Annotated in this window: 54 protein-coding genes (2 of these 54 running past the window's edge); 37 read left to right on the top strand and 17 right to left on the bottom strand. The window is 66.9% G+C overall.

From position 1 onward, the window contains the following. On the top strand, positions 1-3,048 hold the 3' portion of the coding sequence (gene ileS, locus AWC12_RS16795; RefSeq protein WP_085175674.1) for an isoleucine--tRNA ligase. It extends 96 nt beyond the left edge of the window; 3,048 of the gene's 3,144 nt are visible here — the last part of the coding sequence; the start codon falls outside the window, past its left edge; its stop codon occupies positions 3,046-3,048. On the opposite strand, the gene AWC12_RS16790 is transcribed toward ileS, so the two are convergent. Next, positions 3,038-3,271, bottom strand: a complete 234-nt coding sequence (locus AWC12_RS16790; protein WP_085175673.1) for an RNA-binding S4 domain-containing protein — start codon at positions 3,269-3,271, stop codon at positions 3,038-3,040. The genes ileS and AWC12_RS16790 overlap by 11 nt on opposite strands. A 38-nt stretch (positions 3,272-3,309) precedes the next feature. Between AWC12_RS16790 and AWC12_RS16785 the strand changes: the two genes are divergently transcribed. Next, complete coding sequence (locus tag AWC12_RS16785) at positions 3,310-4,668, top strand: DNA polymerase IV (RefSeq protein WP_085175671.1); 1,359 nt, start codon at positions 3,310-3,312, stop codon at positions 4,666-4,668. A gap of 1 nt (position 4,669) precedes the next feature. Here AWC12_RS16785 and AWC12_RS16780 read toward each other — a convergent pair whose 3' ends face one another. Beyond that, positions 4,670-5,572: an asparaginase gene (locus AWC12_RS16780; protein ID WP_085175670.1), complete on the bottom strand. Its 903-nt coding sequence runs from the start codon at positions 5,570-5,572 to the stop codon at positions 4,670-4,672. 42 nt (positions 5,573-5,614) lie between these two features. On the opposite strand from AWC12_RS16780, the gene lspA reads away from it, so the two are divergent. The 5 genes from lspA (at position 5,615) to dnaE (ending at position 12,366) form a co-directional block, all read left to right on the top strand. Next, positions 5,615-6,205, top strand: coding sequence for a signal peptidase II (gene lspA, locus AWC12_RS16775; RefSeq protein WP_085175668.1), 591 nt, complete (start codon positions 5,615-5,617; stop codon positions 6,203-6,205). Next, complete coding sequence (locus AWC12_RS16770) at positions 6,202-7,131, top strand: RluA family pseudouridine synthase (RefSeq protein WP_085175667.1); 930 nt, start codon at positions 6,202-6,204, stop codon at positions 7,129-7,131. The genes lspA and AWC12_RS16770 overlap by 4 nt, the downstream gene beginning before the upstream one ends. After that, on the top strand, positions 7,128-8,018 hold the full coding sequence (gene rarD / locus AWC12_RS16765; protein ID WP_085175665.1) for an EamA family transporter RarD: 891 nt from the start codon (positions 7,128-7,130) through the stop codon (positions 8,016-8,018). The genes AWC12_RS16770 and rarD overlap by 4 nt, the downstream gene beginning before the upstream one ends. A gap of 53 nt (positions 8,019-8,071) precedes the next feature. Next, positions 8,072-8,746 (top strand): TetR/AcrR family transcriptional regulator, encoded by a 675-nt coding sequence (locus AWC12_RS16760; protein WP_085175664.1) that lies wholly within the window; start codon positions 8,072-8,074, stop codon positions 8,744-8,746. 71 nt (positions 8,747-8,817) lie between these two features. After that, entirely contained in the window at positions 8,818-12,366 is a 3,549-nt protein-coding gene (dnaE, locus tag AWC12_RS16755; protein WP_085175662.1) for a DNA polymerase III subunit alpha, read from the top strand. An 18-nt stretch (positions 12,367-12,384) separates the two neighbouring features. Here the strand turns inward: dnaE and AWC12_RS16750 are convergent, their stop codons facing one another. Next, a complete protein-coding gene (locus AWC12_RS16750) occupies positions 12,385-12,615 on the bottom strand; it encodes a hypothetical protein (RefSeq protein ID WP_024446368.1) in 231 nt (76 codons plus the stop codon). Between the two features lie 136 nt (positions 12,616-12,751). Here AWC12_RS16750 and ilvA point away from each other — a divergent pair, with 136 nt between their 5' ends. Next, positions 12,752-14,041 carry a threonine ammonia-lyase IlvA gene (ilvA, locus tag AWC12_RS16745; protein ID WP_085175661.1) on the top strand — a complete coding sequence of 430 codons (1,290 nt, stop codon included), beginning with the start codon at positions 12,752-12,754 and terminating at the stop codon, positions 14,039-14,041. Between the two features lie 5 nt (positions 14,042-14,046). On the opposite strand, the gene AWC12_RS16740 is transcribed toward ilvA, so the two are convergent. From AWC12_RS16740 to AWC12_RS16720, 5 genes are all read right to left on the bottom strand, one after another. Beyond that, complete coding sequence (locus AWC12_RS16740; protein ID WP_085175659.1) at positions 14,047-14,475, bottom strand: protein-tyrosine phosphatase family protein; 429 nt, start codon at positions 14,473-14,475, stop codon at positions 14,047-14,049. A 68-nt stretch (positions 14,476-14,543) separates the two neighbouring features. Further along, a complete protein-coding gene (treZ, locus tag AWC12_RS16735) occupies positions 14,544-16,277 on the bottom strand; it encodes a malto-oligosyltrehalose trehalohydrolase (RefSeq protein ID WP_085175658.1) in 1,734 nt (577 codons plus the stop codon). Next, positions 16,270-18,564, bottom strand: coding sequence for a malto-oligosyltrehalose synthase (gene treY / locus AWC12_RS16730; protein WP_085175656.1), 2,295 nt, complete (start codon positions 18,562-18,564; stop codon positions 16,270-16,272). The genes treZ and treY overlap by 8 nt, the downstream gene beginning before the upstream one ends. Position 18,565: 1 nt before the next feature. Next, a complete protein-coding gene (gene glgX / locus AWC12_RS16725) occupies positions 18,566-20,710 on the bottom strand; it encodes a glycogen debranching protein GlgX (RefSeq protein WP_085175764.1) in 2,145 nt (714 codons plus the stop codon). Beyond that, complete coding sequence (locus tag AWC12_RS16720; protein ID WP_085175655.1) at positions 20,710-22,905, bottom strand: acetyltransferase SucT; 2,196 nt, start codon at positions 22,903-22,905, stop codon at positions 20,710-20,712. The genes glgX and AWC12_RS16720 overlap by 1 nt, the downstream gene beginning before the upstream one ends. Before the next feature lie 23 nt (positions 22,906-22,928). Here AWC12_RS16720 and AWC12_RS16715 point away from each other — a divergent pair, with 23 nt between their 5' ends. From AWC12_RS16715 to AWC12_RS16700, 4 genes are read left to right on the top strand one after another with little or no spacing between them, the layout of a single operon-like run. Beyond that, complete coding sequence (locus AWC12_RS16715) at positions 22,929-24,230, top strand: adenosylmethionine--8-amino-7-oxononanoate transaminase (RefSeq protein WP_085175653.1); 1,302 nt, start codon at positions 22,929-22,931, stop codon at positions 24,228-24,230. A 36-nt stretch (positions 24,231-24,266) separates the two neighbouring features. Beyond that, the gene (locus AWC12_RS16710) at positions 24,267-25,409 is read left to right on the top strand and encodes an 8-amino-7-oxononanoate synthase (protein WP_085175651.1); all 1,143 of its coding nucleotides are present in this window, start codon (positions 24,267-24,269) and stop codon (positions 25,407-25,409) included. Continuing rightward, positions 25,406-26,086 (top strand): dethiobiotin synthase, encoded by a 681-nt coding sequence (gene bioD, locus AWC12_RS16705; protein WP_085175649.1) that lies wholly within the window; start codon positions 25,406-25,408, stop codon positions 26,084-26,086. Before AWC12_RS16710 ends, bioD begins: the two co-directional genes overlap by 4 nt. After that, complete coding sequence (locus tag AWC12_RS16700) at positions 26,086-26,610, top strand: 2'-5' RNA ligase family protein (RefSeq protein WP_085175647.1); 525 nt, start codon at positions 26,086-26,088, stop codon at positions 26,608-26,610. The genes bioD and AWC12_RS16700 overlap by 1 nt, the downstream gene beginning before the upstream one ends. 14 nt (positions 26,611-26,624) lie before the next feature. Here the strand turns inward: AWC12_RS16700 and AWC12_RS16695 are convergent, their stop codons facing one another. Beyond that, positions 26,625-26,969, bottom strand: a complete 345-nt coding sequence (locus tag AWC12_RS16695; RefSeq protein WP_085175645.1) for an MmcQ/YjbR family DNA-binding protein — start codon at positions 26,967-26,969, stop codon at positions 26,625-26,627. Further along, positions 26,966-27,562, bottom strand: coding sequence for a TetR/AcrR family transcriptional regulator (locus AWC12_RS16690; protein WP_085175643.1), 597 nt, complete (start codon positions 27,560-27,562; stop codon positions 26,966-26,968). The genes AWC12_RS16695 and AWC12_RS16690 overlap by 4 nt, the downstream gene beginning before the upstream one ends. 69 nt (positions 27,563-27,631) lie before the next feature. Between AWC12_RS16690 and bioB the strand changes: the two genes are divergently transcribed. From bioB to AWC12_RS16675, 3 genes are read left to right on the top strand one after another with little or no spacing between them, the layout of a single operon-like run. Continuing rightward, complete coding sequence (gene bioB, locus AWC12_RS16685) at positions 27,632-28,627, top strand: biotin synthase BioB (RefSeq protein WP_085175762.1); 996 nt, start codon at positions 27,632-27,634, stop codon at positions 28,625-28,627. 27 nt (positions 28,628-28,654) lie between these two features. After that, positions 28,655-28,903, top strand: coding sequence for a biotin synthase auxiliary protein BsaP (gene bsaP, locus AWC12_RS16680; RefSeq protein ID WP_412093732.1), 249 nt, complete (start codon positions 28,655-28,657; stop codon positions 28,901-28,903). Continuing rightward, on the top strand, positions 28,900-29,556 hold the full coding sequence (locus tag AWC12_RS16675) for a DUF2567 domain-containing protein (RefSeq protein ID WP_085175642.1): 657 nt from the start codon (positions 28,900-28,902) through the stop codon (positions 29,554-29,556). Before bsaP ends, AWC12_RS16675 begins: the two co-directional genes overlap by 4 nt. Here AWC12_RS16675 and AWC12_RS16670 read toward each other — a convergent pair. Further along, complete coding sequence (locus AWC12_RS16670) at positions 29,492-30,847, bottom strand: lipase family protein (RefSeq protein ID WP_085175640.1); 1,356 nt, start codon at positions 30,845-30,847, stop codon at positions 29,492-29,494. The two genes, AWC12_RS16675 and AWC12_RS16670, sit on opposite strands and share 65 nt — an antisense overlap. A gap of 42 nt (positions 30,848-30,889) precedes the next feature. Further along, entirely contained in the window at positions 30,890-31,567 is a 678-nt protein-coding gene (locus tag AWC12_RS16665; RefSeq protein ID WP_207576447.1) for an NUDIX hydrolase, read from the bottom strand. A gap of 73 nt (positions 31,568-31,640) precedes the next feature. On the opposite strand from AWC12_RS16665, the gene nadA reads away from it, so the two are divergent. From nadA to AWC12_RS16645, 4 genes are read left to right on the top strand one after another with little or no spacing between them, the layout of a single operon-like run. Further along, positions 31,641-32,672, top strand: a complete 1,032-nt coding sequence (gene nadA, locus AWC12_RS16660; RefSeq protein WP_085175758.1) for a quinolinate synthase NadA — start codon at positions 31,641-31,643, stop codon at positions 32,670-32,672. Continuing rightward, the gene (locus tag AWC12_RS16655; protein ID WP_085175636.1) at positions 32,669-34,213 is read left to right on the top strand and encodes an L-aspartate oxidase; all 1,545 of its coding nucleotides are present in this window, start codon (positions 32,669-32,671) and stop codon (positions 34,211-34,213) included. The genes nadA and AWC12_RS16655 overlap by 4 nt, the downstream gene beginning before the upstream one ends. Further along, positions 34,210-35,067, top strand: a complete 858-nt coding sequence (gene nadC, locus AWC12_RS16650) for a carboxylating nicotinate-nucleotide diphosphorylase (protein WP_085175760.1) — start codon at positions 34,210-34,212, stop codon at positions 35,065-35,067. Before AWC12_RS16655 ends, nadC begins: the two co-directional genes overlap by 4 nt. A gap of 3 nt (positions 35,068-35,070) precedes the next feature. Next, a complete protein-coding gene (locus tag AWC12_RS16645) occupies positions 35,071-35,520 on the top strand; it encodes a hypothetical protein (RefSeq protein ID WP_085175634.1) in 450 nt (149 codons plus the stop codon). A gap of 1 nt (position 35,521) precedes the next feature. On the opposite strand, the gene AWC12_RS16640 is transcribed toward AWC12_RS16645, so the two are convergent. Continuing rightward, positions 35,522-36,160 (bottom strand): LysE family transporter, encoded by a 639-nt coding sequence (locus AWC12_RS16640; RefSeq protein WP_085175632.1) that lies wholly within the window; start codon positions 36,158-36,160, stop codon positions 35,522-35,524. A 23-nt stretch (positions 36,161-36,183) separates the two neighbouring features. Then, entirely contained in the window at positions 36,184-36,606 is a 423-nt protein-coding gene (locus AWC12_RS16635; protein WP_024446346.1) for a nitroreductase family deazaflavin-dependent oxidoreductase, read from the bottom strand. Positions 36,607-36,642: 36 nt separating this feature from the next. Here AWC12_RS16635 and hisD point away from each other — a divergent pair, with 36 nt between their 5' ends. The 8 genes from hisD to hisI are packed head-to-tail and all read left to right on the top strand — an operon-like array spanning position 36,643 to position 43,016. Continuing rightward, the gene (gene hisD, locus AWC12_RS16630) at positions 36,643-37,983 is read left to right on the top strand and encodes a histidinol dehydrogenase (RefSeq protein WP_024446345.1); all 1,341 of its coding nucleotides are present in this window, start codon (positions 36,643-36,645) and stop codon (positions 37,981-37,983) included. After that, positions 37,980-39,095 carry a histidinol-phosphate transaminase gene (locus AWC12_RS16625; RefSeq protein ID WP_085175630.1) on the top strand — a complete coding sequence of 372 codons (1,116 nt, stop codon included), beginning with the start codon at positions 37,980-37,982 and terminating at the stop codon, positions 39,093-39,095. Before hisD ends, AWC12_RS16625 begins: the two co-directional genes overlap by 4 nt. Beyond that, positions 39,092-39,709, top strand: a complete 618-nt coding sequence (gene hisB / locus AWC12_RS16620; protein ID WP_024446343.1) for an imidazoleglycerol-phosphate dehydratase HisB — start codon at positions 39,092-39,094, stop codon at positions 39,707-39,709. Before AWC12_RS16625 ends, hisB begins: the two co-directional genes overlap by 4 nt. Next, complete coding sequence (hisH, locus tag AWC12_RS16615) at positions 39,706-40,326, top strand: imidazole glycerol phosphate synthase subunit HisH (RefSeq protein WP_085175628.1); 621 nt, start codon at positions 39,706-39,708, stop codon at positions 40,324-40,326. The genes hisB and hisH overlap by 4 nt, the downstream gene beginning before the upstream one ends. 5 nt (positions 40,327-40,331) lie before the next feature. Then, entirely contained in the window at positions 40,332-41,075 is a 744-nt protein-coding gene (gene priA, locus AWC12_RS16610; protein WP_085175626.1) for a bifunctional 1-(5-phosphoribosyl)-5-((5-phosphoribosylamino)methylideneamino)imidazole-4-carboxamide isomerase/phosphoribosylanthranilate isomerase PriA, read from the top strand. Further along, positions 41,072-41,890: an inositol monophosphatase family protein gene (locus AWC12_RS16605; RefSeq protein WP_085175624.1), complete on the top strand. Its 819-nt coding sequence runs from the start codon at positions 41,072-41,074 to the stop codon at positions 41,888-41,890. The genes priA and AWC12_RS16605 overlap by 4 nt, the downstream gene beginning before the upstream one ends. After that, positions 41,887-42,672, top strand: coding sequence for an imidazole glycerol phosphate synthase subunit HisF (hisF, locus tag AWC12_RS16600; RefSeq protein ID WP_085175622.1), 786 nt, complete (start codon positions 41,887-41,889; stop codon positions 42,670-42,672). The genes AWC12_RS16605 and hisF overlap by 4 nt, the downstream gene beginning before the upstream one ends. Continuing rightward, on the top strand, positions 42,669-43,016 hold the full coding sequence (hisI, locus tag AWC12_RS16595) for a phosphoribosyl-AMP cyclohydrolase (protein ID WP_085175620.1): 348 nt from the start codon (positions 42,669-42,671) through the stop codon (positions 43,014-43,016). The genes hisF and hisI overlap by 4 nt, the downstream gene beginning before the upstream one ends. On the opposite strand, the gene AWC12_RS16590 is transcribed toward hisI, so the two are convergent. Beyond that, positions 43,013-43,807: an ABC transporter ATP-binding protein gene (locus AWC12_RS16590; protein WP_085175618.1), complete on the bottom strand. Its 795-nt coding sequence runs from the start codon at positions 43,805-43,807 to the stop codon at positions 43,013-43,015. The genes hisI and AWC12_RS16590 overlap by 4 nt on opposite strands. Continuing rightward, positions 43,804-44,268 carry a peroxiredoxin gene (locus tag AWC12_RS16585; RefSeq protein WP_085175616.1) on the bottom strand — a complete coding sequence of 155 codons (465 nt, stop codon included), beginning with the start codon at positions 44,266-44,268 and terminating at the stop codon, positions 43,804-43,806. Before AWC12_RS16585 ends, AWC12_RS16590 begins: the two co-directional genes overlap by 4 nt. A gap of 32 nt (positions 44,269-44,300) precedes the next feature. Here AWC12_RS16585 and AWC12_RS16580 point away from each other — a divergent pair, with 32 nt between their 5' ends. From AWC12_RS16580 to lgt, 6 genes are all read left to right on the top strand, one after another. After that, the gene (locus tag AWC12_RS16580; protein WP_085175614.1) at positions 44,301-45,827 is read left to right on the top strand and encodes an anthranilate synthase component I; all 1,527 of its coding nucleotides are present in this window, start codon (positions 44,301-44,303) and stop codon (positions 45,825-45,827) included. Then, positions 45,824-46,417: a TIGR02234 family membrane protein gene (locus tag AWC12_RS16575; RefSeq protein ID WP_085175612.1), complete on the top strand. Its 594-nt coding sequence runs from the start codon at positions 45,824-45,826 to the stop codon at positions 46,415-46,417. The genes AWC12_RS16580 and AWC12_RS16575 overlap by 4 nt, the downstream gene beginning before the upstream one ends. Positions 46,418-46,489: 72 nt before the next feature. Beyond that, positions 46,490-47,308, top strand: a complete 819-nt coding sequence (gene trpC, locus AWC12_RS16570; RefSeq protein ID WP_024446333.1) for an indole-3-glycerol phosphate synthase TrpC — start codon at positions 46,490-46,492, stop codon at positions 47,306-47,308. Then, a complete protein-coding gene (gene trpB, locus AWC12_RS16565) occupies positions 47,309-48,571 on the top strand; it encodes a tryptophan synthase subunit beta (RefSeq protein ID WP_085175609.1) in 1,263 nt (420 codons plus the stop codon). It abuts the gene before it with no gap. Continuing rightward, the gene (gene trpA, locus AWC12_RS16560) at positions 48,568-49,356 is read left to right on the top strand and encodes a tryptophan synthase subunit alpha (RefSeq protein ID WP_085175607.1); all 789 of its coding nucleotides are present in this window, start codon (positions 48,568-48,570) and stop codon (positions 49,354-49,356) included. Before trpB ends, trpA begins: the two co-directional genes overlap by 4 nt. Then, complete coding sequence (gene lgt, locus AWC12_RS16555; RefSeq protein WP_085175605.1) at positions 49,353-51,677, top strand: prolipoprotein diacylglyceryl transferase; 2,325 nt, start codon at positions 49,353-49,355, stop codon at positions 51,675-51,677. Before trpA ends, lgt begins: the two co-directional genes overlap by 4 nt. 6 nt (positions 51,678-51,683) lie before the next feature. Here the strand turns inward: lgt and AWC12_RS16550 are convergent, their stop codons facing one another. Then, positions 51,684-52,433, bottom strand: a complete 750-nt coding sequence (locus AWC12_RS16550; protein WP_234814051.1) for an alpha/beta fold hydrolase — start codon at positions 52,431-52,433, stop codon at positions 51,684-51,686. Positions 52,434-52,595: 162 nt separating this feature from the next. Between AWC12_RS16550 and AWC12_RS16545 the strand changes: the two genes are divergently transcribed. The 4 genes from AWC12_RS16545 to gltB all read left to right on the top strand — a co-directional run. Next, complete coding sequence (locus AWC12_RS16545) at positions 52,596-54,020, top strand: HNH endonuclease signature motif containing protein (protein ID WP_085175601.1); 1,425 nt, start codon at positions 52,596-52,598, stop codon at positions 54,018-54,020. A gap of 29 nt (positions 54,021-54,049) precedes the next feature. Next, a complete protein-coding gene (locus AWC12_RS16540; protein ID WP_085175599.1) occupies positions 54,050-54,499 on the top strand; it encodes an NINE protein in 450 nt (149 codons plus the stop codon). Continuing rightward, positions 54,489-54,902, top strand: coding sequence for a DUF2752 domain-containing protein (locus tag AWC12_RS16535; protein WP_085175597.1), 414 nt, complete (start codon positions 54,489-54,491; stop codon positions 54,900-54,902). The genes AWC12_RS16540 and AWC12_RS16535 overlap by 11 nt, the downstream gene beginning before the upstream one ends. Positions 54,903-54,985: 83 nt before the next feature. Further along, positions 54,986-57,671: the 5' portion of a glutamate synthase large subunit gene (gene gltB / locus AWC12_RS16530; protein ID WP_110808671.1), read on the top strand. 1,856 nt of this gene lie beyond the right edge of the window; the window shows 2,686 of its 4,542 coding nt (coding positions 1-2,686); the start codon lies at positions 54,986-54,988; its stop codon lies off the right edge, out of view.

Here is a 57,671-nt window from a genome sequence, read left to right as displayed (position 1 = left end):
TCCAGCATCCAGCAGCGCGAGGGCGCCCCCGAGTACGTCTTCTACGACGGGCCGCCGTTCGCCAACGGTCTGCCGCACTACGGGCATCTGTTGACGGGCTACGTCAAGGACATCGTTCCGCGGTACCGGACCATGCGCGGATACAAGGTGGAGCGGCGCTTCGGCTGGGACACGCACGGGCTGCCCGCCGAACTGGAGGTGCAGCGCCAGCTCGGCATCACCGACAAAGCCCAGATCGAACAAATGGGCATCGAAAAGTTCAACGACGCGTGCCGCGACTCGGTTCTCAAGTACACCGGCGAGTGGCGTGACTACGTCACCCGGCAGGCTCGCTGGGTCGACTTCGACAACGACTACAAGACCCTCGACATCGGTTTCATGGAGTCGGTGATCTGGGTCTTCAAGCAGCTGTGGGACAAGGGCCTGGCCTATGAGGGCAACCGCGTGCTGCCCTACTGCTGGAACGACGAGACCCCGCTGTCGAGCCACGAGCTCCGGATGGACGACGACGTCTATCAGAACCGCCAGGATCCCGCCCTCACCGTCGGCTTCCGCGTAGAGGGGGATGCCGGCGATCCGCTCGAAGGTGCGTATCTCCTGATCTGGACCACGACGCCGTGGACGCTGCCGTCCAACCAGGCCGTCGCCGTCAACCCCGACGTGACCTACGTCGTGGTGGAATCCGGCGGCAAGCGGTTCGTGCTCGCCGAAGCGCGGTTGGGAGCGTATGCGCGTGAGCTCGGTGAGGAGCCGTCAGTGCTGGCCACATACACCGGCCGCGACCTTCTCGACGTCCGATACGCGCCGCCGTTCCCGTATTTCATGGACTCTCCGAACGCCTTTCGGGTCCTGCCCGGCGAGTTCGTCAGCACCGAGGAAGGCACCGGCCTGGTCCACATGGCGCCGGCTTACGGCGAGGACGACATGGCGACCTCGCAGGCGGGCGGCATCGACGCCGTAACGCCGGTCGATGCCAAGGGCCGCTTCGATTCCACAGTGCCCGACTATGCAGGCCAGCACGTCTTCGACGCGAACCCGCAGATCATCCGCGACCTCAAGAACGGCACCGGGGCTGCCGGGGTCAACGGTGCGGTGCTGCTGCGCCACGACACCTACGAGCACACCTATCCGCACTGCTGGCGGTGCCGCAACCCGTTGATCTACCGCGCGGTCTCATCGTGGTTCATCAAGGTCAGCCAGTTCCGCGATCGCATGGTCGAACTCAACCAGGAGATCACCTGGTATCCCGAGCACGTCAAGGACGGTCAGTTCGGCAAATGGCTGCAGGGCGCACGCGATTGGTCGATCTCGCGGAATCGGTACTGGGGCACGCCCATTCCGGTGTGGAAGTCCGACGATCCCGCCTACCCGAGAATCGACGTCTACGGCAGCCTCGACGAACTCGAACGAGATTTCGGTGTCCGGCCCGACAACCTGCACCGGCCCTACATCGACGAGCTGACCCGCCCCAATCCGGACGATCCGACCGGCAGGTCCACGATGCGCCGCATCGAAGACGTGCTCGACGTGTGGTTCGACTCCGGCTCGATGCCCTACGGGCAGGTGCATTATCCGTTCGAGAACGAGCAATGGTTCACGGGCACCGAGGACGAACCCGCGCACTTTCCGGGTGACTTCATCGTCGAGTACATCGGCCAGACCCGGGGCTGGTTCTACACGCTGCACATCCTGGCGACGGCGCTGTTCGACCGGCCGGCGTTCCGCACCTGCGTGGCACACGGCATCGTGCTGGGCAACGACGGCCAGAAGATGAGCAAGTCGCTGCGCAACTACCCCGACGTCTCGGAGGTGTTCGACCGCGACGGGTCCGACGCGATGCGGTGGTTCTTGATGGCCTCGCCGATCCTGCGCGGCGGCAACCTGATCGTGACCGAGCAGGGGATCCGTGAAGGCGTCCGGCAGGTACTGCTTCCCCTGTGGAACGCCTACACGTTCCTCGCGCTGTATGCGCCGCAGAAGGGTACGTGGCGCACCGATTCGTCCAACGTCCTCGACCGCTACATTCTGGCCAAGCTGGCCGTCCTGCGCGACGACCTGACGGCGTCGCTGGACGTGTGCGACATCTCGGGTGCCTGCGATCACCTGCGGCAGTTCACCGAGGCGCTGACGAATTGGTATGTGCGCCGGTCGCGTTCGCGGTTCTGGGAGGAGGACGCCGACGCCATCGACACCCTCCACACGGTGCTGGAGGTGACCTGCCGGCTGGCGGCGCCGCTACTGCCGTTGGCCACCGAGCGCATCTGGCGGGACCTCACTGGGGAGCGGTCGGTGCATCTGACCGACTGGCCCGATGCGGCGTCGCTGCCCGCCGATCCGCAGCTGGTCGCGGACATGGACCTGGTGCGCGAGGTCGCCTCCACGGGCTCGTCGCTGCGCAAGGCCAAGAAGCTGCGTGTGCGCCTGCCGCTGCTGAAACTGACTGTCGCCCTGGATAAATCAGTGAATCCGAGCCGGCTTGAGCCCTACCGGGATCTGATCGCCGATGAGCTCAACGTCAAGGCGGTCGAACTCACCGACGACATCGCCGCACACGGGAAGTTCGAGCTCACCGTCAACGCCCGCGTCGCGGGCCCGCGCATCGGCAAGGACGTCCAGGCCGCCATCAAGGCCGTCAAGGCGGGTGAGGCGGTCGTCAATTCCGACGGCACGCTGACCGCGGGTCCCGCGGTGTTGCAGCCCGAGGAGTACAGCTCGCGGCTGGTGGCAGCCGATCCGGAATTCACCGCGGCGCTGGGAGACGGCGCAGGCCTGGTGGTGCTCGACGGCACCGTCACCCCGGAGCTGGAAGCCGAAGGCTGGGCCAAAGACCGCATCCGTGAACTGCAGGAGCTGCGCAAGTCCACCGGCCTCGAGGTCTCCGATCGGATTTCCGTCGTCATGTCGGTGCCGGCGCCGCAGCAGCAGTGGGCGCAGACGCATCAGCAGCTGATCGCCGGCGAGATCCTCGCGACCAGCTTCGAGTTCGGCGAGCCCGCCGACGGGACCGAGATCGGCGACGGCGTGCGGGTCGCGATCGCTAAGGCCTGACGGCGACGCGGGCGCTGCGCCCGGACAGCTCGACGACGTCGCCCGGGCGCAGTTGCCTGCCGCGCCGCACCTCCACTTCGCCGTTCACGGTGACCTCGCCGTCCGCGATCACGGTTTTCGCGTCGGCACCGGAATCGATGAGGCCGGCGAGCTTGAGGAACTGCCCGAGCCGGATTATCTCGTCCCGGATCGGGATATCGGCGGGTTCGCTCGGGTGTGCCACGGGCCCACGCTATCCGGCACGCCCTAGCATCGGCATCTGTGGCCGCTCGCTGGGTCCTGCATCTGGACATGGACGCGTTCTTCGCGTCCGTGGAGCAGCTGACGCGTCCCACGCTGCGCGGCAGGCCGGTGCTGGTCGGCGGTGTCGGCGGCCGGGGTGTCGTGGCGGGCGCCAGCTACGAGTCCCGGGTCTTCGGTGCCCGGTCGGCGATGCCGATGTTGCAGGCCAAGCGTCTGGTCGGTCCCTCGGCGGTCGTGCTGCCGCCCCGCGGCGTGGTGTACGGGACGGCGAGCAGGCGGGTCTTCGACACCGTCCGGTCGATGGTCGCAGTACTTGAGCAGCTGTCGTTCGACGAGGCGTTCGGTGAGCCGCCCGAACTGGCGGGCGCCCCCGAATCCGAGGTCGAGGCGTTCTGCGCCGAGCTGCGCGCCCGCGTGCGATCCGAAACCGGTCTGGTGGCGTCCGTCGGCGCCGGTTCTGGCAAGCAGATCGCCAAGATCGCGTCGGGTCTGGCCAAGCCCGACGGCATCCGGGTGGTCGGCCGCGACGTCGAGATGACGCTGCTGTCGGGGCTGCCGGTGCGGCGGCTGTGGGGGATCGGGCCCGTCGCCGAGGACAAACTGCATCGGTTGGGCATCGACACCGTCGGCGCGTTCGCCGCACTCACCGAGACCGAGGTGGCCGACATCCTCGGCGCGACGGTGGGGCCCGCGTTGCACCGCCTGGCGCGAGGCATCGACGACCGGCCGGTCGCCGAGAACGCCCCCGCCAAACAGATCAGTGCGGAATCGACCTTCGCCGAAGACCTCACGACGCTCATTGCGCTGCGCGAGGCGATGGGGCCGATCGGCGACCATGCGCACCGCAGGTTGGAGAAGGACGGTAGGGGCGCGCGCACGGTCACGGTGAAGCTCAAGCGGTCGGACATGAGCACGCTGACGCGCTCGGCGACGCTGCCCTACGCGACCACAGACGCCGCGACGCTGATCGGCACCGCGCGGCGGCTGCTGCTCGACCCCGTCGAGATCGGACCCGTTCGTCTTGTGGGCGTGGGCTTTTCGGGACTCTCCGATGTTCAGCAGGAGCCGCTGTTCACCGACGCCGGGCTGATCGAGGAGACCTCGGACGACACCAGTCTGCCCGCCACCCTGGCCGATGTCGCCGCCACGGCGCCTGCGTGGCGCGTCGGTGACGACGTCAGACACGCCGAGTTCGGCCACGGCTGGGTCCAGGGTGCGGGACACGGCGTCATGACGGTGCGGTTCGAAACCCGCGGCAGCGGGCCGGGGCAGGCGCGCACCCTGTCCGACACAGACCCCGCCATCAGCCGCGCGAACCCGGTGGACAGCCTCGACTGGCCGGAGTTCGTCGACGAGATGGCCCGCAGGCAGAGCTGACTCAGCCCCATCTTTCGAAAGCGTCCCGCAGCGGGTGCTCCGCAGCCAGCGCGGCCATGAGCAGCACCCGGGCCTGCGGTGGTCGCAGCCGCGCGGCGACTATCGCCCCCGCGTCGACCAGATCGCGTCCCGGGCCGTATCCGGGACTGACCAGGCCGCCGGGGACTCGCGTCGACACCGCGACCGCCACGCCGTCGCGGCAGTGCCTGCGCACCCCGTCGATCAGAGCGGCCCCCGCGTTGCCCGACCCGAGGGCCTGCAGGACGACCCCGCGGGCACCTGCCGCCACGCAGGCGTCCAGTGCCGCGGTGTCAGCGCCGGGGTAGGCGGCGACGATGTCGACACGCGGAGCCTCGGCGGCCGAGATCCGGCCCAACCACGGGCGTGCCTTGCCGGTGTCCGCGGAACGGCCCGCGAAGCTCTGCAGGTCCGTGGTCGCAACCTTGTGCACGCCGAGCGGTTCGAACACCGAGCCGGCGAAGCTCACCAGGACCCCGCGGTCGCGCCACCGGGGGTCGCGCGCGACGGCGAGCGCATCACGCAGGTTGGCGGGTCCGTCGGCGTCCACGGCATCGGCGCTGCGTTGGGACCCGGTGAGGACCACCGGCGGCGCGCCGTCGTAGGTGAGTTCGAGCCACAGCGCGGTTTCCTCCATGGTGTCCGTGCCGTGGGTGACGACGATGCCGTCGGTGGTGTGGTCGGCGGCGGCTCGGCGGACGGCGGCTGCGATCGAGTCCCAGTCGGGAGGCGTCAGCTGGGAGCTATCCACCGACAACACGTCGTGCACCTCGACGTCGAGTCCGGTGGTCAGGTCCGCGCCGGAGCGGGTGGGACGCTTCACGCCGCCGGCGTCGGAGCTGGTCGAGATGGTGCCGCCGGTGGCGAGGACGACGAGGTGACCCATGGGTGGAATTCTCGCCCACCGGCTCTTTGCGATGATGGGGGCGTGACTGATGAATCGTCGAGCCCGGCCGAGCCCGCGACCGGTGCGGAGCCGACGGCCCCGGGGGTGTCGGCACAGCCGCCCGTGCGGCGCCGGTTACGCCTGCTCCTGACCGTCGCCGCGGTCGTCCTCGTCCTGGACATCGTCACCAAGGTTCTCGCGGTCAAGCTGTTGACACCGGGCCAGCCCGTCTCGATCATCGGCGACACCGTCACCTGGACTCTGGTGCGCAATTCGGGTGCGGCGTTCTCGATGGCCACCGGCTACACCTGGGTGCTGACGCTCGTGGCGACAGGTGTCGTGATCGGCATCATCTGGATGGGACGCAGGCTCGTCTCGCCGTGGTGGGCGCTCGGGCTCGGCATGATCCTCGGTGGCGCGCTGGGCAATCTGGTGGACCGGTTCTTTCGCTCACCCGGCCCGCTGCGAGGCCACGTCGTCGACTTCCTGTCCATCGGCTGGTGGCCGGTGTTCAACGTCGCCGACCCCGCGGTCGTCGGCGGGGCGATCCTGCTGGTGGCGCTGTCTCTGTTCGGCTTCGACTTCGACACCGTCGGCCGGCGCAAGCCGGACGCCGACCCCGGGGAAGGATGACGACCCGGTCGATGCCGGTGCCCGAGGGGCTCGCAGGTATGCGAGTCGACGCCGGCCTGGCCCGGCTGCTCGGGCTGTCGCGGACGGCGGCCGCCGCGATCGCCGAGGACGGCGGCGTCGAGCTCGACGGGGCGCGCGCCGCCAAGTCGGACAAGCTGACCGCGGGCGCATGGCTGGAGGTGCAACTTCCGGAAGCCCCTGCGCCGGTCGAGAACACGCCCGTCGACATCGAGGGCATGGACATCCTCTATTCCGACGACGACATCGTCGCCGTCGACAAGCCGCCCGGGGTGGCGGCGCACGCGACAGTCGGCTGGCACGGGCCGACGGTGCTCGGGGGCTTGGCGGCCGCGGGGTACCGCATCAGCACGTCGGGCATCCACGAACGCCAGGGCATCGTCCACCGGCTCGATGTCGGGACGTCGGGCGTGATGGTAGTGGCGTTGTCGGAACGGGCCTACACCGCCCTGAAGCGCGCGTTCAAGCAGCGCACCGTCGACAAGCGTTATCACGCGGTGGTGCAGGGACATCCGGATCCGTCGAGCGGGACGATCGACGCCCCGATCGGCAGGCATCGCGGCCACGACTGGAAGTTCGCGGTCGTCGAGGGCGGAAGGCACAGCATCACGCATTACGACACGCTGGAGGCGCACCAGGCCGCCAGCCTGCTCGACATCCATCTCGAAACCGGCCGCACGCATCAGATCCGTGTGCACTTCGCGGCGCTGCACCACCCGTGTGCCGGTGACCTGACCTACGGCGCCGACCCGACGCTGGCGAAACGCCTAGGGTTGGAACGTCAATGGCTGCACGCCCGGTCGCTGGCGTTCACGCATCCCGCCGACGGCCGCCGTGTCGAGATCACGAGCCCGTACCCGGCCGATCTGCAGCACGCGCTGGACGTCCTGCGCCAGCACGACCTGTGAGGTCCGGACTGCTCTTCGGCGCCGGCGCCTATGTGATGTGGGGGTTGTTCCCGGCGTTCTTCCCATTGCTCAAACCGGCTGGCGCGGTCGAGGTACTCGCTCACCGGGTCATCTGGAGCTTCGCGCTGATGGTCGTCGTGGTCGCCGCGGTGCGGCGGCTCGGGGACGTCAAGGCGATCACCGGCCGCACCTGGCTGCTCCTGGTCGCGGCCTCGGGTCTCATCTCGGCCAATTGGCTGATCTATGTGTACGCGGTCAACAACGGCCATGTCGTCGACGCCGCGCTCGGCTACTTCATCAATCCACTGGTGTCGATTGCCCTGGGGCTGCTGGTCTTTCGCGAGAAACTGAACCGCTGGCAGTTCAGTGCGCTGGCCATCGCCGTGATCGCGGTGGTGATCCTCACGGTGCAACTCGGCGAGCCCCCGCTCGTCGGACTGGGCCTGGCGCTGTCCTTCGGCCTCTACGGCGCGGTGAAGAAGCTGGTGCCGACCGACCCGCGCGTGAGCGTCGGCATCGAAGCCGCGATCGCCACACCGTTCGCGATCGCGTATGTGGTGGCGTTGCAGGTCACCGGCGGCGGCACCCTGACCGGCCACGGTGGCGGCCACGTCGCGCTGCTCGTCCTGTCCGGGGTACTCACCGCGCTTCCACTGCTGCTCTTCGCCGCGGCTGCGCAGCGGCTGCCGATGGTCACCCTCGGGCTGCTGTTCTACATGACTCCTGCGATGCAGCTGTCCTGGGGAGTGCTGATCGGCCACGAGCCGATGCCGCCGATGCGGTGGCTCGGCTTCGTTCTGATCTGGGTCGCGCTGCTGGTCTTCACCGTCGACGCTGTGCGACGCGCCCGCGCCGAGCGTCGGGTTTCCGCCTCTACTGTGGTGTGACCTTTGCGCGCGTTTTTATTGACCCGTCAGTAGCTATGCCATAACGTTTGCTCGTGGAGAACGAGACCCTCGCTGCGCCGCTGGCTCGCAAACGTGGTCGTCCGGTGGGGGCGGACTCGGAGCAGACCCGGACGATGATCATGCGCGCGGCCCGCGACATCATCGCCGAACGGGGCTATCAGGCGGCGTCGTTCCAGCAGATCGCCCAACGGGCCGGAGTGAGCCGCCCGACGCTGCACTACTACTTCGCCACCCGGGAGGACCTGTACGACAAGCTGCTCTCGGACGTCCGTGAGCGCATCCAGGCCTGTGCGGCAACGGCATTGGCCGGGGGATCGTTGCTCAGCCAGCTTGCTGCGTTCACGGTGGAGTTGGGCAGGCTCGGCGAGGCGGAGCCGGCGCTGATGAAGTTGGTGATGACGGCGCGCATCGACCACCACCGGGCGGTGCACAGGCACCAGTCGGCGGCCGCGATCGTCTCGGCCGTGCACGCGTTCTACGACGCCGCCGTCGCCGACGCGGTACGCCGTGGCGAGCTGGACGCAGGCGGTGACCCCCGCGCCGTCGCGGACTTGCTGGCCGCGCTGTTCTGGGGGTTCGGGTTCTACGCGGGCTTTCTCGCCGGGGACTCGCGACCCGAAGACACCGCGAAGGTAGCCAGGCAATTGATGAGAATGGTTGGTAGCGGATTGCTGAATAGATCGGTCGCCGCGACGATCGACGCCTGATTCGAAGTTCGCGAGACACGCACCGCGACACGCCGTGCGGTGTCGGTGGTCGGTCCTAAACTGGCGTCCCTATGAGCGGTTCTTTCGTGCATCTGCACAATCACACCGAGTACTCGATGCTCGACGGCGCCGCCAAGGTCAAACCGATGCTGGCCGAGGCGCAGCGGCTGGAGATGCCCGCGATCGGGATGACCGACCACGGGAACATGTTCGGCGCCAGCGAGTTCTACAACGCCGCCACCGATGCCGGCATCAAGCCGATCATCGGCGTCGAGGCCTACATCGCCCCCGCGTCACGGTTCGACACCAAGCGCGTTCTGTGGGGCGATCCGAGCCAGAAGAGCGACGACGTCTCGGGTAGCGGCTCCTACACCCATATGACGATGGTGGCCGAAAACGCCACCGGGCTGCGGAATCTGTTCAAGCTCTCGTCGCTCGCATCGTTCGAGGGGCAGCTGGGCAAGTGGTCCCGCATGGACGCCGAGATCATCGCCGAACATGCCGAAGGCATCATCGCGACCACCGGGTGTCCGTCCGGCGAGGTGCAGACCCGCCTGCGGCTGGGCCATCACAACGAGGCAGTGGAGGCAGCCGCCAAGTGGCGCGAGATCTTCGGCCCGGAGAACTTCTTTCTGGAGCTGATGGACCACGGCCTCGACATCGAGCGTCGCGTTCGCGAAGGTCTTCTCGAGATCGGACAGAAGCTCGGCATTCCGCCCCTGGCCACCAACGACTGCCACTACGTCACTCGCGAGGCGTCCCGTAACCACGAGGCGCTGCTGTGCGTACAGACCGGTAAGACGCTGTCTGATCCGACGCGCTTCAAGTTCGACGGCGACGGCTACTTCCTGAAGTCCGCGGCCGAGATGCGCGCGCTGTGGGACGACCAGGTGCCCGGGGCGTGTGACTCGACGCTGCTCATCGCCGAGCGGGTCCAGTCCTACGCCGATGTGTGGACTCCCCGCGACCGGATGCCGATCTTCCCCGTTCCGGAGGGCCACGACCAGGCCACCTGGCTGCACCACGAGGTGATGGCCGGGCTCGCCCGCCGCTTCGGCGGTGTCGCCGACGCAGTGCCCGCCGAGTACATCGAGCGTGCCGATTACGAGATCAAGGTCATCTGCGACAAGGGTTTCCCGTCGTACTTCCTCATCGTGGCCGACCTGATCAACTATGCGAAGTCGGTCGACATCCGGGTCGGCCCCGGCCGAGGTTCGGCGGCGGGCTCGCTGGTCGCGTACGCGCTGGGCATCACCAACATCGATCCGATTCCGCACGGCCTGCTGTTCGAGCGCTTCCTCAACCCGGAACGTCCCTCGGCCCCCGACATCGACATCGACTTCGACGACCGTCGCCGCGGCGAGATGTTGCGGTATGCGGCCAACAAGTGGGGTAGCGATCGCGTCGCCCAGGTCATCACCTTCGGCACCATCAAGACCAAGGCGGCACTGAAGGATTCGGCGCGTGTGAACTACGGCCAGCCCGGCTTCGCCATCGCCGACCGGATCACCAAGGCTTTGCCGCCGCCGATCATGGCCAAGGACATCCCGCTGTCGGGCATCACCGATCCCAACCACGAGCGGTACAAGGAAGCCGCCGAGGTGCGCAGCCTCATCGACACCGACCCCGACGTGCGAACGATCTACGAGACCGCCCGTGGCCTCGAAGGGCTGGTGCGCAACGCGGGTGTGCACGCGTGCGCGGTGATCATGAGCTCCGAGCCCCTCATCGATGCGATCCCGCTGTGGAAGCGCCCGCAGGACGGCGCGGTCATCACCGGCTGGGACTACCCGTCGTGTGAGGCCATCGGCCTGCTGAAGATGGACTTCCTCGGCCTGCGCAACCTGACGATCATCGGCGACTGCATCGAGAACATCAAGGCCAACCGCGGTATCGACCTGGACCTCGAGTCGCTTGCGCTCGACGACCCCAAGGCCTATGAACTTCTCGGTCGCGGAGACACGTTGGGCGTGTTCCAGCTCGACGGTGGCCCGATGCGGGATCTGCTGCGGCGCATGCAACCCACCGAGTTCAACGACATCGTGGCCGTGCTGGCGCTGTACCGGCCGGGGCCCATGGGCATGAACGCCCACAACGACTACGCCGACCGCAAGAACGGGCGGCAGGCGATCAAGCCGATCCACCCCGAGCTCGAGGAACCGCTCAAAGAGATCCTCGCCGAGACCTACGGCCTGATCGTCTACCAAGAGCAGATCATGTTCATCGCCCAGAAGGTCGCCTCCTACACGATGGGTAAGGCCGACGCGCTGCGCAAGGCCATGGGCAAGAAGAAGCTCGAAGTGCTCGAGGCCGAGTACAAGGGCTTCCGCGAGGGCATGACCGCGAACGGTTTCTCCGAGGGCGCGGTGAAAGCGTTGTGGGACACCATTCTTCCGTTCGCCGGGTACGCATTCAACAAATCGCACGCCGCGGGCTATGGGCTGGTGTCCTACTGGACGGCCTACCTGAAGGCCAACTATCCAGCTGAGTACATGGCAGGCCTGCTGACCTCCGTGGGTGACGACAAGGACAAGGCCGCGGTGTACCTGGCCGACTGCCGTCGCCTCGGCATCACGGTGCTGCCCCCTGACGTGAACGAGTCGGTGCAGAACTTCGCTTCCGTCGGCAACGACATCCGCTTCGGCCTCGGCGCCGTGCGTAACGTCGGCGCGAATGTGGTTGCCTCACTGGTGAACACGCGGTCGGAAAAGGGCAAGTTCACGGACTTCTCCGATTACCTGAACAAGATCGACATCGCCGCCTGCAACAAGAAGGTGACGGAATCGCTGGTCAAGGCCGGTGCGTTCGACTCGCTCGGTCATCCCCGCAAGGGCTTGTTCCTGGTGCACACCGATGCCGTCGACTCGGTGCTCGGCACCAAGAAGGCCGAGGCGATGGGGCAGTTCGACCTTTTCGGTGGGGGTGACGGCGGGGATGACAACGGTGACTCTGCGTTCACCATCCGCGTGCCCGACGAGGAGTGGGAAGACAAGCACAAGCTCGCGCTCGAACGCGAGATGCTCGGCCTCTACGTGTCCGGGCACCCCCTCAACGGCATCGCCCACCTGCTGACCGCCCAGGTGGACACCCAAATCCCGGCGATTCTCGAAGGCGACATCGCCAACGACACCCAGGTGCGGGTCGGCGGCATCCTGGCGTCGGTGAACCGTCGGGTCAACAAGAACGGACTGCCGTGGGCTTCGGCGCAGATCGAGGACCTCTCCGGCGGTATCGAGGTGCTGTTCTTCCCGCAGACCTACTCGATGTTCGGCGCCGAGATCGCCGATGACGTCGTCGTGCTGATCGGCGCCAAGGTCGCCAAGCGCGACGACCGGATCTCGCTGATCGCCAACGAGTTGATCGTCCCGGATTTCTCCAGTGCCCAGGCGAACCGCCCGGTGGCGGTGAGCCTGCCCACCAGGCAGTGCACCGTTGACAAGGTCACCGCGCTGAAGCAGGTGCTGGCCCGCCACCCCGGGACATCGCAGGTTCACCTTCGGCTGATCAACGGTGAACGCATCACGACGCTGGAGCTGGATCAGTCACTGCGCGTGACGCCGTCGTCGGCGCTGATGGGCGACTTGAAAGAACTGCTGGGACCAGGCTGCCTGGGCGGCTGAGTGAACCGGCCGCGTAAGTCAGCCGCGCGGAGAGGTGAAAAAGCCGACGGTCAGCCACGTCACCGCGGCCAGCCCGGCGCCGCTGAGAACGGCGGGGCCGGCGGAGCCGGTCGCCAGGCCGACGACCACGAAGACCACCAGCCCGACGAGCAGCGCCACCACTTTGTAGAGGGGCCACGCGACGCCCGCAATCGACACCGTCGAGGCCGGACGGGACACGGCGTCGTTGAGGTGTTCGGCGGTCGTCATAGAAGTGACGATAGCTCGTAGGAAAGATTTCGGTCAACCGAAACACTGGTTGTGGCGCGTCGATTTTCCTAGCCTGACTACACGTTTCTCCGCGCAGCATTTTTCCGCACGCGGGGTGGGGTGGCACCATTGTCCGGTGTCCGCCGAGCTGAGCCGTAGCCCCCGCATCGATCCTGGCGCGCCCCTGAGCGCCGCCGATATCGACGAGGCGGCGCGGCGAATTTCGGGTGTGGTCGCGAAGACGCCACTGCAGCTCAGCGACCGTCTGTCGGCGATTACCGGCGCTCAGGTCTATCTGAAGCGGGAGGACTTGCAGGCCGTTCGCTCCTACAAGCTGCGCGGCGCCTACAACTTGCTGATGCAGCTGCGCCCGGAGGAGACGGCCGCGGGCGTCGTCTGCTCGTCGGCAGGCAACCATGCGCAAGGTTTTGCCATGGCCTGCCGATCCATGGGCATCCACGGTCGTGTCTACGTACCTGCCAAGACACCGAAGCAGAAGCGCAACCGAATCCTCTATCACGGCGGCGACTTCATCGAATTGATCGTCGGCGGCAAGACCTACGACATGGCAGCCCAAGCCGCACTCGACGACGTCGCGCGCACTGGTGCGACACTAGTCCCGCCCTATGACGATCTGCGCACGATGGCGGGGCAGGGCACGATCGGTGTCGAGATCCTCGACCAGTTGGGGGCCGAACCGGATCTGGTGATCGTCCCCGTAGGCGGCGGCGGCTGCATCAGTGGAATCACCACCTACCTCGCCGAGCGCACCGCGACGACTTCGGTGCTCGGCGTTGAACCCGCCGGCGCCGCGGCCCTGGTGGCCGCCCTGGCCAACGGCAAGCCCGTGACTCTCGACGACGTCGACCAGTTCGTGGACGGCGCGGCGGTCGCGCGGGTGGGCGCCAAGCCGTTCGCGGCGCTGTCGGCCGCCGGCGACATGGTGTCGATCACCACGGTCGACGAGGGGGCGGTGTGCACCGCGATGCTCGATCTTTACCAGAACGAGGGAATCATCGCCGAGCCCGCAGGGGCGCTGTCGGTGGCTGCCCTTTCCGATGCCGACATCGAACCCGGCTCGACCGTCGTGTGCCTGATTTCCGGCGGCAACAACGACGTGTCCCGCTACGGCGAGGTCCTCGAGCGGTCCCTGGTGCACCTCGGGCTCAAGCACTACTTCCTCGTCGATTTCCCGCAGGAGCCCGGCGCGCTGCGCAAGTTCCTCGACGAGGTCCTCGGCCCGAACGACGACATCACGTTGTTCGAGTACGTCAAGCGAAACAACCGCGAGACCGGGGAGGCGCTCGTCGGCATCGAGATGAACTCCGCTGCCGACCTGGACGGTCTGCTCGAGCGCATGCACGCTTCCGAGTGCCATGTCGAGCTTCTTGAGCCGGGATCACCGACGTACCGCTATCTCACCTAAAGGTGTCACGCCGCGATGTGCACCAGCGCATCGTCGTTGGCTCGATGAAACGGCTCGACGGGCACCTCGAAGTCGGCGGCGCACTCGCGGATCAGTTCGGCCCATCGGCGGTCGATTCGTGAGACAGGGCCGCTGCCGGGGCGAGTGAGCAAGAAAGCCACCGACGTTCCCGACTCGAGCTGTTCCAGGAAATCCGATAGCTGAGCCATCAGTTCTGCGATGAACGCAGGGTCTGGAACCGACGTGACCTCGATGTCGGTAAGGATCTTGACGAAGCGGCGATCCGGACCCACCAGCACGAACCGCAGCAGGCGTTCGCCAAAACCCAGCGGGCCCATCAGTGCCCGCCAGCGTTGCCGGAGATCGGCGACGGAACGAATGGGATCCGTCGCGGTTTCGGGAGGCGGGATCGCTGTCAACTCGGTGTGTTTCATGCACACATGATCAGTCGAGCACCGTGATCGGGCCACTACGCTATCCACAGGGCCAAACCTGTGAATAACTAGTTGACGCCTCGCAGGACTGCGACAGAATGCCCGTCGATCCGGGTCGTCTGCTTGCTGGCGGCCGGCTCACCCCATGCCAGCACCACCTCGCCCGTCACCGGTACGTCGGCGGCTTGGGTGCCAAGATTGCAGGCGATCGCAAGCGCGCCGCGACGCATGACGAACCAGCGCTGCTCCTCGTCGTAGTCGACGCCGAGGTTGTCCAGCCACGGGTCAGCCATGTCAGGTTCGTTGCGACGCAGGGCGATCAGCGCGCGATAGAACTCCAGCAACTGTGCGTGCTCTCCGTCGGCGGTCTCGTCCCACTTGAGCTTCGAGCGTGTGAACGTCTCGGGATCCTGTGGATCAGGGATCTCGTCGGCGTCCCATCCGTGGTCGGCGAACTCCTTCTTGCGCCCTTCTGCCGTTGCCCGGGCCAGCTCGGGTTCGGGGTGCGAGCTGAAAAATTGGAACGGTGAGGACGAAGCCCACTCCTCGCCCATGAAAAGCATTGCCGTGTAGGGGGATCCAAGAGCAAGCGCGGCCTTGATGGCCTGCTGGCCCACCGTGAGGTTCTGCGAGGGGCGGTCACCGATGGCACGGTTGCCGACCTGGTCGTGGGTCAGGGTGTAGGCAAGCAACCTCGTGGCCGGGATCGTTGCGGTGTCCAGCGGGCGGCCGTGTCGGCGTCCGCGGAACGACGAATGGGTGCCCGCGTGAAAGTACCCGTGCCGCAACGTCTCCGCCAGCGTCGCCAGCGTCCCGAAATCGCCGTAGTAGCCCTGGCGTTCGCCGGAAACCGCGGAGTGAATGGCGTGGTGGATGTCATCGTCCCACTGCGCCGTCATCCCCAGTCCACCCTGGTCGCGGGGCGTGATCAGTCGCGGGTCGTTCATGTCGCTCTCCGCGACCAGCGACAAAGGTCGTCCGACTTCGTGCGCCAGCGAATCGGTTTCGGCGGACAACTCCTCCAGAATGTGGACAGCGGTGGTGTCGACCAAGGCGTGCACGGCATCCAGGCGTAGCCCGTCGGCATGGAAGTCGCGCATCCAGCGCAGCGCACAATCGATGATGTAACGGCGCACCTCATCGGAGCCGGCGTCGGAGATGTTGATCGACTCGCCCCATGGATTTGAGCCGCTCGACATGTAGGGCCCGAACTTCGGCAGGTAATTGCCCGACGGTCCCAGGTGGTTGAACACCGCGTCGATGAGGACGCCGAGGCCGCGATTGTGGCATGCGTCGACGAAGCGGACCAGTCCGTCCGGGCCACCGTAGGCCTCATGCACCGCGTACCAGAGCACACCGTCGTAACCCCAGCCGTGGGTGCCGCTGAACGCGTTGACGGGCATGACTTCGACGAAGTCGACCCCGAGATCTACGAGGTAGTCGAGTTTGTCGATCGCCGAATCGAAGGTGCCCCCCGGGGTGAACGTGCCGATGTGCAGTTCGTAGATGACCCCGCCCTCGATGGAGCGGCCCTGCCAACCGGCGTCGGTCCACGCATCCTGCGATGGACTCCACAGCTGCGAGCGTTCGTGCACGCCCTCGGGCTGCCGTGCGGAACGGGGATCGGGGATCACCGTCGGGTCGTCGTCGAGCACGAATCCGTAGCGGGCGTCGGGAGCGGCGTCCACGACCGCGCGCCACCAGCCGTCCTGGGTGCGGGTCATCGGGTGCAGCGTGCCGTCGACGTCCAGGCGCACCTGTTCGGGCCGTGGCGCCCATACCGCGAAGTCGTGATCAGGCATCGGCTCGCACCAGCAATGCGACAGGCAGATCTGCGAACAGCTCGCTGGCGGCCGCGCTTCCGCTGTGGGCCGTGCCGGTGAGCCGGTTGGTCCACTGGCCGTCGGGCAGAGCGAGAGACGTTTCCCCCCAGCCGTTGTCGGCCAATCGCACGGTCCATCTGCTCACCGCGACCAGGACGTCGTCACCGCGAAGATAGGACACCAGGTGCTCGGCGGCTTCACCATCGGCCGGCACAGGACGGTAACCGCCCGACAGAAACGTGCCGGGTCGTTCGCGCCGCAGCGTGAGTGCGTCCCGAACAACGCGAATCTTCGGATGCTCCAGCGAGCGCAGCGCGTCACGCCGCTGCGGATAGTCGACCGCCCGACGATTGTCCGGATCGACCAAGCTGTCCTCCCAGAGCTCTGTGCCCTGATAGATGTCGGGAACGCCAGGTGCGGTGAGGGCGATCAGCTTCTGTCCCAACGCGTCGCTGTGACCGTGCGGAGCAAGCCGCGTCACGAGAGCTGTCAGCTCCACGCCGACAGGGCCGTCGATCACCGCGTCCAGCCAATCGTGTACGGCGCGTTCGAAATCGTCGTCGGGCTCGTTCCACGTCGTGTGCAGGGCGGCCTCGCGAATGGCCTTCTCGGCATAGTCGTGCAGCCGCCTGCGGAGCTGATCGCTCACCTCGCCGCTGGCCGGCCAGACGCCGAACATGTTCTGCCAGAGGAACAATCCGGTAATCGGATCCGGTGGTGAGGTGCTGCGCTCCCAGCTCTCGACCAGCTCCGACCACAGGGAAGGCACCTGCGACAACACTCCAATGCGGGCGCGCACGTCCTCGCCGCGCTTGGTGTCGTGGGTGGTCAACGTCGTCATGGCCTGCGGCCACCGCGCCGCCCGGACAGACGCACGCTGGTGGAATTCTGCGGTGCTGACCCCGAAGTGCTCCGGTTCGCCGCCGACTTCGTTCAGCGACACCAGCCGCGGGTCCCGGTAGAAGAGGCAGTCCTCCATCGACTTCGCCGTGGCCGCGCCGCACAGCTGCTGCAGCCGGACCGACACTTCGTCGCTGATGTCGAGGGCGGTCGCGAGCAAGGCCAGCGGATCGGTCAGTTCTGGTCGCTCCGAACTGGTTTCGGCGATGGCGACGGGCAGGACCACCGAAAGGGCGGGGTAGTCGGACCGGTAGACGCCGACATGGCTGAGCAGCAGTGCGATGGCGTCACCGAGCAGTGCGTGATCGCGGCCGGCCGCGGCGACCACGGCGCGGCGCAGCCTCGCCAGCTCGCTGGCCAACGTGACGGTGACTGCTTCCACCTTCAGTTCGCGCCCCTGGTCGGCCATGGTCGAGTAGTCGACGCCGGCCGACTCGACCAGCGCGGTCAGTGATTTGACGCCGGTCGGGTCGATGAACAGCCCGCCCGCCTCGCGCAGCGCGTCGTAACCCGTGGTGCCGGCGACGGGCAAGCTGATGTCGAGCGCTTCGTCGACCGCGAGGATCTTTTCGATGACGATCCACGCATCGGGCCCGGTGAGCTCCCGAAGCCAACCGAGATAGCCTGCGGGATCGGATAATCCGTCGGGATGGTCGATTCTTATGCCGTCGACCAGGCCTTCGTCGAACCATCGCTTGACTTCGGCGTGTGTCGAGTCGAACACGGCCTTGTCCTCCTGGCGCAACCCCGCCAGGGAGGTGATCGAGAAGAACCGACGGTATCCGCATACGTTGTTCCGCCAGCCGATCAGCTTGTAATGCTGCCGATCGTGCACTTCGGTCCCACTCCCGCCGGTCGTGCCCGGCGCGATGGGCCATTGCCGGTCGCCCAATCGCAGCACGTCGCCGTCGACGGTCAGATCGGTCACGTCATCATCAGAGCCCAAGACCGGCAACACGATCCGTCCCTGCGGATCGAGGGTCCAGTCGATGTCGAAGTAGGACGCGTACGCCGAATCCCGCCCGTGGGCCAGTAGATCCCACCACCACTTGTTCTGCGAAGGTACATCGACCCCAACGTGATTGGGCACGATGTCGACGATCACACCGAGGCCGGCCGACCGTGCTTTCTCGGAGAGCCTCCGAAATCCCTCGGACCCGCCGAGTTCGGCGGAGATGGTGGTGGGATCGGTGACGTCGTAGCCGTGGGTGGAGCCTTCGCCCGCAGTGAGGATGGGGGACAGGTACAGGTGGGACACCCCGAGGTCGGCGAGGTAGTCGACGAGGTTCTCGGCGTCGGTGAACGTGAACGCCTCGCCGCTGGCCGGTCCGCGCATCTGCAGCCGGTATGTCGAGATGACTGACATGTCAGGTGACCTTGCGCAGGACCAGAACGGACCGGGGCGCAAGCGTAATCGTGTCCCCGGCAGTCACTTCCAACGTACTCATGCCCTGCGGATCAGCTGTGTCGACCGCACCTGCCCATTGCTTGGCGTAGTCGCCGTCCGGAGCCACGAATTCGACCGCCTTGTCGTGAGCGTTGAAGCACAGCAGAAAGGAGTCGTCGACGACTCTCTCACCCCGCACCCCGGGGGCTGGGATGGCGTCCCCGTTGAGGAAGACCGAGACACATTTGAAGCCCGAGCCCCAGTCCTCCGGCGTCATCTCCGTCCCCGACTGGGTGAGCCACTCGATGTCGCGCATCTGCTCTGCGCTGTGGACGACGTTGCCGTGGAAGAACCTCCTGCGCCGGAACGCGGGGTGATCCTTGCGGAATTTCACCATCCTGCGCGTGAATTCGAGCAGGTCGGCATTTGTCTCGCAGAGAGACCAGTCCATCCAGGACAGCTCGGAGTCCTGACAGTAGACATTGTTGTTGCCGTGCTGCGTGCGGCCCATCTCATCGCCGTGGGCGATCATCGGGGTGCCCTGGGACAGCATCAGCGTGGCCACGATGTTGCGCATCTGCTTTTCGCGAAGTTCGAGGATCTCGGGATCGTCGGTGGGTCCTTCGACACCGCAGTTCCATGACCTGTTGTGGCTCTCGCCGTCGCGGTTGTCCTCGCCGTTGGCCTCGTTGTGTTTCTCGTTGTAGGAGACCAGGTCGTTGAGTGTGAACCCGTCGTGGCAGGTGACGAAGTTGATGCTGGCGCTGGGCCGCCTGCCGGTCGCCTCGTAGAGGTCCGAGGAACCGGTCAGCCGGGACGCGAACTCGCCTAGTGTTGCGGGCTCGCCCCGCCAGAAATCACGCACAGTGTCGCGATACTTCCCGTTCCATTCGGTCCACAAACCTGGGAAGTTTCCGACCTGATATCCGCCCTCACCGACGTCCCACGGCTCGGCGATCAGCTTCACCTGACTGATCACCGGATCCTGCTGGATGATGTCGAAGAACGCCGAGAGTCGGTCGACGTCGTAGAACTCGCGGGCCAGCGTCGAGGCCAGATCGAAGCGGAACCCATCCACGTGCATATCGAGCACCCAGTACCGCAGCGAGTCCATGATCAGCTGCAGCGTGTGGGGGTGGCGGGCGGACAGGCTGTTGCCCGTGCCCGTGAAGTCCTTGTAGTAGCGCAGATCCCCGTCGAGCAGGCGGTAGTAGGCGGCGTTGTCGATACCCCGGAAGTTGATTGTCGGACCGAGGTGGTTGCCCTCGGCGGTGTGGTTGTAGACGACGTCGAGGATCACTTCGATGCCGGCCTCGTGGAACGCGCGCACCATGGCCTTGAACTCGGCGACCGCACCGCCGGCACTGCGCGTCGCCGCGTACTGATTGTGGGGTGCGAAGAACCCGAAAGTGTTGTAGCCCCAGTAGTTTCGCAGACCGAGATCGATCAGCCTGTGGTCGTGCATGAACTGATGCACCGGCATCAGTTCGATCGCGGTGACGCTAAGAGACTTCAGGTGGTCGATGATCGCGGGGTGGCCGAGCCCGGCGTAGGTGCCACGCAGCTCTTCTGGAACGCCGGGATGGGTTTTCGTCATGCCCTTGACATGGGCCTCGTAGATCACGGTCTCGTGGTAGGGCGTTCGAGGCGCGCGATCGGAGCCCCACTGGAAGAACGGGTTGATGACGACGCTGGTCATCGTGTGGCCGAGCGAGTCGACGCGCGGCGGAACTCCGCCGGTGGCCAGGTCGTCGGCTTGCAGGTCGTAGGAGTACAGCGCCTGGGTGAAATCGAAATCGCCGTGGAACGCCTTGCCGTAGGGGTCGAGCAGCAGCTTGCTGGGATCGCAGCGGTGCCCGGCAGCCGGATCCCACGGCCCGTGCACGCGGAAGCCGTAGCGCTGGCCCGGGGTGATAGTCGGCAGATAGCAGTGCCAGACGTAGCCGTCGACCTCGTCGAGGTTGATCCGCTGCTCGCGACCGTCCTTACCGATCAGACACAGCTCGACACGTTCGGCCACCTCGGAGAACAGTGAAAAGTTGGTTCCAGCACCGTCGTAGGTGGCCCCGAGGGGGTAGGGAGTCCCCGGCCATACGGCAGGCACCGATCGTTGCACCGGCGACATCAGTCGGTCCACCAGCCAGTGGCGGCACCGATCTGACGACCCAGTTCGTTGGTCATCGTGCGCATGTACGTCGCCGAAATGTGGTGCGCGTCGTGGTACATCAACACGTTCCCCTCCACGGCTCGGCAGTAGTCGGAACGACAGACCGCGTCGCTCATGTCGAGCGGCTTGAGCACCGGGAACCGGGCAAGGTAGTCCAGCGTCGGGTTGTGGTCCGACAGTACTTCGGAACGTTCGATCCCGCAGGAGATGGCGTCCCCGCCGTCGGCGAGGCAGTCGGCGGGGAAGAAGGGTTCGCCGTCGCGCACCATCCACGGGGTGTCGCGCATTGCGAGCACCGGAATGCCGTTGTCGGAGAACTCCTGCCAGATACCGAGATAGCTCGAGGGCATCACGTCGCCGGGCTTGATGTTCCATGGCCTGGTCGAAGTGGTGAACACGTAGTCAGGCTTGTCGGCGATGATGCGCGGCATCACGCGCTCGTTCCACTCCTTGCACTTGGGGTACGGGCGATTGTCGCCCATCACCAACGGCTTCTGCTCCCTGGTGAGGGGGCAGCCCATCTTGAGGTAGGTGACCACCTTGAAGTTGTGCATCCGGCCGAGCAGATCCAGAGCGGTGATCCAGTGTTCGGCGTGCGAGCCGCCGGCCAGCGCGATCGTCCGGGTTGCCGCTTTGTCGCCGTAAGTGCAGTTGATGACGCCGACGTTGTCGAAGTCGCTGATGCACCCGTCGGTGGTGGATTCGGGGAGGTCGTCTTTGGCCTCCAGCACCGTGGGGCGCATCGGCAGCTTGGGCACCTTGGCGTTGTTGATCAGCGCCCGCGCACCGGGGTAGTCACGGATCGAAAGGGTCGACAGCTCTTTGCCATTGGCGCGCAGCACGGTGACGTGCTCCCGCCACGTGAACGACGTCGCGGTGAGCGCGACGCCGAGCAGTGCAACGGTCGAGCCCAGCACGATCGTCGGCCTGCGCAGCCGGGTGCGGAGAGGGGCTTTGCTGACGGCCGGCAGGGTGGCCGATGCGCCGCGGACGCGTAACGGCTCCTCGACGTAGCGCGTCGTCAACCACGCGAGCACGCCGGAAACCAGCAGGACGCCCGCGCCCTCGACGAAGTTGACCCGCGAGCCGCCGGTGTAGGCGAGGTAGAAGATCAGCAACGGCCAGTGCCACAGGTACAGCGCATAGGCCATCGCGCCCAGGGCCACGAAGGGTTTCGATGCCAGCAGCCGGTTGGGCGCCGGAATGCGGCCATCGGTGTGCGGATCGGCGTAGCGGTTGGCCGCCGACACGATGAACAGCAGCGTCGCGCCGACGGGCACCAGCGCCCACGGGCCGGGGAACTCGTGCACGCCGTCGATGAGAGCCCCGCACGACAGGATCGCGGCGAGCCCGACCACCGCGAGCACGGTCCGTATCCACATCGGCCAGCGCACGTACGGGACCACCGCGCCGACGAGCACGCCGACCAACAGCTCCCAGGCGCGGGCGAAGCTGTTGTAGTAGGCCGTCGCCTGATCGGCGTTGTGCGCGATGATCGCGTACACGAACGATGCGATCGTCAGCGCACTGAGCAACGTCACGAAAGCAGCACGTGCGTACCTACCGAAGGCGCGGCGGAAAACCCACGCGCACAACATGATCAGGGCGAGGAACGCAATGTAGAACTGGCCCTGCACCGACATCGACCAGATGTGCTGCAGTGGGCTCACGGATTCGCCGGCGCGCAGGTAGTCCGCGGCCGTACTTGCCAGTTCCCAGTTCTGGTAGTAGCCCAGGCTCGCCAGGCTCTGGTCGGCGAAGGCCTCCCAGCGCGTCTCGGGTTGGATGAGGATCGTCAGGACCGCCGACACGGCGAGTACCACCACGAGCGCGGGCAACAGACGCCGGATGAGACGGGTGATTTCAGGCACCGGCCGTAGCGAGGCGCCCGGGGTGAGAGCGTTGCGCAGCAACCGTCCACCGAAGAAGAAACCCGATAACACCAGGAAGACGTCGACGCCGCCCGATACCCGCCCGAACCACACGTGGAACACCGCGACCAGGGCGATCGCGATGCCTCGGAGTCCGTCGAGATCATGCCGGTAAAAGCCTGACGTGCGCGTTCCCATGCCGGAACCGGGTTGCGACGGTACACGTGGGGTCGGGCCCGGGGCTTTGGTCTGTGCCGGTCGGGCGGGGGCGAGGGTCATCATGGTCGACGGTTAATCTACCGAAGGTGTCTGCGTTGAGGCCTGTCGAGATCAGCGCCATCGACGCCGCTCACATCTGGCACCCGTACAGTCCCATCGGCGACGATGCGCTGGCTCCGGTCGTGGCGGTCCGTGCGCGCGGCTCGTGGCTCACCATCGTGCACGACGGTCGTGAAGTCGAAGTGCTCGACGCGATGGCGTCGTGGTGGACGGCGGTGCACGGCCATGGTCACCCCGTGTTGGACGCGGCTATCACGCGTCAGCTCGCCACGATGAACCACGTCATGTTCGGTGGACTCACCCACGAGCCCGCCGCCCGGCTGGCGCGCCTGCTGGTCGAGCTGACGCCGGCGGGGCTCGAGACGGTGTTCTTCAGCGACTCCGGATCGGTGTCGGTCGAGGTCGCGGTCAAAATGGTGCTGCAGTTCTGGCGCAGCAGCGGGCACCCCGCCAAGAGGCGGCTGATGACGTGGCGTGGCGGTTACCACGGCGACACCTTCACTCCGATGAGCGTGTGCGACCCGCAGGGCGGCATGCACGAGCTCTGGACCGGTGAGAACTCGCTGCTGGCCGATCAGGTGTTCGCGCCACCCGTGCCGGCCGAATACGACACCGCCTATGTCGCCGCGTTCGCCGAGCAACTCGGCCGTCACGCGCACGAACTAGCCGCGGTGATCGTCGAGCCGGTCGTGCAGGGCGCGGGTGGAATGCGGTTTCACGACCCGCGTTATCTCGCGGATCTGCGCAGGCTCTGCGACGAGCACGGCGTCCTGCTGATCTTCGACGAGATCGCGACGGGGTTCGGCAGGACCGGCGAAATGTTCGCCGCCGATCACGCCGGGGTCCGGCCTGATGTCATGTGTGTCGGCAAGGCGCTGACCGGAGGCTATCTGACCCTGGCGGCGACGCTGTGCACCCGCGCGATCGCCGACACGATCAGCGGCAATCCGCCGGGGGCACTCATGCACGGCCCCACGTTCATGGCCAATGCGCTGGCCTGCGCGGTGAGCGTGGCGTCGATCGAACTGCTCCTGTCGACCGACTGGCAGTCCCGGGTGCGCGCGATCGAGGACCGCCTGCGCGAGGGATTGGCACCCGCCGCCGAGTTGCCGAACGTCGTCGATGTGCGGGTGCTGGGAGCGATCGGTGTGATCGAAGTGGACCGCCCGGTCGACCTGCGCGTCGCCACACCCGTGGCCATCGAGCACGGCGTCTGGCTGCGCCCGTTCCGCAACCTCATCTACGTGATGCCCCCCTTCATCTGCACACCTGACGAGGTCACCCAGATCACCTCGGCGATGATCGAGGTCGCGCGTGCACTAACCTGAACGGTGTTCAAGAGTTGCAGAACCTCGAGGAGCACCGTGACACGCGTCGGTCTGTCACCGCTGGCCTGGCTCGACGACGTCGAGACGCAGCGCCGTGTCGCCGGCCTGCGACGGTCGTTGCGTACCCGGCCACCGGTGGGCGCCGAGCTCGACCTCGCGTCCAACGACTACCTCGGCCTGTCCCAGCATCCCCGCGTGATCGAAGGTGGCGTCGCCGCCCTGCGTACGTGGGGCGCGGGTTCGACCGGGTCGCGCCTGGTCACCGGCAATACCGAACTGCACGAGGAGTTCGAGGACGCGTTGGCGTCGTTCGTCGGCGCCGGCTCTGCGCTGGTGTTCTCATCGGGATACACCGCCAACCTCGGCGCCGTCGTCGCGCTGTCGGGCCCGGGATCGCTGCTGGTCTCCGACGCGTTGACCCACGCCTCGCTCGTCGACGCCTGCCGGCTGTCCCGCGCCCGGGTGGTCGTGACACCGCACAACGACGTGTCGGCTGTCGAGGATGCGTTGGCCACCCGGTCCGAAGAACGGGCGGTCGTCGTCACCGACTCGGTGTTCTCCGCCGACGGCGACCTGGCGCCGCTGCGCGCCCTGCACGACGCATGCCGCCGGCATGGGGCGCTGATGATCGTCGACGAGGCTCACGGGCTCGGTGTGCGCGGTGACGGCGGACGCGGACTGCTCGACGAGGCGGGCCTTGCCGGAGCGCCCGATGTGGTGATGACGACGACCCTGTCGAAAGCGCTCGGCAGTCAGGGCGGGGTGGTGCTGGGTCCCGCCGCGGTGCGTGACCATCTGATCGACGCGGCGCGGCCCTTCATCTTCGACACCGGGCTGGCGCCGGCGGCGGTCGGTGCCGCGCACGCGGCGCTACAGGTCCTCATCGACGAACCCTGGCGAGCGCAACGGGTGCTCGACCATGCGGCGACGCTGGCCTCGATCTGCAATGTGACAGACGTTCCCGCCTCGGCGGTGGTGTCGGTGATCCTGGGGGAGCCCGAAGTCGCTTTCGGCGCAGCCCTCGCGTGCCTCGAGCGGGGGGTGCGCGTCGGTTGTTTCCGACCGCCCACCGTGCCCGCGGGAACCTCCCGGCTGCGACTGACGGCGCGCGCATCACTGTCGGACGACGAAATGGCGCTCGCCGGCCGAGTGCTCACCGCGGTGTTGTCGTCCTCGTGAGTGTTCTCGTCGTCACCGGAACCGGAACCGGCATCGGGAAGACCGTCGCCACCGCGGCGCTGGCCTGCCATGCCCGGCTCGCCGGAATCGACGTCGCGGTGTGCAAACCTGTGCAGACCGGGACGCTGGACGGAGACGACGACCTCGCCGAAGTGGCACGACTTGCCGGTGTCACCCAATTGCACTCTCTGGCAAAGTATCCCGAACCGCTGGCGCCGCTGGCGGCGGCGCACCGGGCCGGTGCCGACCTGCCGACCCGGCAGGCGCTTCGCGATATTGTGACGGCCGCTGATCGTCCGGGCAGGCTCACGCTGGTCGAAGGGGCAGGCGGGCTGCTCGTCGAGATCGGGGCGGACGGGACGACGCTTCGCGACCTCGCGGTGGATCTCGGGGCTCCGGTGCTGACGGTCGTGGCACCCGGTCTGGGCACACTCAACCACACCGTGCTGACCCTGGAAGCCCTGGCGCACAAGGACCTCGACAGCGCCGGACTGGTGATCGGCGCCTGGCCGGCGCAACCGGGAGTCGCCGAGATCGACAACCGGGATGCGCTGGCCCGGCTCGCACCGGTACGTGCCGCGCTGCCCGCCGGGGCCGGCTCGCTCGGCACCGCCGATTTCGAGCGACTCAGCGCGCAGGCGTTCGACCGGTCATGGGTCGAAGCTCTCGTCGGCTGATGGTGCACTCCGTCGAGTTGCTGTTCGACACCGACACCGATGCCGCCGTTCGGCAGGTGTGGAACAGCCTCGCGCAGAACGGAATTCGCAGCCTCGCTGGCCACACCTCCAAGACCAACCGGCCCCATGTCACCCTGACCGTGGCCGGCGAGATGGCCGACGGTGTGGACGGCGCGCTGATGCCACTGCTGTCCCGTCTGCCACTGCGTTGCGTTCTCGGGGCGCCGATGCTGTTCGGTGTCGGGCGGTCCGTCACCCTCGTCCGCCTCGTCGTGCCGACCGCGGAATTGCTGGACCTGCAGAACGAGGTGAATCGAATCTGCCTGCCGTACATGACGGGCGGGCCGCTGCCGCACGCGGATCCGGGGAACTGGACTCCGCACGTTACGCTGGCGCGGCGCGTCCCTGCCGACCAGTTGCCCGCGGCGCTGGCGGTGCCGGGCGTCACCGAGGACATCCCCGCCAGCGCGACCGGGTTACGGCACTGGGACGGCAACGCGCGGGTTGAGCACCCCATCAGTTGACCGGAGCTCCGACGTCAAGGACCGCCAACGCTTCTGGCAACGCTCTTGGGTACGCACATGCGCCAGCCGTCGATCACCAATTCCCGGACTTCTGGAAGCTCGAGCGCATCAAGGCGGACCAGGATCCAGTTGAATCGCATGTCCGACGCGCGCGGGAGCATGAACTTGTCGGGTTCGGCCGCCACCATCGCCGCGCGCTCCTCCTTGGGAAACCCAACTCCGAGCACCGTCTCGTCGCGAGAGAATTTGGCGTAGACGAGCTGACCGACACGGAACGTGATCTGGTCACGGACCACCACCTCGTACGACCTGGGCAGGTCGGCGGTGATTCGGCGGACGTCGTCGGCGGTGATGCTCACCTCAGTGCAGACTCGTGTCCTCGCTGAGAGTCATCGCTGTGCGCAGCGATGCCGTCGGTCAGTAGCCGTAGGCCGAACGAGAACCTGGCGCTCGGGTCCTCGCTCCACACGGTCTGTCCCACCTCGGCGCCCGCGGCGTCCCATTGCAGCCGCGACTGCTCATCGGCCGTGAACCCCAGCACGTAATAGATCACCGTGCGGGCGGCTAGCTCGGCATGTCCGGGCGTCACACCGGCTTCGCCGGCGGCGGAGGCCAAGCGATGCAGCACGGCAGTCATCGCGTCGGACTGCCCGGCGGCGAAACTGGCGGATACCAGCTCGGCGCCGTCGGTGTGCGACAGCAGTGCATCGCGCAACTGGTTGCACGTCGCGCCGATCCGCGCACGCCAGTCGCCTGTGACGTCACAGAGCGGCTGCAGGATCCGGTCCGTGACGGCTCCGAGCAGCTGCTGCTTGTTGGCGAAATGCCAGTACAGGGCACCGGGGGAGACGTTGAGTTCGCGAGCGAGACGGCGCATCGACAGATCGGCGAGGCCGTAGTTGTCCAGCAGTGACGTCGCCATGTCGACCACGTCGCGTTTGTGGAGCTGCACGCCGATACCCTAACCTGAACGGTGTTCAATTGTCGGCTCGCCGACGTGTTCAAGAGGAGGGCAACCCAGGTGACAGACATTCTGGTTCAAGCGCGCGAGCAGGTGCTCGAGCGCGGCGAGGGACTCGATCAGGACCAGACGCTTCAGGTGCTGCAACTGCCTGACGACCAGCTCGATGCGCTGCTGGAGCTCGCCCACGAAGTCCGGATGAAGTGGTGCGGCCCCGACGTCGAGGTCGAGGGCATCATCAGCCTCAAGACCGGCGGCTGCCCCGAGGACTGCCACTTCTGTTCGCAGTCCGGCCTTTTCGCCTCACCGGTGCGCAGCGCATGGCTCGACATCCCCAGCCTGGTGGAAGCCGCCAAGCAGACCGCCAAAACCGGAGCCACCGAGTTCTGCATCGTTGCCGCCGTCCGCGGGCCCGACGAGCGCCTGCTCGCGCAGGTCGCCGCCGGTATCGAGGCGATCCGCAACGAGGTCGACATCCAGATCGCATGCTCGCTGGGCATGCTCACCCAGGATCAGGTCGAGCAGCTTTCGGCGATGGGCGTGCACCGCTACAACCACAACCTCGAGACCGCCCGCTCCTTCTTCACCAACGTCGTCACCACGCACTCCTGGGAAGAGCGATGGGACACACTGCAAATGGTGCGCGAAGCCGGCATGGAGGTGTGCTGCGGCGGCATTCTCGGCATGGGGGAGACACTGGAGCAGCGCGCCGAATTCGCTGCGAACCTCGCTGAGCTCGACCCGCACGAGGTTCCGCTGAACTTCCTCAACCCGCGCCCGGGCACCCCGTTCGGCGATCTTGAGGTGCTGCCTGCTTCGGAGGCGCTCAAAGCCGTCGCGGCCTTCCGGCTTGCGTTGCCGCGCACGATGCTGCGGTTCGCGGGCGGACGTGAGATCACTCTCGGTGACCTCGGCGCCAAACAGGGCATCCTCGGCGGCATCAACGCCGTCATCGTCGGCAATTACCTGACCACGCTCGGCCGGCCCGCCGAGGCCGACCTGCAGCTGCTCGACGATCTGCAGATGCCGATCAAGGCGCTCAATGCCACGCTGTAGTTCGGCGGCACGGTAGAACCGAAGGTGATGGTCACGGACAGCACAGAGTTGCCCGCCCCCGTCGGCGCAGGCGCCTACAACGTCTACACCGGTATTGCGCAGGCTGACGCAGGTGGTGTGAGCGTACCCACCGCCGCCCAGCTCGGCCTGGAACCTCCGCGGTTCTGTGCGGCCTGCGGCCGCCGGATGATCGTCCAGGTCCGCCCGGACGGCTGGTGGGCCAAGTGTTCGCGACACGGGCTGGTGGACTCTACAGATCTGGATCAGTACCGATGACCGCACCCGCCCAGGCTCCCGACGTCCCCCGTAACAAGGCTGTGGCGGCCGTGGTGATCGGTCTGGCCGCAGCCGGCGCCCTCGTCGGCGCACTGTGGGCGTGGCTCGCCCCGCCGATCAACGGCGTCATTGCGCTGACGCGCAGCGGTGACCGGGTGAAGGCCTACCTCGGTGCTGAATCCGACAACTGGTTCACCTCGGCATTTCTGGTGGTCGGCATGCTGTCGGTGCTGGCGGTTGTCGCGGCAGTCCTGGTGTGGCAGTGGAAATCTCACAGAGGTCCAGCGATGGTGGCGGCGTTGAGCGTCGGCTCGGTCGCCGCGGCGTCTACTGCGGTGGGTGTCGGGGCGCTGCTGGCGCACCTGCGTTACGGCACGATCGACCTCGCGGCCGCCCCGGTTTCCCAGGAGCAGCGGGTGTACTACATCACCGAGGCGCCGTCGGTGTTCTTCGGGCACTCGGTCGCGCAGATCGCCACCACCCTGCTCTTTCCCGCCGCGGTCGCGGCCACGGTGTATCTGCTTGCCGCAGTGGCAAGTTCACGCGACGATCTGGGAGCGTGGCCGCCGATCGATTACCAATACCCGCCTATTGGTCGAATCGCGACAGCGGCTGACGCTCCACCTGCCGCCCCAGCACCACCTTCGCCGTGATCTTGCCGAGGGTCAGCATTCCCCGGTAGGTGGATGGGTTGAGCAGCGTGGGCCATTTGGTCCTGGCGATGTGGGCGCGCAGCGGTCGGCCGGCGAAGCGGTCGCGCAGCCAGCGCAGCGTCATCGGCGCTGACATCGGATGCAGAAGCAGGTGCTCGCTGAGCATGTCGCGGTGATAGGTGACGCTGGCCCCGCCCCTGGTGTAGGTGTCGGTCAGCTCGTCGATGTCGTCGACGGAGATGATGCGGTCGTGGACGGCCTGGACGATCAATACCGGCGTCTTCGGCGCGCAGGTGCCGAGCTTGATGCTGTCGAAGACATGCTGGACCTCCGGCGTCAGGAGGATCTCCTCCAGCGGCCGGTCCACCATGTGAGCCATGTCCTTGCCGACGAGGGTCAGCATCGCCTGTGCGGTCGTCATCTTCTCGATCCGCGCGAGCATGGCCTTGCCTTCGACGGTGGCGTGCTCTTGGATGATGCGGTCGAGGTCCGGATAGACATGGGTCAGCGCGGCGACGACCATCGCGGGCAGACCCGAGTAGATGCTTCCGTTGAGGCGGCGGAACGCATGTCCGAGGTCGCCGACGGGGGAGCCGAGGACCGCGCCGACGATGTTGAGCTCTGGCGCGTAACTCTCCTGCACCTCGGCCGCCCACGCTGAGGCCAGACCGCCGCCCGAGTAGCCCCACAGCCCGACCGGGGCATTGGCCTTCAGTCCCAGCGGAGCGTGGTTGAGTGCGGCGCGCACGCCGTCCAGGACGTGGTATCCGGGCTCGTACGGGGCGCCCCACATGCCCGCGGTGCCCTCGTGATCGGGCACCGACACTGCCCAGCCTTCGGCCAGGGCAGCCGCGACGAGGAGAAATTCGAACTGTGCCACCGCGCCGATGGCTTTGGCGCCACGGCGAAGCGCATAGGACGGAAAACAACGTCCAGCCACCGCGTCGATCGCGCACTGGTAGGACACGATCGGCATCGGGCCGTCGGAGGTCCGCTCCGTCGGGACGACCACGGTGGTGGCGGTGGCTTGCGGCTCGCCGTTGAGGTCGGTGGTGCGGTACAGGAGCTGGGTCGCGTGGAACTTCTGAGGGATAAGGCCCAGGAATGCGAGTTCGACGTCGCGCGATCGCAGAATAGTGCCGGGTCGGGCGTGTTCGTAGCCGGCAGGCGGCTGGTAGAACGTGTCCTTGGCGGGGACGACGGGTCGGATCCTGCGCTGCAACGGCTCATGCGGAGCGTGGCCGATCCATTCGGGTTCGGCGCTCGACCGTGCAACGTTGCCCAAGTCCATCCCGGCATTGTTACTTAAGAAGGCCTTAAGAATCCAGTCGACTCACCCGGGAGGGCGAAGCGCAGCGAATTCGTCGGTGACGCGGTAGCGGGAGTCGGTGAACCTGTACAGCGCCGCGGGACGGCCTCCGCTGCGGCCGGATCGTGCGGTGGTTCCGGTCCTGGTGATCACGTGGCGGCGTTCGAGAACCCGCTGCAGGTTGGTGGCGTCGACCGGATGCCCGAGCGCCGCACTGTAGATGTCGCGCAGCGTCGAAAGCGCGAATTCGTCTGGCGCCAAGCCGAATCCGATATTGGTGTAGGAGAGCTTGGCGACGAGTCGGGTGCGCGCATGCTCGACCATCGGCGCGTGGTCGAACGCCATCGGCGGCAGGCTGCTGACGGGGTGCCACCGGGTGTCTGGGGGAAGTTCCGGTGTTGCGGGGGAGGGCACCAGGCCGAGGAACGTCGATGCGATGGTCCGGGGACCGGGAACCCGGACGGGATCGGAGAAGACGGCCAGTTGCTCGAGGTGCGCGAGCTCCTTGAGGTCCACCTTCTCGGCAAGCTGACGTGAGACCGAACTGGTCAGGTCCTCGTCGGAGTCCAGGCGGCCGCCCGGAAGCGACCACTTGCCCCTCTCCGGCTCCAACGCGCGCTGCCATAACAGCACGTGAAGTGCAGGTTTCCGCTTGGTGGCGGGGTGGAGTACCTGCCGCACCTGGAACACCACGGCGAGCACCTCGTGTTCAGTGCTAATATGTGCCATGTTTTCGATTGTAAGTCGAAAACCTCGATGAGTGAAGGAGACGGCGATGACGGTTCTCGCGAACGAACTTGCGGACCGGATCGTGGACGGCCCCGGCGGATTCTCCGGTGTCGACGGTGACGAGCAGTGGGCCGCCGAAGTGCGCCGCCTGCTCAAGCTCCGTGGTGCGACGCTGCTGGCGCACAACTACCAGCTACCCGCCATCCAGGACGTCGCCGATCACGTCGGCGACTCGCTGGCACTGTCTCGGATAGCCGCCGAGGCGCCCGAGGACACGATCGTGTTCGCCGGTGTGCACTTCATGGCCGAGACCGCCAAGATCCTCTCTCCGGAGAAGACGGTGCTGATCCCCGACCAGCGGGCGGGATGCTCGCTGGCCGATTCGATCACCGCCGACGAGCTGCGGGCGTGGAAAGCCGAGCATCCGGGCGCTGTCGTGGTGTCCTACGTCAACACCACCGCCGCGGTGAAGGCCGAGACCGACATCTGCTGCACGTCCTCGAACGCGGTGGAAGTCGTCGCCTCCATTCCCGAGGACCGTGAGGTGCTGTTCTGCCCCGACCAGTTCCTCGGGGCGCACGTGCGCCGGATGACCGGTCGCAAGAACCTGCATGTCTGGGCCGGCGAATGCCACGTGCACGCCGGCATCAACGGCGACGAACTCGCCGACCAGGCCAAGGCGCACCCTGATGCGGAGCTGTTCGTGCACCCTGAGTGTGGTTGCGCCACGTCGGCTCTCTACCTCGCCGGGGAGGGTGCATTCCCGGCGGATCGGGTGAAGATCCTGTCCACCGGCGGCATGCTCGACGCCGCACGGGAGACCGGCGCCCGCCAGGTTCTGGTCGCCACCGAGGTCGGCATGCTCCACCAGTTGCGCCGTGCCGCACCGGATGTCGACTTCCAGGCGGTCAACGACCGTGCGTCATGCCGCTACATGAAGATGATCACCCCTGCCGCCATGCTGCGCTGCCTCATCGAGGGCGCCGACGAGGTCCACGTGGACGCGGATATCGCAGCGGCGGGACGCAAGAGCGTCCAGCGGATGATCGAGATCGGGCAGCCCGGCGGCGGGGAATGACCGGGTGCGGTGGCGCCGGATTCTGGCGCCAGCGTGCCGACGTCGTCGTCGTCGGCACCGGTGTCGCAGGGCTCGCGGCCGCGCTCGCGGCACATCGCCGCGGGCGCAAGGTCGTGCTGCTGAGCAAGGCCGGTGAAACGGCGACGTTCTATGCCCAGGGTGGCATTGCGGTCGTCCTGCCCGACACCGACGATTCCGTCGAAGCCCACGTCGCCGACACGCTCGCCGCCGGTGCCGGGCTGTGCGATCCGGAGGCGGTCCGCTCGATCGTCGCCGACGGGTTTCACGCGGTCACCGAACTCGTCTGTGCCGGTGCGCATTTCGACGAAGCTGCGCCGGGGCGATGGGCGCTGACGCGCGAGGGTGGACACACCCGCCGACGCATCATCCACTCGGGTGGGGATGCAACCGGGGCTGAGGTGCAACGCGCTCTCGACCACGCCGCAGCGACGCTCGACGTCCGACGAAACCACGTCGCCCTCGACCTGATCCTCGACGACGGTGCCGTCGCCGGCGTCACGGTGTTGAGCGAAGACGGCCTCGGCGCCGTGTACGCGCCGTCGGTGATCCTCGCGACCGGCGGCCTGGGGCACCTGTATTCGGCCACCACGAACCCGGATGGGTCGACCGGTGACGGTGTGGCTCTGGCGATGTGGGCCGGGCTCGCGGTCACCGACCTCGAGTTCATCCAGTTCCACCCGACGATGCTCTATACCGGCGGCGGGGGACGGCGTCCGCTGATCACCGAGGCGCTACGCGGTGAGGGTGCGAAACTGCATGATCGTATGGGTCTTTCGGTGACCGACGGTGTTCACCCGATGGGTGACCTCGCGCCGCGCGATGTCGTCGCGGCGGCGATCGAGGCGCGGCTGTCGGCGACCGGGGACGAGTGCGTCTATCTGGACGCACGCGACGTGGAACACTTCGCAACGCGGTTCCCGACGGTCAACGCCGCGTGTCTGAGTGCAGGTATCGACCCGACACGGGACCCGATCCCGGTCGTGCCCGGCGCGCACTACAGCTGCGGCGGTGTTCACACCGACGTGCACGGGCGTACCGAACTGCCAGGGCTTTTCGCCGCGGGGGAGGTCGCGAGAACCGGTATGCACGGCGCCAACCGGCTCGCCTCCAACAGCCTGCTCGAAGGCCTGGTGGTGGGCGGCCGTGCGGGCGCGGCGGCGGCACACCACGCGGGCACCGCGGGGCCGAGCCGAATCTTCGATCCGGTCCCGCCGGTGCGGCCGGCGCTGGCCCGGTCCGATTTGCAGCGCGCCATGACCCGGTACGCATCGGTCGTGCGCAGCGGCGAAGGCCTGAGTGAGCTGGCTGACCGCCTCGAGGCCGCAACCCCGCGAGCACTGCGCTCGCGGACCGACTTCGAGGACGCAGCGCTGACAACGGTGGCGGGCGCGGTCACTGCAGCGGCGTTGGCGCGCAAAGAAACTCGCGGATGCCACCACCGCAGCGACTACCCCGAGACCGATCCGGCGCAGGCCGTCAGTACTGCCCACTCGGCGCGTGCGGCGGTGGGATGCCGATGACGCTCACCGATGCCGAGCTGACGGAAGCTCGCGCTGTGATCGCCCGCGCCCTCGACGAGGACCTGCGCTACGGACCTGACGTGACAACACAGGCCACGGTGCCCGCGGAGGCCCGCACCATCGCGTCGATGGTGTCCCGCGAGGCGGGAGTCGTCGCGGGCCTGGACCTGGCGCTGCTGGTGCTCGACGAGGTGCTCGGCCACGACGGCTACCACGTCGAGCATCGGGTGGCCGACGGGACTCGGCTCGGACCGGGCGCAGTGGCGCTCGCAGTGGCTGGACCGACACGCGGGCTGCTCACCGCCGAACGAACAATGCTGAACCTGGTGTGTCACCTGTCGGGGATCGCGACCGCGACCGCGGCGTGGGTGGAGGCGGTGTCCGGAACCCGCGCCCAGATCAGGGACACGCGCAAGACGCTGCCGGGATTGCGTGCGCTGCAGAAGTACGCGGTCCGCGTCGGAGGCGGGATCAATCATCGGATGGGTCTCGGCGACGCCGCGCTGATCAAAGACAACCACGTGGCGGCCGCCGGATCCGTCGTCGCCGCATTGCGCGAAGTCCGTTCCGCGGCACCGAATCTGCCCTGCGAGGTTGAGGTCGACTCGCTTGAGCAGCTCGACGAAGTCCTTGCCGAAGACGTCGAACTGGTACTGCTGGACAACTTTCCGGTGTGGCAGACCCAGATCGCCGTGCAGCGCAGAGACGCGCGGTCGCCGCAGACGAAACTGGAATCCTCGGGCGGTCTCGCCTTGGAGAACGCGGCCGACTACGCGGGCACCGGCGTGGATTATCTCGCGGTCGGCGCGCTGACCCACTCAGTCCGCGTCCTCGATCTGGGGTTAGATCTGTAGATCATGAAGCTGGCGGCCCTGGTGGTGGCGGTGTTCGCGCTCGGCGTCTCGGTGTTCGCGCTGCTGCGCACATTCGACAGCGAGCCGGAGTTCACCGACGCCGCGCGCACCGATGCGAAGAACGCGGTCTGCTCGGCGTTCGAGACGGTGCGAACCGGTGTCGCGACCAACACCAATGCCGAGCCGCCGGGCGGGTCCGACGACATCGCCGGCGCGCTGGCGGTGTCGGCAAATGCGCGGATCGCGCTGTTCGACGGCGGCCAGTATCTGTTGGCCCGCCTGGACCCGGCCACCCCCACGGAGCTCGCGGGCGAGGTCCGGCGTTTTGCCAACCAGCTGATGGACATCGGGGCGGCGGCCACCGCGGGGGTGCCCAACAGCGATCCGGTCCAGGCGGGTCGCCTTCAAGACGCCGAGGCCGCCAGCAGCGCCATCAGCGGCCGCTGCAGGTAGTTCAGGCAGCCGCGGGGCCTCGCCGCACCAGTGCCAGCACCACGGCGGCGGTGGCGAAGAGCCCGGAGACGGCGCGGTTGAGCACGGTCTGCTGGCGCGGCGTGCGCAGCCAGGTCAGCAGGCGCACTGCCAGCGCGGTGTAGAGGCCCATGACGACCAGGTCGACCGCGGTCATCGTGAATCCGATGGTGAGATATTGAGGCAGCAGCGGCGCGGTCGGGACCACGAACTGCGGCATCACCGCGAGGAAGAACAGCAGGCCCTTGGGGTTGGTGGCGTTGACAAGGAAGCCGCGCACCAGCAGCGACACCGCGCCGCCGTCGACGCCACGATCGAGTTGGGCGTTCAGGTCGATCGCCGCGGAACGCCACTGCCGCACCGCCAGGTAGGCCAGATACGCCACACCAAGCCATTTGATGACCGTGAACGCGACTATCGAGCTCGCGACCGCTGCGCCCAGCCCGATGGCGACGAGCGTCAGTTGCAGCATCAACCCCACTTCGAGGCCGACGATGCTCCAGTAGCCGCGCTTGACACCGTGCGTCAGACCCGTGGCCATGGACTGGACGGCGCCCGGCCCCGGCGTCAGCGCGATGACGATCGCCGCACCCAGGAAGGCCAACCACAATTGCCAGGTCACGGAGATGAGTGTGTCAGGTCAGGTCAAGCGATATCGGCGACGAAGACGCCGGACCTCTTCAGGAGCATCTGCGCCACCTTGGGCAGCGACGGGTCTTCGGTGCCCGCGGGCACTACCCGCGGCCGGACCAGGTGCAGCGTCTTGCTCCCCATCTGCAGCTCCGCTTCGCCGGCGGCCAGCACGTTCTTGGCCCAATTGGTCTTGCCGTGCGCCAGCCCGATGGCCACCACGTTGCCTTTGCGGTACGGAGTGATGATCGTCTCGTACTGCTTGCCCGAGGTACGGCCGCGGTGCTTGATCACCGCGAGGCCGGGCATCCGTTTCGACAGCGGTCGCAGCAGCGGGTTGATGTACTTGATCTGCAGCTTTTCAAACCACACCGGGAAGATCATCGGCACGCCCGGGGCGTTGTTGGGGTGGTTGCTTCTGTTCGTCCGATCGGACATGACGCCTCCGATACTGATTTGTGCAGCTCTGGGACAATGGTCAGCGTGAATGTATCGCCAGCGCTCCTGCGGCGCATCGACCTGCGTGGGGCTGCGCTGTCGGCGGCCGGTTTGCGCACGGCCCTGCCGCGCGGTGGTGTCGACGTCGATGCGGTCGTTCCGAAGGTTCGGCCCATCGTCGATGCGGTCGCGGCGCGCGGCGCCGACGCGGCGCTCGAATACGGCGCCACCTTCGACGGAGTCCGGCCGGACCAGGTGCGCGTGCCCTCCGGGAAACTCGCAGAAGCTCTCGATCAGCTCGACGCCGATGTGCGCACCGCGCTGGAGGTCGCGATCGAACGCGCCCGCGCCGTGCACGCCGACCAACGCCGCACCGACACCACCACCACGCTGGCGCCCGGCGCGACCGTCACCGAGCGCTGGGTGCCGGTCGAACGCGTCGGCCTCTACGTCCCCGGGGGCAACGCGGTCTACCCGTCGAGTGTGGTCATGAACGTCGTCCCGGCACAGACGGCCGGTGTCGACTCACTGGTGATCGCCAGCCCACCGCAGGCCGAATTCTCGGGTCTGCCGCACCCCACGATCCTCGCTGCGGCCGCCTTGCTGGGCGTCGACGAAGTGTGGGCCGTCGGCGGCGCGCAGGCCGTCGCGCTGTTGGCCTTCGGCGGCACGGACATCGACGGGAGCGAGCTGGCGCCGGTCGACATGATCACCGGGCCCGGCAACATCTATGTCACCGCTGCCAAACGGATCTGCCGCTCCCAGGTCGGTATCGACGCCGAAGCCGGCCCGACCGAGATCGCGATCCTGGCCGACCACACCGCAGACCCGGTGCACGTCGTGGCCGACCTGATCAGCCAGGCCGAACACGATGAGATGGCCGCCAGCGTGCTCGTCACCAACAGCTCGGAACTGGCGGACGCGACCGATCGTGAGCTGGCCATCCAGTTGGAGACGACCGTGCACCGGGAGCGGGTGACGGCAGCACTACGCGGGCAGCAGTCGGCGATCGTGCTGGTCGACGACATCGAGGCCGGGGTGCGGACGGTGAACGCCTACGCCGCCGAACACCTCGAGATCCAGACCGCGGATGCCGCTGCCGTGGCCGGCCGGATCCGTTCGGCAGGAGCCATCTTCGTCGGACCGTGGTCCCCGGTCAGCCTCGGCGACTACTGCGCGGGGTCCAACCATGTGCTGCCCACCGCCGGATGCGCACGGCACTCCAGCGGTCTGTCCGTGCAGACGTTCCTGCGCGGCATCCACGTTGTCGACTACACCGAAGCGGCCCTCAAAGACGTGTCCGGGCACGTGATCACGTTGGCCAACGCCGAGAACCTACCCAGCCACGGCGAAGCGGTACGCCGGAGGTTCGAGTGACGTCACCTCTTCCCGGCGGCGGCATCTCTCTCGACGACCTGCCGCTACGTGACGATCTGCGCGGCAAATCACCCTATGGCGCACCACAATTGGCTGTTCCGGTGCGCCTGAACACCAATGAGAACCCGCATCCGCCCACACAGGCGCTCGTCGACGACGTCGCCGACTCGGTGCGCGAGGCGGCACGGGAGTTGCACCGGTACCCCGACCGCGACGCCGTCTCCCTGCGCAGGGACCTGGCGGCGTATCTGACGACGCAGACCGGGACCGCCGTGGGAGTCGAGAACGTTTGGGCGGCCAACGGCTCCAACGAGATTCTGCAGCAGCTGCTGCAGGCGTTCGGTGGGCCGGGGCGCAGCGCACTCGGTTTCGTGCCGTCGTATTCGATGCACCCGATCATCTCCGACGGCACCCAGACCCGTTGGCTGGTGGCCAGCCGCGCCGAGGGCTTCGGTCTCGATGCTGCGGTGGCCGCCACGGCGATCAAAGAGCACAGTCCCGACGTCGTCTTCGTCACCAGCCCCAACAACCCGTCTGGACAAAGCGTTTCGCTCGACGATCTGCGGCTGCTGCTCGACGCCATGAGCGGCGGCGTGATGATCGTCGACGAGGCCTATGGTGAGTTCTCGTCGCAGCCCAGTGCGATCGCGCTGCTCGACACCTACCCGACCAAGCTGGTCGTCAGCCGGACCATGAGCAAGGCGTTCGCGTTCGCGGGCGGGCGTCTCGGTTACCTGATCGCCGCGCCCGCCGTCATCGACGCGATGCTGCTGGTGCGCTTGCCGTACCACCTGTCGTCAGTCACGCAGGCCGCCGCCCGCGCCGCGCTGCGCCACGCCGAGGACACCCTCGGCAGCGTCGCGACGCTGATCGCGGAACGCGAAAGGGTGTCCGCCGCGTTGGCAGGCATGGGTTTCCGCGTGATTCCCAGTGATGCCAACTTCGTGCTGTTCGGGGAGTTCGCCGACGCGCCCGCGACCTGGCAGCGCTACCTGGACGAGGGTGTGCTCATCCGCGATGTCGGAATTCCCGGCTATCTACGCACCACCATCGGCCTGGCCGACGAGAACGATGCGCTGCTGGCAGCCAGCGCCCGGATAGGAGCAGCATGACCCGTCCAGATCGCCGAGCGCGAGTGGAGCGCAAAACCAAGGAATCCGACATCGTCGTCGAGCTCGATCTCGACGGCACCGGAGTGGTCAGTGTCGAGACCGGCGTTCCGTTCTTCGACCACATGCTGACCTCGCTGGGCACCCACGCCAGCTTCGACCTCACCGTGAAAGCGGTGGGCGACATCGAGATCGAGGGTCACCACACCATCGAGGACACCGCGATCGTGCTCGGCCAGGCGCTGGCGCAAGCGCTCGGCGACAAGAAGGGCATCCGCCGCTTCGGCGACGCGTTCATCCCGATGGACGAGTGCCTCGCGCATGCCGCCGTCGACGTCTCCGGCCGCCCGTACTTCGTCCACACCGGTGAACCCGAGTACATGGTCGAGTTCACGATCGCCGGGTCGTCGGCGCCGTACCACACGGTGGTCAATCGGCACGTCTTCGAATCGCTGGCCTACAACGCGCGGATCGCGCTGCACGTGCGCACCCTGTACGGGCGCGACCCGCACCACATCACCGAGGCCGAGTACAAGGCGGTCGCCCGGGCTCTGCGGCAGGCAGTCGAGTACGACCCGCGCGTCACCGGCGTGCCATCCACCAAAGGCACTCTGTGACAACAAAACTCGTTGTTCTGGATTACGGCTCGGGCAACCTTCGTTCAGCGCAGCGCGCGCTGGAGCGCGTCGGGGCCGAGGTCGAGGTCACCGCGGATCCGGCGGCGGCGGCCAACGCCGACGGACTCGTCGTGCCCGGTGTGGGCGCGTTCGAGGCCTGCATGGCGGGCCTGGGGGAGATCGGCGGCCAGAAGATCATCGCCGACCGGTTGGCCGCAGACCGGCCGGTCCTCGGCGTGTGCGTCGGGATGCAGATCCTGTTCTCGCGCGGTGTCGAGTTCGGCGTCGAGACCGCCGGGTGCGGGCAGTGGCCAGGAGCGGTGGTTCGTCTGGATGCGCCGGTGATCCCGCACATGGGCTGGAACGTCGTCGACGCTCCTTCGGACAGTGTGCTGTTCAAGGGTATCGGCGCAGACACCCGCTTCTACTTCGTGCACTCCTACGCCGCCCAGCAGTGGGAGGGTGACCCCGCGGCGCGCCTGACCTGGGCGACGCACCACGTTCCGTTTCTGGCTGCGGTCGAGGACGGGGCGTTGTCGGCAACGCAATTCCACCCGGAGAAGAGCGGGGACGCGGGCGCCGAATTACTGTCGAACTGGGTCGGAGCGCTAAGTTGACCGGCGTGAATGCACCGAAACTGATCCTCCTGCCCGCTGTCGACGTCGTCGAGGGCCGCGCGGTGCGGCTGGTTCAGGGACAGGCCGGAAGCGAGACGGAGTACGGGTCGGCGCTGGACGCCGCGATGACGTGGCAGCGTGACGGCGCCGAATGGATTCACCTCGTCGATCTCGACGCCGCGTTCGGGCGCGGTTCCAATCGCGAACTGCTCGCCGAGGTGGTCGGCAAGCTCGACGTGGCCGTCGAACTGTCCGGAGGCATCCGTGACGACGAGTCCCTGGCCGCGGCGCTGGCCACCGGATGTGCCCGCGTGAACATCGGGACCGCCGCGCTGGAGAACCCACAATGGTGCGCCAAGATCGTGGCAGAGCACGGTGACCGTGTCGCAGTGGGCCTCGACGCCAAGATCGAGGACGGGCAGTACCGGCTGCGCGGTCGCGGCTGGGAAACCGACGGTGGTGACCTATGGACTGTGCTGGAACGTCTTGACAGCGAAGGCTGTTCGCGGTTCGTCGTCACCGACGTGACCAAGGACGGCACGCTCAACGGCCCGAACCTGGAGTTGCTGAGCCAGGTATGTGACCGCACCGATGCGCCGGTCATCGCCTCCGGAGGAGTGTCCAGCCTCGACGATCTGCGTGCGATCGCGACCCTCACCGATCGTGGTGTCGAAGGGGCGATCGTCGGAAAGGCGCTGTACGCGGGACGATTCACGCTGCCGCAGGCGCTTGACGCGGTCGGCACGTGACGCTGGACCGCGCGCAGCTGGCCGATCTCCTCGCCGTCGCGGCGGGGGTACTTGACGCCGCCTCGGGGCAGTTCGTCGCCGGGCATCGTGCCGACTCCGCAGTAGCCAAGAAGGGCAACGACTTCGCCACCGAGGTGGACCTGGCGATCGAGCGCCGCGTGGTCGCCGAGCTGACGAAGCTGACCGGTATCGGTGTACACGGTGAGGAGTTCGGCGGGGAGGCGATCGACTCCGAGCTGGTGTGGGTGCTCGACCCGATCGACGGCACGTTCAACTACGCCGCGGGCCTGCCCACCGCTGCGATTCTGCTGGGTCTGCTGGCCGACGGTGAACCGGTGCTGGGCCTGACCTGGCTTCCGTTCATGTCGCAGAGCTTCACCTCGATCGTCGATGGGCCGGTGCAGTGCAACGGCTCCGATCTGGAAGGTCTCGGCACGGCCTCACTCGGCGAATCCATCGTGGGCATAGGCACGTTCAACATCGAGTCGCGCGGACGCTATCCCGGCCGCTACCGGGCCAAGGTACTCGAAGGTCTGAGCAGGGAATGCTCGCGCGTGCGGATGCACGGCGCCACCGGTATCGACCTGGCGTATGTGGCTGCGGGAATCCTCGGTGGCGCAATCAGTTTCGGCCATCACATCTGGGACCACGCAGCGGGAGTCGCTCTGGTGCGGGCCGCGGGTGGCGTCGTCACCGATCTGTCAGGCGAGCCGTGGACATCGTCGTCGCCGTCGGCGCTGGCCGCCGCGCCCGGTGTGCACGAGGAGATTCTGAAGATCGTTCAAGCCGCCGGTGATCCGAAGGACTATCTGTGAACACCGCGAGCGGTGTGGCGACCCGGGTGATCCCGTGCCTGGACGTCGATGACGGCAGGGTGGTCAAGGGTGTCAACTTCGCGAACCTTCGCGACGCGGGCGATCCCGTCGAGCTCGCCGCCGCCTATGACGCCGAAGGGGCGGACGAGCTCACTTTCCTGGATGTCACCGCGTCGTCGTCGGGCCGCACGACGATGCTGGAGGTGGTACGACGCACCGCCGAGCAGGTGTTCATCCCGCTGACGGTCGGCGGCGGCGTGCGTTCGGTCGCCGACGTCGACGTGCTGCTGCGTGCCGGCGCCGACAAGGTGTCGGTCAACACGGCCGCGATCGCGCGCCCGGAACTGCTGTCGGAGTTGTCCCGGCAGTTCGGATCTCAGTGCATCGTGTTGTCGGTCGATGCGCGCACGGTCCCCGAGGGTTCTGAGCCGACGCCGTCGGGGTGGGAGGTCACCACCCACGGTGGCCGCCGGGGCACCGGGATCGATGCGGTCGAATGGGCCTCCCGCGGCGCCGAGCTCGGTGTGGGGGAGATCCTGCTGAACTCGATGGACGCCGACGGCACCAAAGCCGGCTTCGACCTTCCGATGCTGCGTGCGGTGCGCGGTGCGGTGACGGTCCCGGTGATCGCCAGCGGCGGCGCAGGCGCCGTGGAACATTTCGCGCCCGCCGTTGTTGCAGGTGCCGACGCCGTGTTGGCGGCCAGCGTGTTCCACTTCGGGGACCTGACCATCGGCGAGGTGAAGGCGGCGATGGCAGCTGAGGGGATAGTGGTGAGGTGAGTCTGGACCCGGCGATCGCGTCGCGGCTGAAGCGCAATGCCGACGGCCTGTTCACCGCCGTGGTGCAGGAGCGCGCCACCGGCCAGGTGCTGATGGTCGCGTGGATGGATGACGATGCGCTGGCCCGTACGCTGGAAACCCGTGAGGCGACCTACTTTTCGCGGTCCCGTGGCGAGCAGTGGGTGAAGGGTCTGACGTCCGGGCACACCCAGCATGTGCACTCGGTGCGGCTGGATTGCGACGGCGACACCGTGTTGCTCGAAGTCGACCAGGTCGGCGGCGCCTGCCATACCGGCGATCACACCTGCTTCGACGCCGACCTGCTGCTGGCGCCCGATTCCTAGATGATGCGTGCGGCTTTCGCGCGTGCGGTCCAGCGTCCCTCGACGTAGCCCACCACCACGGGATGGGCGAAGGCCTCCGACACCGTCTCCGTCGTGATCGTCTCGCGCGCAGGCCCGCTGGCCACGGTGCGCCCCTCGGAGATCAACAATGCGTGAGTGGTCGTGATCGGTAACTCTTCGAGGTGGTGTGTCACGAGTATCGACGCCACCTCGGGATGGGTCTGGTCCAGCGAGTCGATGGTCTCCAGCAGTTGTTCGCGCGCAGCCACATCCAAGCCGGTCGACGGTTCATCGAGCAGCAGCAGGCGGGGTTCGGAAATGAGCGCCCTCGCGATCAGCGTGCGCCCGCGTTCGCCCTGCGACAGTGTCGGCCACACGTCGTCGGCCTTGTGCGACAACCCGACAGCGGCGATCATCGCGTCGGCGCGCTCGTCCTCTTCGGTAGACGCCGTCCACCGCATCGGCGTGTCGATGGTCGCGGTGATGCCCGTCATCACCACTTCGCGGACCGTCAGCGAATACTGCAGCTGATGACGGGGGTTGACGTGACCGATGGAATGTCGCAGCACGGACAGGTCCACCCGTCCCATCTGCTGGCCCAGAATGCGCACGGTTCCTGACGTCGGGAACATGTTCGCCGCGCAGAAACCCAGCAGGGTGCTCTTGCCGGCGCCGTTGGGGCCGAGCAGCGCCCAGTGTTCACCTTCGTTCACCGTCAACGAGATGCCGTCGATGATCTGTTTGCCGTTGCGGCGGAACGTGACCTCGGCGAGCTCGAGGACGGCCGTCATGCCGATTGGCGTTGGCGCAGCACCTCAAGGGCCTTGTCGGCGTGGGTGTCCATGCTGAACTCGCTGGCGATGACCTCCAGGACGGTGCGGTCGGTGTCGATGACGAAGGTCGTCCGTTTCACCGGCATGAACTTGCCGAGCAGACCGCGCTTGACGCCGAACTGCGTTGCCACCACGCCCTCGGTGTCGGACAGCAGGGGATAGTCGAACTTCTGCTTGTCGGCGAACTCCGCCTGCTTGTCGACGGTGTCGGCGCTGATTCCGACCCGGGTCGCACCCACGGCCGCAAACTCGGCCGCGAGATCGCGGAAGTGGCAGGCCTCCTTCGTGCACCCGGGCGTCATGGCGGCGGGGTAGAAGAACAGCACGATCGGGCCGTCGGCGAGGAGGTCGGAGAGCGTTCTCATCGTTCCCGTCTGGTCGGGAAGTTCGAAGTCGGCCACGCGGTCACCACGATTCATGCTCTCAACGGTACTTCTGGGAGGATGTCGGGGTGCAGACGACCGCCAACCTCACCACGACGACGTCGCGTGAGGACTTCCGGGCGCTGGCCGCTGAGCATCGGGTGGTCCCGGTGACCCGCAAAGTGCTCGCCGACAGCGAGACGCCGCTGTCGGCGTATCGCAAGCTGGCTGCCAACCGCCCCGGGACCTTCCTTCTGGAGTCCGCGGAAAACGGGCGGTCGTGGTCGCGATGGTCGTTCATCGGTGCAGGCGCCCCGTCCGCGCTGACCGTCCGTGACGGCGAAGCCGTGTGGCTCGGCGTGATCCCCAAGGACGCCCCCGCAGGTGGGGACCCCCTTGCGGCGCTGCGCGCGACCCTGACGCTGCTGGAGACGGCCGCGCTACCCGGCCTGCCGCCGCTGTCGTCGGGCCTCGTCGGCTTCTTCGCCTACGACTTGGTGCGCCGGCTCGAGCGCCTTCCCGAGCTGACCGTCGACGATCTCGGTCTGCCGGACATGATGTTGCTGCTGGCTACCGACATCGCGGCCGTGGATCACCACGAGGGCACCATCACGCTGATCGCGAACGCGGTCAATTGGAACGGCACCGACGAACGCGTCGACTCGGCCTACGACGACGCGGTGGAACGGCTGGACGTGATGACCGCGGCGCTGGCCGAGCCGCTGGCCTCGACGGTGGCGACCTTCAGCAGGCCGGCCCCGTTGCACCGCTCGCAGCGCACGGTCGAGCAGTACACCGAGATCGTCGACAAGCTCGTCGGCGACATCGAGGCGGGTGAGGCGTTCCAGGTGGTGCCGTCGCAGCGGTTTGAAATGACGACCCTCGCAGATCCCCTTGATGTGTACCGGATGCTGCGGGTCACCAATCCGAGCCCCTACATGTATTTGCTCAATGTGCCGAATGCAGATGGGGGACTGGACTTTTCGATTGTGGGCTCGAGCCCGGAGGCGCTCGTCACCGTCAAGGACGGCCGGGCGACCACGCATCCGATTGCCGGTACGCGCTGGCGCGGGGACACCGAAGAAGAAGACCTGCTGCTGGAAAAGGAGCTGCTCTCCGACGAGAAGGAGCGCGCCGAGCACCTGATGCTCGTCGACCTCGGCCGCAACGACCTGGGCCGAGTGTGCCGGCCGGGCACCGTCAAGGTCGAGGACTACAGCCACATCGAGCGCTACAGCCACGTCATGCACCTGGTGTCGACCGTGACCGGGTTGCTCGCCGACGAGAAGACCGCGCTGGACGCGGTGACCGCGTGCTTCCCCGCCGGGACGCTGTCGGGTGCGCCGAAGGTACGCGCGATGGAGCTCATCGAGGAGGTGGAGATGACCCGCCGCGGCCTCTACGGCGGTGTGCTGGGCTATCTCGATTTCGCGGGCAACGCCGATTTCGCCATCGCGATCCGTACCGCGCTCATGCGCAACGGAACGGCCTACGTGCAGGCCGGCGGTGGGGTCGTGGCCGATTCGAACGGCCCCTACGAGTACACCGAATCCGCGAACAAGGCCCGGGCCGTGTTGGCCGCTATCGCGGCGGCCGAGACGCTGAGCGAGCCGTGATCCGCGCCGCGCAACTGATTCTGGTTCTTGCCGCGGCGGGCCTCTGGGCGGCGTCGCGGTTCACCTGGGTGCAGATCAGCTCGTTCGACGGACTCGGGCAACCCAAGACCGCCGCACTCTCGGGGGCGACGTGGTCGACGGCTCTGGTCCCGCTGGCGCTGCTCGTGCTCGCCGCCGCGGTCGCCGCGCTGGCCGTGCGTGGTTGGCCCCTGCGGGTGCTGGCGGTGCTGATCGCCGCTGCGAGCGCCGGCATGGGCTATTTGGCAATCAGTCTGTGGGTGGTCGACGACGTCGCGGTGCGCGCGGCCCGCCTGGCGGAGGTGCCGGTAGCAGACCTGATCGACACCCAGAGGTTCTACGTCGGGGCGGTCGTGACGCTGGTCGCCGCCGCGCTGTCACTGCTCGGCGCGGTGCTGCTGATGCGGTCGGCCGCCCGCGGCCGGGCCGAGACCACCCGATACGCGCGACGGCCGACCGTCGCACCCGACGCGCCTGCAGCGGCCATGTCGGAGAGGATGATCTGGGACGCCCTCGACGAGGGTTCCGATCCCACCCAGGACCCGGTCAATCCCGACAACAAGGGCCGGTGACAGACCATGCCGTCGTGGCGACTACCCTTCACTAAGAATCGAATGGCCGTCAGGGAAAGGGAAACGACGTCTATGGGTTCGGCTAACGTGCTCGACTCCATCCTCGAGGGAGTCCGTGCTGATGTTGCCGCCCGCGAGGCCGTCGTCAGCCTCTCAGAGGTCAAGGAACTAGCTCAGCGCGCACCGGCGCCACTCGATGTCATGGCCGCACTACGTGCGCCGGGCATCGCGGTGATCGCCGAGGTCAAGCGTGCCAGCCCGTCGCGGGGAGAGTTGGCCTCGATCGCGGACCCGGCCGAGCTCGCCCGCGCCTATGAGGACGGCGGCGCCCGTGTCATCAGCGTGCTGACCGAGCAGCGCCGGTTCAACGGCTCGCTCGACGACCTCGACGCGGTCCGTGCGGCCGTATCGATTCCGGTGCTGCGCAAGGACTTCATCGTGCGGCCCTACCAGATTCACGAAGCCCGTGCCCACGGAGCCGATCTGCTGCTGTTGATCGTGGCCGCGCTTGAGCAGCCCGCGCTGGAGTCGCTTCTCGAGCGCACGGAGTCGCTGGGCATGACCGCTCTGGTCGAGGTGCACACCGAGGAAGAGGCCGACAGAGCCTTGCAGGCCGGAGCCTCGCTGATCGGCGTGAACGCTCGCAACCTGAAGACGCTTGAGGTCGACAGGGACTGCTTCGCGCGGATTGCGCCGGGCCTGCCGAGCAAGGTCATCAAGATCGCGGAGTCGGGTGTGCGGGGGACAGCGGACCTGCTCGCCTACGCCGGCGCCGGAGCCGACGGTGTTCTTGTCGGTGAAGGCCTGGTTACCAGCGGTGATCCGCGCAGCGCTGTTGCTGATCTCGTCACCGCCGGTGCGCACCCGTCGTGCCCGAAACCCGCCCGTTAAGTGAGTAGCCCCGCAGGTCGAGACCTGCCGCGTGCCAGCGCGGCGGTCGCTGAACCGACCTCACATGACCCCGACGCCAAGGGGCACTTCGGCGCCTACGGCGGGCGACTGGTACCCGAAGCTCTGATGGCCGTCATCGAAGAGGTGACCGCCGCCTACGAGAAGGCTCGGACTGATCAGACGTTCCTCGACGAACTCGACCGACTGCAGAAGCACTACACCGGCCGCCCGTCACCGCTGTACGAGGCGGAGCGTCTCAGCGAGCACGCCGGTGGCGCGCGCATCTTCTTGAAGCGAGAAGACCTCAACCACACGGGTTCTCACAAGATCAACAACGTCCTTGGGCAGGCCCTGCTGGCCAAGCAGATGGGCAAGACCCGGGTCATCGCCGAGACCGGCGCGGGCCAGCACGGTGTGGCGACAGCGACAGCGTGCGCGTTGCTCGGCCTGGAGTGCATCATCTACATGGGTGCCGTCGACACCGCGCGGCAGGCGTTGAACGTAGCCAGGATGAGGCTGCTGGGTGCATCCGTGGTGGCGGTGGAGTCCGGCTCGAAGACGTTGAAGGACGCCATCAACGAGACCTTCCGTGACTGGGTCGCCAACGCCGACAGCACCTATTACGCGTTCGGCACCGCCGCGGGCCCGCATCCGTTCCCGCTCATGGTGCGCGACTTCCAGCGCGTCATCGGTATGGAAGCCCGCCAGCAGATGCTCGATCAGGCGGGTCGACTGCCCGACGCGGTTGTCGCCTGTGTCGGTGGTGGCTCCAACGCAATCGGAATCTTCCATGCCTTCATCGACGACCCCGACGTGAGCCTCATCGGCTACGAGGCGGCAGGCGACGGCGTCGAAACAGGCCGTCACGCAGCAACGTTCACGGGTGGTTCGCCGGGCGCATTCCAGGGCTCCTTCTCGTACCTGCTGCAGGACGAGGACGGCCAGACGATCGAATCCCATTCGATCTCAGCGGGATTGGATTATCCGGGTGTCGGCCCCGAGCACGCTCTGCTCAAGGACATCGGCCGCGCCAGATATCTGCCGATCACGGACAGCGAGGCGATGGACGCGTTGTCGCTTCTGAGCCGCACCGAGGGCATCATCCCGGCCATCGAGTCGGCGCACGCCGTTGCGGGCGCTTTGAAATTGGGTGCGGACCTCGGGCCGGGATCGGCGATCCTGGTCAATCTTTCCGGTCGTGGCGACAAGGACGTCGAGACGGCAGCCAAGTGGTTCGGCTTGCTGGAGGACAGTGCGACATGAGCAGGCTCGCCGGATTGTTCGAAGCCTGCCGAGCCGAGGGCCGTGCCGCGCTGATCGGCTATCTACCGACCGGGTTTCCCGACGTCGAATCGTCCATTGAGGCGATGGTCGCGCTGGTCGAGGCGGGCTGCGACATCGTCGAGGTCGGCATTGCGTACTCGGACCCGGGTATGGACGGGCCTGTTATCGCGGCGGCCACCGAGGTGGCGCTGCGCGGCGGCGTGCGGGTGCACGACGCATTCCGCGCGGTCGAGGCGATCAGCAACGCCGGCGGCCATGCCGTCGTGATGACCTATTGGAACCCCGTGCTGCGCAAGGGGATCGACTCGTTCGCTCGTGACCTGGCATCGGCAGGCGGGCTCGGGCTCATCACGCCCGACCTGATCCCCGACGAGGCCGATGACTGGGTGTCGGTCTCCGACGCCCACGATCTGGACAGGATCTTCCTTGTCGCGCCGTCCTCGACTCCCGAACGTCTGGCTGCGACCGTCCAGGCCTCTAGAGGATTCATCTATGCGGCATCCACGATGGGTGTCACCGGTGCGCGTGACGCGGTGTCGAATGCGGCGCCGGAACTGGTCAGCCGGGTCAAGGCGATATCGGACATCCCCGTGGGTGTCGGCCTCGGCGTCCGCTCGCGTGAACAAGCGGCCGAGATCGGCGCCTACGCCGACGGCGTGATCGTCGGTTCGGCACTCGTATCGGCGTTGAAGGAGGGCATCCCCGCGGTGCGCTCGCTGACAGAAGAACTCGCAGACGGCGTACGGCAGAGGATCACTGCGTGACGACGACGGTACTGGCCTCCATCCCGAGTCCCGCTCAGGGTGTGTGGCACCTCGGACCGTTCCCGCTGCGCGCGTACGCGCTGTTCATCATCGTGGGCATTGTTGCCGCGCTGGTGATCGGCGATCGGCGGTGGGTGGCCAGGGGCGGCGAACCGGGAGTCATCTACGACGTGGCGCTGTGGGCGGTGCCGTTCGGTCTCATCGGCGGACGGCTCTACCACGTCATGACGGACTGGCCGACCTACTTCGGTGAGAACGGCGCGGGCCCGGCTGCGGCCCTGCGGATTTGGGACGGCGGGCTCGGAATCTGGGGCGCGGTGGCGCTCGGCGGTGTCGGTGCGTGGATCGCATGCCGGCGGCGGGGGATACCGCTGCCCGCCTTCGGAGATGCGATCGCGCCGGGAATCGTTCTGGCCCAGGCGATCGGACGTCTGGGCAACTACTTCAACCAGGAGCTGTACGGGCGGGAGACCACCCTGCCCTGGGGTCTGGAGATTTACGAGCGGGTGAACTCGGCGGGTCTGTCCGACTCGCTGAACGGTGTGTCCAACGGTGTGCTGGTCAAGGTCGTGCATCCGACCTTTCTCTACGAGTTGCTGTGGAACCTGCTGGTTTTCGCGGTGCTGATCCTCGTCGACCGGCGATTCAAGATCGGACATGGCCGCCTGTTCGCGCTGTATGTCGCGGGATACTGCGTCGGGCGGTTCTGGGTCGAGCTGATGCGCAGCGACACCGCCACGCTCCTCGCCGGCATCCGGATCAACACCTTCACGTCGACGTTCGTCTTCATCGCCGCGGTTGTCTACATCATGGTGGCGCCGAAGGGCCGCGAGGCGCCCGAGACGCTGCGGGGCAAGCAGGACGCCGAATCGGACGTCGAGGAGCTCGCCAAGGATGTCGCGATGGCCTCCGCAACGGGAGTCGTTGCCGCCGCGACCGTGGCCGGTCAAGAAGACGACTCTGAGCGTCGACCTGGCGGACTCGGGGCGGTCGAGGGTGACGAGGCCGTCGAGGCGACCGAGGGCGCGGCGGCGGCTCACGACGTTGCAGTCGATGGCGCCGCTGAGGCGGAAGCTCTGGCCGCGGAACTCGACGTGGCGGATGAAGACGCGGTCGAGGAGGCAGCCGAGGGCGACGGTGATGTCGTGGCACCGCCAGTTCCCGAGGAGGCCGGTGGTCTCGGAGCTATCGAGGGCGATGAGGCGGTCGAAGCTACCGAGGGTGCCGCTGCCGCCGGTCAGGCCGTGACCAGTGACGAGCCCGCCGCGCCTGAGGGTTTGGGTTTGGTCGAGGGTGATGAGGTGGCTGAGGCGGTTGCCGAGGCGCCGGATGCTCATGAGGTGGCGGTTGAGGGTGAGGCCGTGGCTGAGGAGCTCGCTGCTGAGGCTGCTGAGCTTGATGCTGAGCCCGCTGCCGAGGTCGGTGAGGTTGATGCGGCTGCGGTGACCGACGTTGATTCCGAGGGTTTGGGTTCGGTTGAGGGTGTTGAGGTGGCTGAGGCGGTTGCCGAGGCGCCGGAAGCTCATGAGGTTGCGGTTGAGGGCGAGGCGGCTGCTGAGGAGTTGGCTGCCGAGCTTGATGCTGAGTCTGATGAGAGTGCCGCCGCCGAAGTTCCTGAGGGTGATGCTGGTTCGGTGACCGAGGCTGAGGGTTTGGGTTCGGTTGAGGGTGATGAGGTGGCTGAGGCGGTTGCCGAAGCGCCGGAAGCTCATGAGGTAGCGGTTGAGGATGAGGTCGTGGCTGAGGAGCTCGCTGCTGAGTCTGATGAGAGTGCCGCCGCCGAAGTTCCTGAGGGTGATGCTGGTTCGGTGACCGAGGCTGAGGGTTTGGGTTCGGTTGAGGGTGATGAGGTGGCTGAGGCGGTTGCCGAGGCGCCGGAAGCTCATGAGGTGGCGGTTGAGGATGAGGCCGTGGCTGAGGAGCTCGCTGCTGAGTCTGATGAGTGTGCCGCCGCCGAAGTTCCTGAGGGTGATGCTGGTTCGGTGACCGAGGCCGAGGGTTTGGGTTCGGTCGAGGGTGATGAGGTGGCTGAGGCGGTTGCCGAGGCGACGGAAGCTCATGAGGTTGCGGTTGACGGTGAGGCGGCTGTTGAGGAGTTGGCTGCTGAGCTTGATGCTGAGTCATTGACTGAGGCCGATGGGGACAAGTCAGAGGTTCCCGATTCGGCTGAGACTGTGGTCGATGGCGAACCCGAAAGCGCCGTGGCATCAGACGCTGAAAAGTCTCCCTATTCGATCATCACCGAATCGTCCGACGCCCGAACACAATTCGAATCCGGCGGTCGAGTTCGTCAATGGCTCCGTCGGCGAAGGAACCGCTGACCCCCGTCAGAGCGTGCCCGAACTACCCGCGGCCGTAACGGCCAGAATTGTTCGAGCCACCAGCTCGGGATTGTCGATCATCGGGACGTGTCCGACGCCGGGCAGCGTCGTGAACGACGCCTGGGGCAGCCGTTCCCGGGCGATCGGGTCGCACATGGGAACCGGGATGATCGCATCGCTGCCCGACCAAGCGATGGTCACCGGACATGGCACCGGATCCAGCGGTGCGAGGTAGAGATCTGAACCGAGAATGTCGTCGACGTTCAGGGTGCATGCGGAGATATCGTCGACTGCCTCAATGCTTTTCGCTGCAGAGAGCCGATCCCCGTGCTGGGCGGCCTTGCGAAAGCCGACGCGACGCACAATTGCCGATTTCATTGCCAGCGCCACTAAAGGTCGAGTGGGACGGGCGAGTCGTCCCATTGCCACGAACTTATGGATCTCGTTCAGCACATGAGCCTGTGCCCTGTCTCCAGGCGACCAGAAGCCCGCCGGCGCCAACGCACACACTGTGGCCGCGCGGCCACGTCGTGCCAGCTCGATAGCCATCCAGCCGCCCAGGGACAGGCCGACCACATGCGGCCGTTCGAGTCCGTGCTCATCCAGGTAATGCTCTACGGCATCAACGAGGTCCTCGACCGTGGCTGGGGATCGCTGCAGGGCTGGCCCCCCGCGGTGGCCGGCAGTAGTTACCGGGTGCACCTGGTGGCGGTCGGAAAGAAGGGGCACCACGTCCTGCCAAGCGTTCCCGGACATGAGGACGCCGTGCATAAGCACCAGGGGAGATCTTGCGGACGCCATGCGGCCAGTCTGTCACCGGGATGGTGTCGGGCAGAGACGTTCGCCGTGAAAGAAACCCCAGCTGAGCCTCGGAATTGCCGCACCGACTTGTCACCCGCACCCGGTAAAGTAGCACATATGTTCGATTCGGCCGATGCAGTTGATGCGGTGAACGCGATGACGTTCGCCGCTCGTTGCGAGGCGCGGGCGATTGCAGAGCGACTCGCCGCAATTGCTCGGCTTTATGCGATACGCAAGCAGACGTACCTCGAAGCGGGTTTGTGGCGTACCGATGTGTTCGAGGCCGTCGGAGCGGAAGTCTCTGCGGCCCAGAACATCAGCAGAGGGCGGGCGGCAAGTCAGGTGCGTATGGCCGTGGCGTTGCAGCAGCGACTCCCGCGAGTTGTGGAGGCATTCCGTCGCGGCGACATCGATTTCCGCATGGTGAAGACGACGCTGACGTGCACAGACAATGTCGAGGACGACGTCATTGCGGATTTGGACGAGGCATTGGCGCCGAAACTCGCCAGGTGGATGCGGTTGTCGGACAAGGTGCTCAAAGATCGGCTGGACCAGTGGGTGGCCAAATTCGATCCTGCCGGTGTGCGAGTGCCACCGATCGCCAAGGACAATCGCTATTTCGACGTCGAACCCGCTACGCCCGGCATGGCATATGCCGGCGGCGTGCTCAATGCAGAAGACGCCGCGGCATTCGACCAACGACTCAAGACCCTGATCGCTACGGTCTGCGCCAACGATCCGAGAACCGAAAACCAGCTGCGGGCAGATGCGTGTGGCGCCATGGGCCGCTGGGAGACGAGCCTGACCTGCCAGTGCGGCGCCGACGATTGCCCGGCGACGACGCTACGCGACTCCGCCGGCCAGGTGGTTATCCATATCCTTGCTGAGCAAGCGACCCTTGACGGCGCATCCGACCACCCGGGCTACATGTCCGGAATGGGGATCCTGCCGGCCGACGAAGTCCGAAAGGCCGCAAAGACGGCCAAGCTCAAGCCGGTTCAGCAGCCCGGAGCAGAACCGGAAAGCGGATATCGGCCGTCTGCGAGGCTGTCTGATTACCTGCGTTGGCGTGATCTGACATGCCGTTTCCCAGGGTGCGACGCGCCCGTCGAGAAATGCGATGTCGACCATACGACGCCGTGGCCGTTCGGCGTCACTCATGCCTCGGCCACCAAGCATTACTGCCGCACACATCATTTGATCAAGACGTTCTACACCGGTCCGAACGGCTGGCGTGACGAGCAATATCCGGATGGCACTGTTGTTTTGACCGCTCCGACGGGCCACGTCTACGTCACAGACTCCGCGGGCGGGATGCTGTTCCCCGCGCTGGCAGCCCCGACCGCGACGTTACCCAAGGCGGACGCCCCGGAGGAGTCGCCCGATAAGTCCGCGATGATGCCGCGACGCAAGCGAACCCGCGAACAGGACCGGGCGTCCCGGATCCGACGAGAACGCCAAAAGCGGATCGAAATCAACGCGGAAAAGGAACGGCAGCATCAGGCCTGGCTGGCCGAGATCTACGAACCGCCGCCCTTCTAAGGATCTGCCGGTTCTGGCATTCTGGTGCCATGACCGAGCCTCCATTCAGCGGCAACGAAGGCGGCAACCCGTATTCGCCTCCGCCGCCACAGCCCGGCTACGTCCCGCCAGGGCCGCAGTACGCGCCCCCGCCGCCCGGCGGCTATTCAGCGCCGGGCGCATATCCGCCGCCGGCAACGGGATATCCCGGTGCCTACATGGACCCGATGGCGCCATACGGTCGGCATCCGCTCACCGGTGAACCCTTCTCGGAAAAATCGAAGGTGGTCGGCGGCCTGCTCCAGCTTCTCGGCCTGTTCGGGCTGGTCGGCATCGGACGCATCTACCTGGGATACACGACGCTCGGCATCATTCAGCTCGTGGTAGGGCTGCTCACCTGTGGAATTGGCGCCATCGTCTGGGGGATCGTCGACGCCGTCCTCATCCTGACCGACAAGGTGCGTGATTCGGAAGGTCGCCCGCTGCGCGATGGCACCTGACCCCAGCGTCGGCAACCGGGGCCGTCTGCTCGCCGGCCTGGGCACCGGCGCCGCGGTGGTCGGCGCGCTCGCATTCGTGGGCATTGGCGACCCGCACAGCCCGAACTTCGTCTTCCCGCCATGCCCGTTCCACGAACTGACCGGCTGGTTCTGCCCGGCGTGCGGGGGAATGCGGATGACGCATGACCTGCTGCACGGCGACTTGGCGGCGGCGTTCGTCGACAACGCGTTCGCCCTCATCGGGCTGCCGCTTCTCCTCGCGTGGGTTCTCGTGCGCCGTCAGCAATCTAAACCGGCGCTCACCGTGCCCGTCTATGCCGTCGTCTTCGCTGCCGCGGTGGCCTGGACGATCGTTCGCAATCTTCCGGGATTCCCGCTGGTCCCGACCGTTCTCGACGGGTGACCATTCCGCCGCGCTGATAGACTCGCCCGACGGGCCGCTGCAGTCCCTGAAGACCATCACCAGGACTGCGGAGGCCCATGTCCATCCTGTTCTCGGCGCTGCCCGAACCCCAAGGTCTCTACGACCCGGCCAACGAGGCCGATTCGTGTGGTGTCGCAATGGTCGTCGATATCAAAGGCCGGCAATCGCATGCGATCGTCACCGACGGCCTGATCGCGCTCGAGCACCTCGAACACCGTGGCGCTGCTGGTGCCGAGCCCAACAGCGGTGACGGGGCAGGCATCCTGATTCAGCTTCCCGCCGATCTGCTCGGCAGCGTCGTCGACTTCGACCTGCCCGCCCCGGCGGCCGATGGAAGCAACACCTTCGCAGCAGGCATCTGCTACCTGCCTCAGGACCTCGCAGCTCGAGCGGATGCGCTCGAGAATGTCCACACCATTGCCGCCGATGAGGGACTCGAGATCCTGGGCTGGCGCGAGGTTCCGGTGGACCCTGACGGCGCCGAGGTCGGCCAGACCGCGCTCGGATGCATGCCCTACATGTCCCAGTTGTTCGTCGCTGCGCCCGAACACAACGGACACCGACCCGGCGGAATCGATCTCGACCGGCGCGTGTACCCACTGCGCAAGCGTGCCGAACGCTCGGGTGTCTACTTCCCGTCGCTGTCCAGCCGCACCATGGTTTACAAGGGCATGCTCACGACAATGCAACTGCCCCAGTACTTTCCGGATCTACGCGACGAACGCTGCGTCAGTGCCATCGCCATCGTGCACAGCCGCTTCTCGACCAACACGTTCCCGTCCTGGCCGCTGGCGCACCCGTTCCGCTTCGTCGCCCACAACGGCGAGATCAACACCGTGCGCGGCAACCGCAATCGCATGCACGCGCGCGAAGCCATGCTGGCCAGCAGCAAAATCCCGGGAGACCTGAGCCGGCTGTCGCCGATCTGTACTCCGGGGGCGTCCGATTCCGCCTCGTTCGACGAAGTCCTCGAACTGCTGCATCTCGGCGGCCGCAGCCTGCCCCACGCCGTGCTCATGATGATCCCCGAGGCGTGGGAGAACAACACCGTCATGGACCCCGCCGAACGGGCCTTCTGGCAGTTCCACGCCTCCCTGATGGAGCCGTGGGACGGACCTGCCTGCGTCACCTTCACCGACGGCACGCTTGTCGGAGCGGTGCTGGACCGCAACGGATTACGGCCGGGACGTTGGTGGCGCACCATCGACGATCGCATCATCCTCGCCAGCGAGAGCGGCGTTCTCGACGTGCCTTCGTCCGAGATCGTGGCCAAAGGCCGGCTGCAACCCGGCAAGATGCTCCTGGTCGACACCGCCGCAGGGCGCATCGTCCCAGACGACGAGATCAAAGAGGAACTCGCGGGTGCCGAAGCCTACGACGAATGGCTGCACGCCGGCCTTCTCGAGCTCAAGACGCTGCCCGACCGTGCCCACATCCAGCCCAACCACGAGTCGGTGGTGCGCCGCCAAGTGAGCTTCGGCTACACCGAGGAAGATCTGCGCATTCTGCTCACGCCGATGGCAGCCTCCGGTGCAGAGCCGTTGGGATCGATGGGCACCGACACCCCGGCCGCCGTGCTGTCACAACGCTCCAAGCTGCTCTACGACTATTTCGTCGAACTGTTCGCGCAGGTGACCAACCCTCCGCTGGACGCCATCCGCGAAGAGGTCGTCACGTCGATGGCCCGGATCATGGGGCCCGAACAGAACCTTCTCGAACCCGGCGCCGCGTCGTGCCGCCAGATCAAGCTCACCTGGCCGGTACTCGACAACGACGAGCTCGGCAAGATCGTCCACATCAACGACGACGGCGAACACCCAGGTTTGCGCACCGCGGTGCTCAGGGCCCTCTACGACGTCGAGCGAGGCGGTGACGGCCTGGCCGACGCATTGGAGGACCTTCGGCAGCGTGCCTGCGAAGCGATCGGCAAAGGTGCACGGACACTGGTCATTTCAGACCGCGACTCCGATCACACCAAGGCGCCGATCCCGTCACTACTTGCGGTCTCGGCTGTCCACCACCATCTGGTGCGCACCAAGGAGCGCACCACCGTCGCGCTGGTCGTCGAATCCGGCGATGCCCGCGAAGTGCACCACATCGCGATGCTGATCGGTTTCGGCGCCGCCGCGGTCAATCCGTATCTGGCGTTCGAATCGATCGAGGACCTGATTCGCGAAGGCGAACTCACCGGCGTCGAACCGACTGCGGCGGTGCGCAATTACCTCAAGGCGCTGGGCAAGGGCGTCATGAAGGTGATGAGCAAGATGGGTATCTCCACCGTCGCGTCCTACACCGCCGCGCAGGCGTTCGAGGCTGTCGGCATCGACAGGGACGTCATCGACGAGTACTTCACCGGGACACCGACCCAGCTCGGTGGTATCGGCCTCGATGTCATCGCCGAAGAGGTCAAGTTGCGGCACCGCCGCGCCTACCCGGAGAACCCGACCGAGCGAGTGCACCGCCGCCTCGAAGTGGGCGGCGAGTACGCGTTCCGCCGTGAAGGTGAGCTCCATTTGTTCACCCCGGAAGTGGTCTTTCTGCTTCAACATTCGACACGCACCGGCCGCTATCAGGTTTTCGAACAGTATTCCGAGGAGGTCAACCGGCTCTCGCGGGAGGGTGGTGCCCTGCGAGGTCTGTTCGAGTTCAAGAGGGGTCTGCGGCCACCGGTGCCACTCGACGAGGTCGAACCTGCGAGCGAGATCGTCAAGAGGTTCAACACCGGCGCGATGAGCTACGGCTCCATCT

The sequence above is a fragment of the Mycolicibacterium iranicum genome, from assembly GCF_002101705.1.
Lineage (GTDB): Bacteria > Actinomycetota > Actinomycetes > Mycobacteriales > Mycobacteriaceae > Mycobacterium > Mycobacterium iranicum.
Note: the sequence above shows the minus strand (reverse complement) of the source record. Positions and strands in the feature narration are given on the sequence as shown.

Bases quoted from the DNA above. Each gene is read 5' to 3' on its own strand.
- AWC12_RS16780 (WP_085175670.1), bottom strand. From the start codon at position 5,572: ATGGGTCACCTCGTCGTCCTCGCCACCGGCGGCACCATCTCGACCAGC.
- AWC12_RS16770 (WP_085175667.1), top strand. From the start codon at position 6,202: ATGACGACCCGGTCGATGCCGGTGCCCGAGGGGCTCGCAGGTATGCGA.
- dnaE (WP_085175662.1), top strand. From the start codon at position 8,818: ATGAGCGGTTCTTTCGTGCATCTGCACAATCACACCGAGTACTCGATG.
- AWC12_RS16750 (WP_024446368.1), bottom strand. From the start codon at position 12,615: ATGACGACCGCCGAACACCTCAACGACGCCGTGTCCCGTCCGGCCTCG.
- AWC12_RS16740 (WP_085175659.1), bottom strand. From the start codon at position 14,475: ATGAAACACACCGAGTTGACAGCGATCCCGCCTCCCGAAACCGCGACG.
- treZ (WP_085175658.1), bottom strand. From the start codon at position 16,277: ATGCCTGATCACGACTTCGCGGTATGGGCGCCACGGCCCGAACAGGTG.
- treY (WP_085175656.1), bottom strand. From the start codon at position 18,564: ATGTCAGTCATCTCGACATACCGGCTGCAGATGCGCGGACCGGCCAGC.
- glgX (WP_085175764.1), bottom strand. From the start codon at position 20,710: ATGTCGCCGGTGCAACGATCGGTGCCTGCCGTATGGCCGGGGACTCCC.
- AWC12_RS16720 (WP_085175655.1), bottom strand. From the start codon at position 22,905: ATGATGACCCTCGCCCCCGCCCGACCGGCACAGACCAAAGCCCCGGGC.
- AWC12_RS16700 (WP_085175647.1), top strand. From the start codon at position 26,086: ATGGTGCACTCCGTCGAGTTGCTGTTCGACACCGACACCGATGCCGCC.
- bsaP (WP_412093732.1), top strand. From the start codon at position 28,655: ATGGTCACGGACAGCACAGAGTTGCCCGCCCCCGTCGGCGCAGGCGCC.
- AWC12_RS16675 (WP_085175642.1), top strand. From the start codon at position 28,900: ATGACCGCACCCGCCCAGGCTCCCGACGTCCCCCGTAACAAGGCTGTG.
- AWC12_RS16670 (WP_085175640.1), bottom strand. From the start codon at position 30,847: ATGGACTTGGGCAACGTTGCACGGTCGAGCGCCGAACCCGAATGGATC.
- nadA (WP_085175758.1), top strand. From the start codon at position 31,641: ATGACGGTTCTCGCGAACGAACTTGCGGACCGGATCGTGGACGGCCCC.
- AWC12_RS16655 (WP_085175636.1), top strand. From the start codon at position 32,669: ATGACCGGGTGCGGTGGCGCCGGATTCTGGCGCCAGCGTGCCGACGTC.
- nadC (WP_085175760.1), top strand. From the start codon at position 34,210: ATGACGCTCACCGATGCCGAGCTGACGGAAGCTCGCGCTGTGATCGCC.
- AWC12_RS16645 (WP_085175634.1), top strand. From the start codon at position 35,071: ATGAAGCTGGCGGCCCTGGTGGTGGCGGTGTTCGCGCTCGGCGTCTCG.
- AWC12_RS16635 (WP_024446346.1), bottom strand. From the start codon at position 36,606: ATGTCCGATCGGACGAACAGAAGCAACCACCCCAACAACGCCCCGGGC.
- hisD (WP_024446345.1), top strand. From the start codon at position 36,643: ATGGTCAGCGTGAATGTATCGCCAGCGCTCCTGCGGCGCATCGACCTG.
- hisB (WP_024446343.1), top strand. From the start codon at position 39,092: ATGACCCGTCCAGATCGCCGAGCGCGAGTGGAGCGCAAAACCAAGGAA.
- AWC12_RS16590 (WP_085175618.1), bottom strand. From the start codon at position 43,807: ATGACGGCCGTCCTCGAGCTCGCCGAGGTCACGTTCCGCCGCAACGGC.
- AWC12_RS16585 (WP_085175616.1), bottom strand. From the start codon at position 44,268: ATGAATCGTGGTGACCGCGTGGCCGACTTCGAACTTCCCGACCAGACG.
- trpC (WP_024446333.1), top strand. From the start codon at position 46,490: ATGGGTTCGGCTAACGTGCTCGACTCCATCCTCGAGGGAGTCCGTGCT.
- trpA (WP_085175607.1), top strand. From the start codon at position 48,568: ATGAGCAGGCTCGCCGGATTGTTCGAAGCCTGCCGAGCCGAGGGCCGT.
- AWC12_RS16550 (WP_234814051.1), bottom strand. From the start codon at position 52,433: ATGTCCGGGAACGCTTGGCAGGACGTGGTGCCCCTTCTTTCCGACCGC.
- AWC12_RS16545 (WP_085175601.1), top strand. From the start codon at position 52,596: ATGTTCGATTCGGCCGATGCAGTTGATGCGGTGAACGCGATGACGTTC.
- AWC12_RS16540 (WP_085175599.1), top strand. From the start codon at position 54,050: ATGACCGAGCCTCCATTCAGCGGCAACGAAGGCGGCAACCCGTATTCG.
- AWC12_RS16535 (WP_085175597.1), top strand. From the start codon at position 54,489: ATGGCACCTGACCCCAGCGTCGGCAACCGGGGCCGTCTGCTCGCCGGC.